Annotated in this window: 57 protein-coding genes and 1 tRNA gene (1 of these 58 cut by a window edge); 38 read left to right on the top strand and 20 right to left on the bottom strand. The window is 70.0% G+C overall.

Annotated elements, in window-relative coordinates; translation table 11 throughout:
- The first annotated feature begins 43 nt into the window (after positions 1-43).
- The 7 genes from G3I60_RS21730 (at position 44) to G3I60_RS21700 (ending at position 5,628) form a co-directional block, all read left to right on the top strand.
- Complete coding sequence (locus G3I60_RS21730; protein ID WP_164295066.1) at positions 44-742, top strand: hypothetical protein; 699 nt, start codon at positions 44-46, stop codon at positions 740-742.
- 53 nt (positions 743-795) lie between these two features.
- The gene (locus tag G3I60_RS21725; protein ID WP_164295065.1) at positions 796-1,614 is read left to right on the top strand and encodes a hypothetical protein; all 819 of its coding nucleotides are present in this window, start codon (positions 796-798) and stop codon (positions 1,612-1,614) included.
- A gap of 17 nt (positions 1,615-1,631) precedes the next feature.
- A complete protein-coding gene (locus G3I60_RS21720) occupies positions 1,632-2,459 on the top strand; it encodes a hypothetical protein (protein ID WP_164295064.1) in 828 nt (275 codons plus the stop codon).
- Complete coding sequence (locus tag G3I60_RS21715) at positions 2,456-3,271, top strand: hypothetical protein (protein ID WP_164295063.1); 816 nt, start codon at positions 2,456-2,458, stop codon at positions 3,269-3,271. The genes G3I60_RS21720 and G3I60_RS21715 overlap by 4 nt, the downstream gene beginning before the upstream one ends.
- A 301-nt stretch (positions 3,272-3,572) precedes the next feature.
- A complete protein-coding gene (locus G3I60_RS21710) occupies positions 3,573-4,136 on the top strand; it encodes an FABP family protein (RefSeq protein ID WP_138354058.1) in 564 nt (187 codons plus the stop codon).
- Between the two features lie 66 nt (positions 4,137-4,202).
- Complete coding sequence (locus G3I60_RS21705; protein ID WP_138354059.1) at positions 4,203-4,640, top strand: Fur family transcriptional regulator; 438 nt, start codon at positions 4,203-4,205, stop codon at positions 4,638-4,640.
- A gap of 19 nt (positions 4,641-4,659) precedes the next feature.
- Positions 4,660-5,628 (top strand): folate-binding protein YgfZ, encoded by a 969-nt coding sequence (locus tag G3I60_RS21700; RefSeq protein WP_138354145.1) that lies wholly within the window; start codon positions 4,660-4,662, stop codon positions 5,626-5,628.
- Between the two features lie 85 nt (positions 5,629-5,713).
- Here the strand turns inward: G3I60_RS21700 and dtd are convergent, their stop codons facing one another.
- Entirely contained in the window at positions 5,714-6,139 is a 426-nt protein-coding gene (gene dtd / locus G3I60_RS21695) for a D-aminoacyl-tRNA deacylase (RefSeq protein ID WP_164607639.1), read from the bottom strand.
- A 279-nt stretch (positions 6,140-6,418) separates the two neighbouring features.
- Between dtd and G3I60_RS21690 the strand changes: the two genes are divergently transcribed.
- From G3I60_RS21690 to G3I60_RS21680, 3 genes are all read left to right on the top strand, one after another.
- Positions 6,419-6,970: an ABC transporter substrate-binding protein gene (locus G3I60_RS21690; protein WP_138354146.1), complete on the top strand. Its 552-nt coding sequence runs from the start codon at positions 6,419-6,421 to the stop codon at positions 6,968-6,970.
- A 94-nt stretch (positions 6,971-7,064) separates the two neighbouring features.
- A complete protein-coding gene (locus G3I60_RS21685) occupies positions 7,065-8,021 on the top strand; it encodes an asparaginase (protein WP_187145376.1) in 957 nt (318 codons plus the stop codon).
- Between the two features lie 122 nt (positions 8,022-8,143).
- Positions 8,144-9,388 (top strand): GNAT family N-acetyltransferase, encoded by a 1,245-nt coding sequence (locus G3I60_RS21680; RefSeq protein WP_164295060.1) that lies wholly within the window; start codon positions 8,144-8,146, stop codon positions 9,386-9,388.
- Between the two features lie 23 nt (positions 9,389-9,411).
- Here the strand turns inward: G3I60_RS21680 and G3I60_RS44640 are convergent, their stop codons facing one another.
- Positions 9,412-9,570 (bottom strand): hypothetical protein, encoded by a 159-nt coding sequence (locus tag G3I60_RS44640; RefSeq protein ID WP_203673450.1) that lies wholly within the window; start codon positions 9,568-9,570, stop codon positions 9,412-9,414.
- 328 nt (positions 9,571-9,898) lie between these two features.
- Here G3I60_RS44640 and G3I60_RS21675 point away from each other — a divergent pair, with 328 nt between their 5' ends.
- Together G3I60_RS21675 and G3I60_RS21670 are read left to right on the top strand one after the other, a co-directional pair.
- Positions 9,899-10,774, top strand: a complete 876-nt coding sequence (locus tag G3I60_RS21675; RefSeq protein ID WP_164295059.1) for a GntR family transcriptional regulator — start codon at positions 9,899-9,901, stop codon at positions 10,772-10,774.
- Positions 10,771-11,493 (top strand): HAD hydrolase-like protein, encoded by a 723-nt coding sequence (locus tag G3I60_RS21670; protein WP_164295058.1) that lies wholly within the window; start codon positions 10,771-10,773, stop codon positions 11,491-11,493. The genes G3I60_RS21675 and G3I60_RS21670 overlap by 4 nt, the downstream gene beginning before the upstream one ends.
- Before the next feature lie 40 nt (positions 11,494-11,533).
- Here the strand turns inward: G3I60_RS21670 and G3I60_RS21665 are convergent, their stop codons facing one another.
- Positions 11,534-11,692, bottom strand: coding sequence for a hypothetical protein (locus tag G3I60_RS21665; protein ID WP_164295057.1), 159 nt, complete (start codon positions 11,690-11,692; stop codon positions 11,534-11,536).
- 234 nt (positions 11,693-11,926) lie between these two features.
- Here G3I60_RS21665 and G3I60_RS45600 point away from each other — a divergent pair, with 234 nt between their 5' ends.
- The 3 genes from G3I60_RS45600 to G3I60_RS21650 all read left to right on the top strand — a co-directional run bounded on the left by G3I60_RS45600 (position 11,927) and on the right by G3I60_RS21650 (position 14,854).
- The gene (locus G3I60_RS45600) at positions 11,927-12,823 is read left to right on the top strand and encodes a winged helix-turn-helix domain-containing protein (protein WP_164295056.1); all 897 of its coding nucleotides are present in this window, start codon (positions 11,927-11,929) and stop codon (positions 12,821-12,823) included.
- Positions 12,820-13,542, top strand: a complete 723-nt coding sequence (locus tag G3I60_RS45595) for an HAD-IA family hydrolase (RefSeq protein WP_343241251.1) — start codon at positions 12,820-12,822, stop codon at positions 13,540-13,542. The genes G3I60_RS45600 and G3I60_RS45595 overlap by 4 nt, the downstream gene beginning before the upstream one ends.
- Before the next feature lie 250 nt (positions 13,543-13,792).
- Complete coding sequence (locus G3I60_RS21650; RefSeq protein ID WP_164295055.1) at positions 13,793-14,854, top strand: aminoglycoside phosphotransferase family protein; 1,062 nt, start codon at positions 13,793-13,795, stop codon at positions 14,852-14,854.
- On the opposite strand, the gene G3I60_RS21645 is transcribed toward G3I60_RS21650, so the two are convergent.
- The gene (locus tag G3I60_RS21645; protein ID WP_164295097.1) at positions 14,814-15,236 is read right to left on the bottom strand and encodes a GNAT family N-acetyltransferase; all 423 of its coding nucleotides are present in this window, start codon (positions 15,234-15,236) and stop codon (positions 14,814-14,816) included. The genes G3I60_RS21650 and G3I60_RS21645 overlap by 41 nt on opposite strands.
- Positions 15,237-15,385: 149 nt before the next feature.
- Here G3I60_RS21645 and G3I60_RS21640 point away from each other — a divergent pair, with 149 nt between their 5' ends.
- Positions 15,386-16,300, top strand: coding sequence for a dihydrodipicolinate synthase family protein (locus G3I60_RS21640; protein ID WP_164295054.1), 915 nt, complete (start codon positions 15,386-15,388; stop codon positions 16,298-16,300).
- Positions 16,297-17,331: an aspartate-semialdehyde dehydrogenase gene (locus G3I60_RS21635; RefSeq protein ID WP_138354068.1), complete on the top strand. Its 1,035-nt coding sequence runs from the start codon at positions 16,297-16,299 to the stop codon at positions 17,329-17,331. The genes G3I60_RS21640 and G3I60_RS21635 overlap by 4 nt, the downstream gene beginning before the upstream one ends.
- Before the next feature lie 124 nt (positions 17,332-17,455).
- On the opposite strand, the gene G3I60_RS21630 is transcribed toward G3I60_RS21635, so the two are convergent.
- Positions 17,456-18,010 carry a DinB family protein gene (locus tag G3I60_RS21630; RefSeq protein WP_164295053.1) on the bottom strand — a complete coding sequence of 185 codons (555 nt, stop codon included), beginning with the start codon at positions 18,008-18,010 and terminating at the stop codon, positions 17,456-17,458.
- Positions 18,011-18,135: 125 nt separating this feature from the next.
- The gene (gene soxR, locus G3I60_RS21625; protein ID WP_138354070.1) at positions 18,136-18,591 is read right to left on the bottom strand and encodes a redox-sensitive transcriptional activator SoxR; all 456 of its coding nucleotides are present in this window, start codon (positions 18,589-18,591) and stop codon (positions 18,136-18,138) included.
- A gap of 198 nt (positions 18,592-18,789) precedes the next feature.
- Between soxR and G3I60_RS21620 the strand changes: the two genes are divergently transcribed.
- The 5 genes from G3I60_RS21620 to G3I60_RS21600 all read left to right on the top strand — a co-directional run bounded on the left by G3I60_RS21620 (position 18,790) and on the right by G3I60_RS21600 (position 22,177).
- Positions 18,790-19,143 (top strand): YciI family protein, encoded by a 354-nt coding sequence (locus G3I60_RS21620; protein ID WP_138354071.1) that lies wholly within the window; start codon positions 18,790-18,792, stop codon positions 19,141-19,143.
- 76 nt (positions 19,144-19,219) lie between these two features.
- A complete protein-coding gene (locus tag G3I60_RS21615; protein WP_164295052.1) occupies positions 19,220-20,521 on the top strand; it encodes an RNA polymerase sigma factor in 1,302 nt (433 codons plus the stop codon).
- A gap of 94 nt (positions 20,522-20,615) precedes the next feature.
- Positions 20,616-21,038, top strand: a complete 423-nt coding sequence (locus G3I60_RS21610; RefSeq protein WP_232485410.1) for a helix-turn-helix domain-containing protein — start codon at positions 20,616-20,618, stop codon at positions 21,036-21,038.
- Between the two features lie 76 nt (positions 21,039-21,114).
- Positions 21,115-21,669 carry a hypothetical protein gene (locus tag G3I60_RS21605; RefSeq protein WP_138354073.1) on the top strand — a complete coding sequence of 185 codons (555 nt, stop codon included), beginning with the start codon at positions 21,115-21,117 and terminating at the stop codon, positions 21,667-21,669.
- A 166-nt stretch (positions 21,670-21,835) separates the two neighbouring features.
- A complete protein-coding gene (locus G3I60_RS21600) occupies positions 21,836-22,177 on the top strand; it encodes a DUF2516 family protein (protein ID WP_164295096.1) in 342 nt (113 codons plus the stop codon).
- A gap of 76 nt (positions 22,178-22,253) precedes the next feature.
- Here G3I60_RS21600 and G3I60_RS21595 read toward each other — a convergent pair whose 3' ends face one another.
- The 3 genes from G3I60_RS21595 to G3I60_RS21585 all read right to left on the bottom strand — a co-directional run bounded on the left by G3I60_RS21595 (position 22,254) and on the right by G3I60_RS21585 (position 25,742).
- Complete coding sequence (locus G3I60_RS21595; protein ID WP_164295051.1) at positions 22,254-23,537, bottom strand: PP2C family protein-serine/threonine phosphatase; 1,284 nt, start codon at positions 23,535-23,537, stop codon at positions 22,254-22,256.
- A 211-nt stretch (positions 23,538-23,748) separates the two neighbouring features.
- Positions 23,749-24,798 (bottom strand): C40 family peptidase, encoded by a 1,050-nt coding sequence (locus G3I60_RS21590; protein WP_164295050.1) that lies wholly within the window; start codon positions 24,796-24,798, stop codon positions 23,749-23,751.
- 146 nt (positions 24,799-24,944) lie between these two features.
- Positions 24,945-25,742, bottom strand: coding sequence for a class I SAM-dependent methyltransferase (locus tag G3I60_RS21585; protein WP_164295049.1), 798 nt, complete (start codon positions 25,740-25,742; stop codon positions 24,945-24,947).
- Between the two features lie 168 nt (positions 25,743-25,910).
- Between G3I60_RS21585 and mshA the strand changes: the two genes are divergently transcribed.
- From mshA to G3I60_RS21570, 3 genes are all read left to right on the top strand, one after another.
- A complete protein-coding gene (gene mshA / locus G3I60_RS21580; protein WP_138354148.1) occupies positions 25,911-27,269 on the top strand; it encodes a D-inositol-3-phosphate glycosyltransferase in 1,359 nt (452 codons plus the stop codon).
- Positions 27,262-27,807 carry a YbjN domain-containing protein gene (locus G3I60_RS21575; protein ID WP_138354077.1) on the top strand — a complete coding sequence of 182 codons (546 nt, stop codon included), beginning with the start codon at positions 27,262-27,264 and terminating at the stop codon, positions 27,805-27,807. Before mshA ends, G3I60_RS21575 begins: the two co-directional genes overlap by 8 nt.
- A gap of 131 nt (positions 27,808-27,938) precedes the next feature.
- Entirely contained in the window at positions 27,939-29,642 is a 1,704-nt protein-coding gene (locus G3I60_RS21570) for a glycosyl hydrolase family 28-related protein (RefSeq protein WP_164295048.1), read from the top strand.
- On the opposite strand, the gene G3I60_RS21565 is transcribed toward G3I60_RS21570, so the two are convergent.
- Positions 29,626-30,891: an MFS transporter gene (locus G3I60_RS21565; protein ID WP_164295095.1), complete on the bottom strand. Its 1,266-nt coding sequence runs from the start codon at positions 30,889-30,891 to the stop codon at positions 29,626-29,628. The genes G3I60_RS21570 and G3I60_RS21565 overlap by 17 nt on opposite strands.
- Before the next feature lie 125 nt (positions 30,892-31,016).
- Here G3I60_RS21565 and G3I60_RS21560 point away from each other — a divergent pair, with 125 nt between their 5' ends.
- Complete coding sequence (locus tag G3I60_RS21560) at positions 31,017-31,775, top strand: phosphoglyceromutase (RefSeq protein WP_138354079.1); 759 nt, start codon at positions 31,017-31,019, stop codon at positions 31,773-31,775.
- A gap of 442 nt (positions 31,776-32,217) precedes the next feature.
- Here G3I60_RS21560 and phoU read toward each other — a convergent pair whose 3' ends face one another.
- Positions 32,218-32,898 (bottom strand): phosphate signaling complex protein PhoU, encoded by a 681-nt coding sequence (gene phoU / locus G3I60_RS21555; protein WP_138354080.1) that lies wholly within the window; start codon positions 32,896-32,898, stop codon positions 32,218-32,220.
- Positions 32,899-33,080: 182 nt separating this feature from the next.
- Between phoU and G3I60_RS21550 the strand changes: the two genes are divergently transcribed.
- Entirely contained in the window at positions 33,081-34,370 is a 1,290-nt protein-coding gene (locus G3I60_RS21550) for a cell wall metabolism sensor histidine kinase WalK (protein ID WP_138354081.1), read from the top strand.
- Positions 34,367-35,047: a response regulator transcription factor gene (locus tag G3I60_RS21545; protein ID WP_138354082.1), complete on the top strand. Its 681-nt coding sequence runs from the start codon at positions 34,367-34,369 to the stop codon at positions 35,045-35,047. Before G3I60_RS21550 ends, G3I60_RS21545 begins: the two co-directional genes overlap by 4 nt.
- 103 nt (positions 35,048-35,150) lie before the next feature.
- Here the strand turns inward: G3I60_RS21545 and G3I60_RS21540 are convergent, their stop codons facing one another.
- A complete protein-coding gene (locus G3I60_RS21540; RefSeq protein WP_138354083.1) occupies positions 35,151-35,804 on the bottom strand; it encodes a DUF461 domain-containing protein in 654 nt (217 codons plus the stop codon).
- Positions 35,805-36,314: 510 nt separating this feature from the next.
- Here G3I60_RS21540 and G3I60_RS21530 point away from each other — a divergent pair.
- From G3I60_RS21530 to G3I60_RS21505, 6 genes are all read left to right on the top strand, one after another.
- Complete coding sequence (locus tag G3I60_RS21530) at positions 36,315-36,797, top strand: CarD family transcriptional regulator (RefSeq protein WP_033174074.1); 483 nt, start codon at positions 36,315-36,317, stop codon at positions 36,795-36,797.
- A 223-nt stretch (positions 36,798-37,020) separates the two neighbouring features.
- Positions 37,021-37,734 (top strand): 2-C-methyl-D-erythritol 4-phosphate cytidylyltransferase, encoded by a 714-nt coding sequence (ispD, locus tag G3I60_RS21525; RefSeq protein WP_138354084.1) that lies wholly within the window; start codon positions 37,021-37,023, stop codon positions 37,732-37,734.
- Entirely contained in the window at positions 37,724-38,248 is a 525-nt protein-coding gene (gene ispF, locus G3I60_RS21520) for a 2-C-methyl-D-erythritol 2,4-cyclodiphosphate synthase (protein WP_164295047.1), read from the top strand. Before ispD ends, ispF begins: the two co-directional genes overlap by 11 nt.
- 236 nt (positions 38,249-38,484) lie before the next feature.
- A complete protein-coding gene (gene cysS / locus G3I60_RS21515; protein WP_164295046.1) occupies positions 38,485-39,879 on the top strand; it encodes a cysteine--tRNA ligase in 1,395 nt (464 codons plus the stop codon).
- A gap of 119 nt (positions 39,880-39,998) precedes the next feature.
- A complete protein-coding gene (gene rlmB / locus G3I60_RS21510) occupies positions 39,999-40,955 on the top strand; it encodes a 23S rRNA (guanosine(2251)-2'-O)-methyltransferase RlmB (RefSeq protein WP_138354087.1) in 957 nt (318 codons plus the stop codon).
- A 343-nt stretch (positions 40,956-41,298) separates the two neighbouring features.
- A complete protein-coding gene (locus tag G3I60_RS21505; protein WP_164295045.1) occupies positions 41,299-42,846 on the top strand; it encodes a DoxX family membrane protein in 1,548 nt (515 codons plus the stop codon).
- A gap of 194 nt (positions 42,847-43,040) precedes the next feature.
- On the opposite strand, the gene G3I60_RS21500 is transcribed toward G3I60_RS21505, so the two are convergent.
- The 3 genes from G3I60_RS21500 to G3I60_RS21490 all read right to left on the bottom strand — a co-directional run bounded on the left by G3I60_RS21500 (position 43,041) and on the right by G3I60_RS21490 (position 45,623).
- Entirely contained in the window at positions 43,041-43,766 is a 726-nt protein-coding gene (locus tag G3I60_RS21500; protein WP_138354089.1) for a nucleotidyltransferase family protein, read from the bottom strand.
- A 71-nt stretch (positions 43,767-43,837) separates the two neighbouring features.
- Positions 43,838-44,251 carry a hypothetical protein gene (locus G3I60_RS21495; RefSeq protein WP_138354090.1) on the bottom strand — a complete coding sequence of 138 codons (414 nt, stop codon included), beginning with the start codon at positions 44,249-44,251 and terminating at the stop codon, positions 43,838-43,840.
- A 253-nt stretch (positions 44,252-44,504) separates the two neighbouring features.
- Complete coding sequence (locus G3I60_RS21490) at positions 44,505-45,623, bottom strand: ABC transporter ATP-binding protein (RefSeq protein WP_164295044.1); 1,119 nt, start codon at positions 45,621-45,623, stop codon at positions 44,505-44,507.
- 214 nt (positions 45,624-45,837) lie between these two features.
- Here G3I60_RS21490 and G3I60_RS21485 point away from each other — a divergent pair.
- Together G3I60_RS21485 and G3I60_RS21480 are read left to right on the top strand one after the other, a co-directional pair.
- A tRNA-Thr gene (locus tag G3I60_RS21485) sits at positions 45,838-45,911 on the top strand.
- 375 nt (positions 45,912-46,286) lie between these two features.
- Positions 46,287-47,627 (top strand): hypothetical protein, encoded by a 1,341-nt coding sequence (locus G3I60_RS21480; RefSeq protein WP_164295043.1) that lies wholly within the window; start codon positions 46,287-46,289, stop codon positions 47,625-47,627.
- Positions 47,628-48,060: 433 nt separating this feature from the next.
- Here G3I60_RS21480 and G3I60_RS21475 read toward each other — a convergent pair whose 3' ends face one another.
- Together G3I60_RS21475 and G3I60_RS21470 are read right to left on the bottom strand one after the other, a co-directional pair.
- Positions 48,061-49,635, bottom strand: a complete 1,575-nt coding sequence (locus G3I60_RS21475) for a site-specific integrase (protein WP_203673449.1) — start codon at positions 49,633-49,635, stop codon at positions 48,061-48,063.
- Positions 49,636-49,667: 32 nt separating this feature from the next.
- Positions 49,668-50,324, bottom strand: coding sequence for a helix-turn-helix domain-containing protein (locus G3I60_RS21470; protein WP_164295041.1), 657 nt, complete (start codon positions 50,322-50,324; stop codon positions 49,668-49,670).
- A gap of 92 nt (positions 50,325-50,416) precedes the next feature.
- Between G3I60_RS21470 and G3I60_RS21465 the strand changes: the two genes are divergently transcribed.
- Both G3I60_RS21465 and aspS read left to right on the top strand, forming a co-directional pair.
- Positions 50,417-50,707 carry a hypothetical protein gene (locus G3I60_RS21465; RefSeq protein ID WP_164295040.1) on the top strand — a complete coding sequence of 97 codons (291 nt, stop codon included), beginning with the start codon at positions 50,417-50,419 and terminating at the stop codon, positions 50,705-50,707.
- A 623-nt stretch (positions 50,708-51,330) separates the two neighbouring features.
- Positions 51,331-52,653, top strand: a complete 1,323-nt coding sequence (aspS, locus tag G3I60_RS21460; RefSeq protein ID WP_164295039.1) for an aspartate--tRNA(Asn) ligase — start codon at positions 51,331-51,333, stop codon at positions 52,651-52,653.
- 132 nt (positions 52,654-52,785) lie between these two features.
- On the opposite strand, the gene G3I60_RS21455 is transcribed toward aspS, so the two are convergent.
- The 3 genes from G3I60_RS21455 to leuS form a co-directional block, all read right to left on the bottom strand.
- Entirely contained in the window at positions 52,786-53,493 is a 708-nt protein-coding gene (locus G3I60_RS21455; RefSeq protein WP_164295038.1) for a restriction endonuclease, read from the bottom strand.
- A 141-nt stretch (positions 53,494-53,634) separates the two neighbouring features.
- Positions 53,635-54,189 (bottom strand): GNAT family N-acetyltransferase, encoded by a 555-nt coding sequence (locus tag G3I60_RS21450; RefSeq protein ID WP_164295037.1) that lies wholly within the window; start codon positions 54,187-54,189, stop codon positions 53,635-53,637.
- 215 nt (positions 54,190-54,404) lie between these two features.
- Positions 54,405-54,663: the final stretch of a leucine--tRNA ligase gene (gene leuS, locus G3I60_RS21445; protein ID WP_164295036.1), read on the bottom strand. The gene runs 2,207 nt beyond the window's last position; only the last 259 of its 2,466 coding nucleotides appear in the window; its start codon lies beyond the right edge, outside the window — the gene reads right to left on this strand; its stop codon occupies positions 54,405-54,407.

Genomic DNA, 54,663 nt, shown 5'->3' with positions numbered 1-54,663 from the left:
GCTTCCTGTGGAACCTGTACGCCGTCGAGGCGCTGTCATCGCGGTGTCCGCCGGGATCGGAATGCTCGCGCTGGCCGGCGTGACCGCCGGAGTCGTGGTGGCGCTGGGCTCCTCGTCCGGCCATGCCGACGAGGCCGCTCCGTCGTCCCCGGCGCCCACCGTTTCGGTGACGGGCTCCCCGAGCGTCGATCCGTCCGCGTCGGCCACGCCCCTCCCCTCCGGCACGTCCACCGTCAAGGGCCAGGTCAGCCAGGGCACGCACACCGGTGACCTGCGCTTCTTCCTGCTGGCGCCGCCGAAGGACGCCGAGGTCTACGGCGACGAGGCGGGCAGCTCGCTCTCCGCGGCCGACCTCGCGAGCGGTACGAAGGACGAAGCCGCCATGAAGAGCGCGCTGGACCGCTACGGCTTCAGGTCCGGCGCCTACCGCACGTACCTGACCGCGGGCGGCGGCGCCGAGGTGACCGTCAAGCTCAGCCGCTTCGCGGACGCCGCTTCGGCCGCCGCGTACTACGAAGCCCACTCCTACGAGGGCGACAAGCTCACCCTGACCGGCGGCTACCCGGCTCGCGCCTACCACCTGAAGTCCGGCTCCGAGGAGAGCACGGACTCCCTGCTGGCCATCTCGTACCAGGGCGATGTGCACATCACCATCACCGTGACCGGCGGCAAGACCGCGGACCCGAAGCTGCTCCAGAACCTGCTGGACGCGGAGTACCAGCGCCTCAAGACCGGCCGCTGAGCCCGTCCTTCTTCCTTTCTTCCCTTTCTCGCACCACCCATGTGGAGATCCCCATGTCCGAGGACACCCCTGCGCCCGCGCCTGAGCCACCGCCCGAACCGCACGCGGAGGCCGAGCCCGAGCCGCAGTCCGAGCCACAGCCGGAGCGCAAGCCGCGTCGCCGTGGCCGCACCACGCTGCTGATCGCCGTCGCGGCCGTCCTCGGCGTCCTCGCGGGCGCAGGCACCGGCTACAAGATCCAGCAGGACCGCCCGGAGACCCCGCTCCCGCCGCTCGCCCAGCCCAAACTCGTCCAGCCGGCAGGCGCCGCGGCCCCGGCCGCGCCGCTCACGGCTGCCGAGGACCACCTGGTGAAGACGGACGGTGACCTGCGGAAGCTGCTCCTGGAGCGGCCGAAGGGTGCGGTGGACCCGGGATTCCCGGTATCCGACGATCGATGGCTGCTGCTCGCGGACTACGCGGACCGTTTCGACGATCCGAGCCGCATGTTCCGTGATCTGAGCACCCATGCTTTCCGGCGGGCCGCGGTCACGGCGTGGGGTGGTGACCACCACACCTCCTTCGAGATCCAGCTGGTCCAGTTCCGCGACGAGAGAACGACGTTCGCCGTCGAGCTGCTGCAGGGCCAGCAGGGATACATGAAGGAGGACAAGTACGCGGGCAACGAGGGCACGGCGATCCCCGGCGACGTCGACGGCCGGGTCTGGGTCTTCTCCAAGCCGGTGACGAAGGAGGGTTACGAGCCGCGGTACAGAGCGCGGGGCCTCGCCCGGCGCGGCGACATCTTCATGCAGGTCTGGATCCATTCGTCGGATCCGATCAGCACCGCGACCGTCCTGGACGTTTCCAAGCGGCAGTTGGAGCGACTGTGAACGACGAGGAGAAGTCCATGGTCCCTCCGCAGGAAGCGGAACCCGGGCCGCACGCCGAGGAAACGCTGGTCGCGGACCCCGCGTCCGAGACCGAGGCCGGCCCGGCGCCCAGGAAGCGCCGCGCTCTGGCGCTCGGTATCGCGGCCGCCCTCATCGCGGTGGCGGCCGGTGGCGGTATCGGCTACGCGGTTCTCCGGCACGACGACGCGGCGGACCACAAGACCGCTGCCGCTCCCTGGAAGGCCCCGGCCCCGGCCAGGACCGGTGAGTTCGGCGCGAAGTCCGGCGGCGGCCACTACGGCCGGCTCGGCAAGCTGCTGCTCCCCGTGCCCGAGACCTACGAACCGGGCCCGGACGTCCGCGAGTTCGGCAACGACGTCGAACTGGACGGCAAGCAGGCCGTGGCGATGATGAAGTCCAGCGTCCGCGAGATGTCCAAGAAGAACCGCGGCGCGGTCGAGAAGTCCATCGACGACCTGCACCTCCAGGGTGCGGGAATGCGGACGTACAGCGCCGAGGGCGGTGACTACGTCATCGAGATCCAGATCGTCCAGGTGACGAACAAGCAGGCGGCGGCCGAGCACAACGAGTTCTTCAACGAGTTCACCAAGGCCATCGGGGTGTTCCGCAACGGCCCGAGGATCACGGGTCACGACAAGGCGCGCTGTGTGCTGCCGCCGACCGAACCCGGCGAGAAGCTCGATGCGATGGTCTGCCAGGCCACCGAGGGCGATCTGCTGGTGACGATGACCGTGACCGGCACCGTTCCGCTGCACAAGACCGAAGCGGCGGATCTGCTCAAGGAGCAGCTCGACCGCATCCAGGACCCGGGGGTGTCGGCATGACCGACCAGTCGATCGCGCCGCAGCCGGACCCGTGGGCCGCCCCCGTGCCGCCCGTCGAACCGAAGAAGCCGCGCCGTGTGCTCCGTGCGGTGCTGCGCTGGACGTCGGCGCTGCTGGTCTTCGGAGCGCTCGGTGGCGGCGTCGCGTACGGAGTCGCCCAGCCCGAGCGCACCAGGATCCCGGGACTGGAGACGCCTGACGACGGCCGCTGGACGTACCAGCCGCTCGCGCTGCCGAAGCTGCCGGCGGGCAGGCCGGTCGCCCTGAGCGACACGCTCAACCCCGGTGGCCGCCATTACGCGGACCTGCGGTCGCTCCTGCTGCCCGCCCCGGAGGGGGCCAAGCCCGATCCGGCGTTCCCGGGCGCGAAGGGTTGGCTGCCCACCGCCACGTATCTGAAGGCGTTCGACAAGGACGATCAGGTGCCGCAGGGCCGATTCCTCACCCAGGAGGGACTGCGCCACATCGGGGCCCGCGCCTGGACCACGCCGGACGGCACGCGCGCCGAGATCTACCTGCTCCAGTTCTCCAGTGCGCCGTACGCCGAGTGCTACCGCCTGGAGGTGGACACCAGCCACATGGCGCTGGCGCCCAACATGCGGACCGACCTGGATTCCGCGCTGGTCGAACGTGACGGTGGACCGGAGCTGTACGCGTTCGAGGGGAAGGGGCCGTCGGAAGGGCTCCAGGTGCGCTACGCGTACATCTCCGCGGGCGACACCATCGGCCTCGTCGTCCTGTCCCACAAGGGCACGGTGCCCGTGGTGCCGTTCCGGCAGACGATCACGCTCCAGGCCCAGCTCCTCGGCTGAAGCGGCTGAAGCCGCTCCCGTACCGGCCCACGGAGCGGCCATCCGGGCCCGTCCCGGCCCGCCACGGCCACGGGGACGCACCTCACAGCGCCGTCCCCGTGGCCGCCGACTAGACTCGTCCCCGGTCCATTACCGCTTGCCTGCCCGAGGAGCACACTCGTGCGTATTGAGTACATCTTCGACGCCTTGCTCGTCCTGGTCTGCCTCGGCGTCGCCGCGTTCTCCGTCTTCGCGGTGGCGAAGCTGTACCAGGGCCAGCGCTGACCTCGGCCGCACGGACAACGGAACAGGGCACCACACCATGATCGAGATCCCGTCCGACCTTCACCCGGACCTCGTCCCGCTCGTCTTCCTCCTCGGCAGGTGGGAGGGCGCGGGCGTGTACGACTTCCCCGGGGCCGAGAAGTGCAACTTCGGGCAGGAGGTGACGTTCAGCCACGACGGCCGCTCCTTCCTGGAGTACACCTCCCACACCTGGGTGCTGGACGCCGAGGGCAAGAAGCTGCGCCCGCTGGAGAGCGAGAGCGGCTTCTGGCGGATCGACAAGGACCGCAAGGTCGATGTCACCGTCACCCGTGACGAGGGCGTCATCGAGATCTGGACCGGCGAGCTGGCCGACCAGAAGCCGCAGATCGACATCGTCACGGACGCTGTCGCGCGGCTGCCCGAGGCCCCGGAGTACTCCGGCGGCAAGCGGCTCTACGGCTACGTCAACAGCGACCTGATGTGGGTCGGCGAGAAGGCCACCCCGGCCGTGACGCTGCGCCCGTACATGTCCGCGCACCTGAAGAAGGTCGTCGACCCGCGGGAGTGGGCGAAGGACCTCAAGGACCTCCCCGACGACGGGATCGCCTTCTTCAAGTAGGACCCCCGCCGAAGCCCCGCTTCGGCCCTCGCGGCAGCCGGGATCCACAGCCCTACACTGGGGGCTGTGGTGACCACCGACTGGAAGAGCGATCTGCGGCAGCGCGGCTACCGGCTGACCCCGCAGCGGCAGCTTGTCCTGGAGGCCGTGGACGCTCTGGAGCACGCGACTCCGGACGAGCTGCTCACCGAGGTGCGTAAGACCGCCTCCGGCATCAACATCTCCACCGTCTACCGGACGCTGGAGCTGCTGGAGGAGCTGGGCCTGGTCAGTCACGCCCACCTCGGACACGGCGCCCCGACGTACCACCTCGCGGACCGGCACCACCACATGCACCTGGTGTGCCGGGACTGCGGCTCCGTCACCGAGGCCGAGGTGACGCTCGCCGCGCCGCTCACCGAGGGACTGCGCGAGGCGTTCGGCTTCGAGACGGACATGAAGCACTTCGCGATCTTCGGCCGCTGCGCCGCCTGCACCGCGAAGGCTTCCGCCGCCGAGTCGTAGGCTTATCGCCATGACCGTCATGTCGAAGAGTCCTTTGCTGTCGCTTCCCGGTGCCGTCCCCGCAGAGGGGCCGGACGAGGGTGTCGCCGGGCACTACGGCGACCTGTTCCGCGAACAGCGGGCGCTCGCCGACGGGACGGGCTTCGTGGACCTGTCGCACCGCGGTGTCCTCACCGTCAGTGGCGAGGACCGTCTCGCCTGGCTGCACCTGCTGATCACCCAGCACGTCGAGCAGCTTCCCGCCCACCACGCCACCGAGGCGCTGGTCCTCACCGCGCACGGGCACATCGAGCACGCGCTCTACCTCGTGGACGACGGCACGACGACCTGGATCCACGTGGAGCCCGGCACGCAGGGCGCCCTGCTCGCCTACCTGGAGAGCATGAAGTTCTTCTACAAGGTCGAGGCGGCCGACGCGTCGGAGCAGTACGCGGTCGTCTATCTGCCCGCGGGCGCCATCACGGCCGTCCCGGAGGGCTGGGCCGTCCGGGAGACCTCGTACGGCCGGGACGTCTTCGTGCCGCGCGCCGAGCTGGAGTCCTTCGCGGCCGGCGCGGGCCGGCCGATCGGGTCGCTGTCGCTGGAGGCGCTGCGGATCGAGGCGCACCGGCCGCGGCTGGGCCTGGAGACCGATCACCGCACCATTCCGCACGAGCTGGGCTGGCTGGAGACCGCCGTCCACCTGCAGAAGGGCTGCTACCGGGGCCAGGAGACGGTCGCCCGGGTGCACAACCTGGGCAAGCCCCCGCGCCGTCTGGTCTTCCTGCACCTGGACGGCAGCGAGGTGAAGCTCCCGCCGCACGGCTCCCCGGTCCGGATCGCCTCCGAGGGCGAGGAGAGCCGGCAGATCGGCTTCGTCACGTCCTCCGCCCGGCACTGGGAGCTGGGCCCGATCGCGCTGGCCCTGGTGAAGCGCAACACGGCGGCGGACGCGACGCTGCTGGCCGACACGACGGTCGCGTCGCAGGAGATCGTCGTAGCGCCGTAGTCCCCTGCGGTGACCGCCGCGATGACCGCCGCGGTGACCGCCGCGATGACCGCCGCGGTGACCGCCGCGATGACCGCCGCGGCGATCAGATGTCGATGACCAGGGTGAACGGGCCGTCGTTCGTCAGCGAGACCTTCATGTCCGCGCCGAACCGGCCCGTTTCCACGTCCGCGCCCAGCGCGCGCAGCTGCTTCACCACCTCGTCGACGAGCGGCTCGGCGAGGCCGCCGGGCGCGGCGGCGTTCCAGGTGGGGCGGCGCCCCTTACGGGCGTCACCGTAAAGCGTGAACTGGCTGATGACGAGCAGCGGGCCGCCGATGTCCGAGCAGGACTTCTCGTCCGGCAGGATGCGCAGGCTCCACAACTTGCGGGCCAGCTGCGCCGCCTTCTCCGGGGTGTCCTCGTGCGTCACCCCCACCAGAACGCACAATCCCGGCCCGGTGATCGACCCGACCGTCTCTCCGCCGACCACGACACTCGCTTCACTGACCCGTTGGGCAACCGCTCGCATACGGGCATTGTCCCGTGCATGTGCCAACACCACTCGCACGGGTGAGGGGGCGCACGCGACCGCAGGTCGTACGCCCGGTTGGACGCCAAGCACGCCCGCCGTCGGGGCCGTTCGGGTGCAGAGTCGCTGCGGGGTGTCCGCAGGCAGTGGGACCATCGGAACCTGGGCGGCTCCGGCCGCGACGAGGGGACGACAGGCATGACCACACCCGGCGCTGGAGAGACATCCGGTACCACCGCACCGATCGCACCGACCGCGCCCATCGAGAAGGGCCATCACATGCTGAAGGCCGACGCACTGGGGCCGCGGCCCCCGGGTCCGCGCAGCCCGCTCGCCGCGGACGTCCCGGAGCCCGAGATGGGGGCGCTGGGCCTTGGCGCCCTGCGCACCCTGCGACGCGACGCGCAGCAGGAGGAGGCGGATCTGTCGTATGTGCGCCGGCTGCTGCACGGCCGGATCGACATCCTGCGGGCGGAGCTGGGGCGCCGCACGGCGCCGGACGCTCCGCTGCTGGACCGGCTGCCGGAGATCCTGACCGACGCGCCGTCCCTGCACCGCTCCTCCGCCCGGCACGTGACGCTGGGCACGCCGCTCACCGAGCGGGTCCGGCGGCTGGCCGAGGAGATGCTCTCCGAGGTCGAACTGTCGGACCTCGACGCCCGGACGGACCAGGACCTGCACGAGGGAATGGGGCGCCTCGTCCGCCATGAGCAGCAGGTCTCCCGGCGCCGGCAGACCCTCCAGCGGACGGTCGACGGCTGCAGCGCGGAGATCACCCGCCGATACCGTGACGGGGAAGCAAGCGTGGACGACCTGCTCGCCGAGGGCTGACGGCGATGACGACCGGTCAACCGCAGCGGCAGGCCAGGACCCGGGTCAGGACCCGGGCCGGGGCGCGAACCGGGGCGCGAACCGGGGCGCGGGCTTGAGCGCGGTGGAGCGTCCCCATCCGGTGCTGGCGGAAGTCGTCCGGTCGGGCTTCGTGGAGGGGCTGCACCGCGGCTCGCTGGTCGTGCTGGACGCGGACGGCCGGGTCGGGCCGACGCTCGGCGACGTGACGTCGCCGGTCTTCCCCCGGTCGTGCAACAAGCCGATGCAGGCGGCGGCGATGCTGCGGGCCGGGGTCGGCCTGGACGGCGAACTGCTGGCGCTCGCCGCGGCCAGCCACTCGGGGGAGCCGTTCCATGTGGAGGGCGTACGGAAGATCCTGGCGGGCGCGGGCCTGACGGAGTCGGCGCTGCGCAATCCCCCGGACCTGCCGCTGGACGTCGAGGCGGCGGAACAGTGGCTGCGGGACGGCGGCGGCCGCGAGCGGATCCTCATGAACTGTTCCGGCAAGCACGCCGCGATGCTCGCCGCCTGTGTGGTCAACGGCTGGCCCCTGGAGACGTATCCGGACCCCGGCCACCCCTTGCAACGCCTGGTGCTGGACGTGTTGGGCGACCTGAGCGGCGAACCGGTCGAGCGGGTGGGCGTCGACGGCTGTGGGGCGCCGGTCGCGGCGCTGAGCCTCACCGGGCTGGCGCGGGCGTTCGCCCGCTGCGTCGGCGCACCGGAGGGCACCCCCGAGCGGAAGGTCGCCGACGCGATGCGGGCCCACCCCGAGTACGTCGCGGGCACCCGGCGGGCGGACACCTGGCTGATGCGGGAAGTCCCGGGCGTACTCGCCAAGGTGGGCGCGGAGTCGGTCCAGGCGGTGGCGCTGCCGGACGGCCGGGCGCTGGCCTTCAAGGTCGACGACGGGAGCAGACGGGCGCTCGGGCCGGTGCTGGCAAGGGCGTTGGAGCTGCTGGGAGTGGATTCGCCGGTGCTCGCCCGGATCGCCGACTCGCCGCTGCTGGGCGGCGGGGAACGGGTCGGCGAGGTGCGCGCGGTCTTCTGAGGCCCGGCGGGCCAACGACGGGACGGCCGCGTCGCGCCCGGCGGACCGGTGGTCACGTCAATCGCCCCTCCTCCGCGGAAAATCCGGATGCGCCTCACCCCGCCTCCGCATACGTTCGAGAGATGAGCCCCGACCTCCGCACCCTCGCCGCATCGGATCTGCCGGAATGGCTGCGCGCGCTGAACAACGCGTTCCTGATGCCGCCCACCGTCACCCCGGAGGAGGTCACCGCCCGCAGGCCGGGAATCGACCTGGAGCGCACCCAGGGCGTGTTCGACGAGGGCCGCTGCGTGGCCACCTTCCGCAGCATGCCGCGCGAGCTCACCGTGCCGGGCGGCGAGCTGCTCGCCGCCAGTGCCGTCACCAACGTCTCGGTCACCGCGACGCACCGCAGACGCGGCCTGCTGACCCGCATGATGTCCCGCGACCTGACGGACGCCAAGGAGCGCGGCGAGGCGGTGGCGATCCTGATCGCCGCCGAGTACCCGATCTACGGCCGCTACGGCTTCGGCCCGGCGACGTGGATCAACGAGTGGGACGTCGACGTCCCCCGGTCCGGTCTCGACCGCCGCTGGGCGGGGCCCGCCGAGGGCAGGGTCGACCTGATGACGCCCGCCGAGATCCGCAAGATCGGCCCCGAACTCCATGAGCGGGTCCGGCGGCTGACGCCCGGGGCGATCGACCGCACCGACCGGTGGTGGGACATGGACACCGGCCTGCTGACGTTCCCGTCCAGCCCCTGGAAGGAACCCTTCTACGCGGTGTACCGGGACGCCTCCGGCCAGGTCGACGGCCTGGCCACCTACTCGATCACGGACCACCGGTGGTCGAACAAGTTCCCCAGGGTGACGCTGGAGACGGGCAAGCTGATCGCGGCCTCCCCGGCCGCCGAGCTCGCGCTGTGGCGCTATCTGTTCTCCGTCGACTGGGTCACCGAGCTGAAGTCCGGCTATCGCGCCCCCGACGACATCATGCCCCTGCTGCTCGGCGACCCGCGCTCCGCCAAGGTCGAGACGAACGCCGACTTCATGTGGCTCCGGGTCCTCGACACCCCGCGCGCCCTGGAGGCCCGCACCTACACCGGCGCCGGTTCCCTCGTCCTGGACCTGCACGACGCCGCGGACCTGGCCGGCGGCCGCTTCCGCCTGGAGACGGACGCCGACGGCAGGGCCACCTGCACCCCGACCCGTGACGACGCCGATCTCTTCTTCGACATCGCCGAGCTGGGAACGCTGTACCTGGGCGACGAGTCCGTCCTGCGGCTGACCGCCCTGGGCCGCGTCACCGAGGAACGCCCCGGTGCGGCAACCCGCGCGGACACCCTCTTCCGCACCCCCCGCCGCCCCTGGACCCCGGACGGCTTCTGACCGCCGGGCCCCACGGGGGCGGCCTACTGCGCCATCAGGATCGCGATCCCGGTGAGCGCGATGCAGGTGTAGGTGGTGCCCCGGTCCTTGCGGTCAAGGGCGATCAGTCCGAAGACGACAGCCCAGGCGGCGCCGTACCTCCACTGGACGAACTGCTCGCATGCGAATCCGAGAACGGGCATGGGGTCCCCTTCTGCACGCCGCTCGAAGGCGGTGGTGGCGGCGGGCGGTTACCCGGCCTGCTGCGAATGTAGGTTCGGCAACTGCGGCGCACTATTGGTCCGCGGTGCCCGACTCGCATCATCTTGAGAGTGCTGACCTGGCCATATCGCCGACATGGTGGAGGAACCCCATCGTCCGCCCGCCGCTGCCGACCCGGCGGGTGGCCAGGGTCGGTCAACTCCCGACTGTTGACGGAGTTGACTCGCCCAGTTCAGTCAACTCCCTTGAGTTGAAGGATGCTTGTAGCCTCCTTGTGTGACTCCTCAGCGTCCGGAGGGAAACGGGGCGGTGCCACCGTTTCGTCGCATCGCGGATGAACTACGTGCCGAGATGGACAGCGGTGTGCTGGCCGCAGGCGATCAGATCCCGACCCAGGAGGCCCTGAGCAGGCGGTTCAAGGTGTCCCGGGCCACCGTTCAGCGGGCCCTGGACGAGCTCCGCAAGGGCGACTACATCGACTCCCAGCGCGGCAGGGGGTCGTACGTCCTGCGCGGTGGGACCTCGTCCCGGCCGGACCCCGAGGGGCGGTCGCATTCGGGGCCCGGACCGGCGGGCGTCGAGCTGGCCGAGCATCTCGAAGCCGCGTTCCGCGAGCCCCGGGTCACCCTGGACTCCTTCTCGCTCACCGCGGAGACGCTGAATTCGGCGTTGCAGGGCCCGCTCCGGAGCATCCAGGCAGGTGAGATCGACCCTCCGCAGTCCGTGGCGGTGCGGTTGCTGCTGCCGGAGCCCGGCGCCCAGCTGGCCGTTCCGCGGCTCGTCGGCGACGCGGGGGACGGGCGCCCGATGGAGCGGCTGCGGCGACTGGCGCAGAGCCACGCAACCGGCCTGCAGAGCTCCCTCAGCCGGCTGAAGGACCTGGGCCTGGTGACCGAGGCGTCCGTCGAGATCAGATCCGTGAAGGTCAGCCCGGTGAACAAGCTCTATCTGATCAATGGGACCGAAGCGCTCTTCGGCTACTACAAGGTCGTCGAACGCACGGTGTCCTACCGCGGGGAGGACATGGAGATCTACGACTTCCTGGGACTCGGGGCCACCCTCTTCCACTACTCCGCGGCCGGGGCGGGCCCAGACCCGTACAGCGCCGAATACGTGCGGCGGTCGCAGGATTGGTTCGATTCCATCTGGTCAACCATCGCCGAGCCGTTGAGACTCTTCGAGTGACCCGTCGTCCCCTCCCCTCGGACCGTCCGTGCGATCCGCGTTCCCCACGCGAGATCATCACCGCCGCCGAGTGTGTGCTGTTCGACTTCGACGGTCCCATCGCCAGTCTCTTCAGCCACCACCGGGCACATGAGGTCGCCCGCGTCCTCCTGAGGCGGATCGCCGGCTGGGGGCTGGCGCCGGCGCTCAGCGATCCTGACGATCCGATCCAGATCATCCGGGACACCGCGATCGCACTCGCCGGTTCGTCCGCGCATCACCGGATCGCCGAACTGGAAGAGCTGCTCTGCGCACAGGAGATCCGTGCCGCACGCTCCGCCGTACCGACGGATCACGCATACGAGCTGGTCGAGTGGCTGATGAAGCGAGGTACGAAGCTCGCCGTCAGCACCAACAACTCGGCCGCCGCGGTGAACACGTACCTCGAGCGCACGGGGCTGGCACCGTTCTTCGGCCCGCACGTCCACGGGCGGCTCGCCGATCCGACACTCATGAAGCCGGACCCTGCCTGTCTGACGGCCGGGCTGCGCAGCACGGGCGTCGCCGCCGTGGACAGCCTGATGATCGGCGACTCGGAGAGCGACGTCGCCGCCGCAAGGGCCGCCGGCGTGGCCTTCCTCGGTTACGCGAGGAACGACGCGAAGGACCGGCGCCTGCGACAGGCGGGGGCCCAGCACGTCGTTCGTTCTTTCGACCGCCTCATCGGCGACGGCGGCTGAGTTCCGGCCGCGTCCCCCGGTGTGTGCGGCGCGGGCCGGCCTACTGCGCCATCAGGATGGCGATCCCGGTGAGCGCGATGCAGGTGTAGGTGGTGCCCCGGTCCTTGCGGTCGAGGGCGATCAGTCCGAAGACGATGGCCCAGGCAGCGCCGTACTTGAATTGGACGAACTGCTCAAGAGCGAATCCGAGAACGGGCACAACAGATCCCTCCTTCGTGACGCTGAGCGGTGACAGAAGGTGGGAGGTGGCGATATGTCCCGTACGCCGTTGGACGGGCTGTGCTGCAACCCCCGTAAGGTGAATCACTCAACTAGCCTATGAATGCGGCTAATTGAGCGACGTGCCTCAATCATGGTCTGCCCAGTTGCATGAGATCGATAAACTTGTGTCAACTAACTCGCCCAAGGTGAATGGGGGTTGTACGGTTTCTTTGTGAGCCAAGGGAGTTCCGGGACCAACGGCACAAAGCCTCCGTATCTGCACATCGCCGATGTGCTCCGGACGGAGATCCTCGATGGCCGGTACGAAGTGGGCCAGCAGATTCCCACTCAGGACGCGCTCGCGGAACTGCACGGCGTGTCGCGTCCGACCATCCAGCGCGCCCTGCACAAGCTCCGTGACGACGGATACATCGGCAGCCGGCGCGGCCGCGCGGCGGAGGTGCTCGACCGGCGCCCGGGAGCCGGGGAGAGCGCGTCGATCATCGAGACCGACGGCGAGGAGCCGAACCTCAGGGCCCATATCGCCGCCGCCTTCGAATGCCCGCATGTGTCCATCGACGTCTTCTCGCTCACCACGCAGACCCTGTACGAAGCGCTGACGGGCCCGGTGTCGCGGATCAAGGAGGGCACGCTGTCGCCCGAGTCGATCCGGGTCCGGCTGCTGTTGCCGAGCCCGGACGTACGGCTGGCGGTCCCGATAGCGGTGGCGGACCCGACCGACGCCCGGCCGCTGCGCAGGCTGCGGGGCCTGGCCAGCGCGCACGCGACGGCTCTGCGCAGCACGTTCGTCGACCTGGCGGAGCGCAGGGTGGTCCCCGAACTGTCGGTGATCCTGAGGTCGGTGCGGATCACGCCGATGGAGAAGCTCTATGTGATCAACAACACCACGGTGCTGCGGGGTTACTACAAAGTCCTGAACCGGAGGGTGAGCTACCACGACGAGGACATCGAGATCTACGACGTCAAGGGCACCGACGCCGTCCTCTTCCCCTTCCAGTACGACGAACGCGAACCCGGCTCACGGGACTCGCGGTACGTCCAGGAGTCCCGGTCGTGGTTCGACTCGCTCTGGTCAACGATCGCGGAGGAACTGACACTCATCGAGTGACTCCGACAGAAGCCGGTCAGCCCGGAATCAGCCGGCTGCGCTCCATCCTCACCCGCGCGGAGTGCGTCCTGTTCGACTTCGATGGACCGATCTGCGATCTCTTCGCCCGGCACCCCGCGGCGGCCATAGCCCGCCGGATGTGCGAGCTCCTGGTGGCGGGTGGCGTCTCTCCAGCCGGGCTCCACCGACCGGACGATCCTCATGGCATGTTGCGGCACTTCGCGGGGCACGAACTGGCGGCCGAGCTCGAAGGCCTGCTGTCACAGGGGGAGGAGATCGCCGCGGTGTCGGCGCGGCCCACTCCGGGCGCGGAGGACTTCGTCCGGCTGATGGCCGGCAGCCGGCTGGTCGCGGTGACGACCAACAACTCCCCGGTCGCGGTGCAGAAATACCTCGAGAGCCGTGATCTCGGCCGGTACTTCGGCGTGGACATCTTCGGTCGAACAGCTGACGCGACGCTGATGAAGCCGCATCCGGACTGCCTGCTGCGGGCAGTGGACGCGATGGGGGTGCCGGCGGAACGCTGCCTCATGCTGGGCGACTCCGCCCCGGACGCGGAGGCGGCGGCGCGGGCAGGGGTGCCGTTTCTCGGGTATGCGGAGAACGACGGGCAGGATCGGGTCGCGCGGCTGATCGAGGCCGGGGCCGAGTGGGTCGTGGTCGGTATGTCGCCCTTGCTGGCGGCGGTCGGAGGTGGGCTGGGTCCTCCTAGGGAGTGAAATGTGCTCGCCTTGTGCGCGGCAATCCAGGAGCACCTATGCGGGCCTTCGTATTCCCAACTATGGTTCCTGCCAAACGTCGAGCGGCCGCGCGCAACGTAAGCCACCGGGGTGGGTGGCGGTGTTGGGTGGCTATCAATTGCGCGGGAGCGGTGCCATGGCCAGCTTGACGACAGGCCGCGAACGTTTGTTGTCCGCCACGGACGAGTGGGACAGGCTGCGACGGCTCGCGACGGATCAGGGCACTTGTATGTCCGGATACCACAATCTCAACCACGTGGTCGAAATCCCCTCCCACCTGGCGGAGTTGCTGGACATTCCGCCGGCCACGAAGGTCAAGCTGCGCACTCCGCGCTCCGACTCACTCACCGTCGTCGAGCGCGTCTGGTCCGACGAGGGTGCGGTACTGGACGCGCTCGCGGGGCTGCCGGGCATCGCCGACACCCCGCGGTGCTTCGCCCGGCGGGACGGTTTCTCCGTCCACGAGTACGTCGAGGGAGCCACGCTCTCCCAACTGTGCTCGCCGGGGAAACCGCTGGAGGATCGGTTCCTCGATCAGATCGTCGAACAGCTGGCCGCCTTCACCCGGGTGCCGGCGGCGGCTCTGCCGCCGCTGCCGGCGCGCTGGGCTCGTCACGGAGACAGCAGGGCCTTCCTTCGCGGCCGGGCGGACTTCGCCGAGCGTGAGGTACGAGCCCGCAACTGGCCCGAGTTCGGTTCGCTCTTTACGGAGCTGGGAGTACCGGAGGACGCGTTGCGCGGGCTGCGCGACCGGCTCCCCGCGATGGCGTCGCGCCCGTTCGCCCTGCTCCACGCTGATCTGCACCGCGACAACCTGATCGTCCGCGAGGGCGGTGGCGAACTGTGCCTCGTCGACTGGGAACTGGCGATGTGGGGGGACCCGCTCCATGACCTGGCCGTGCACCTCGTCCGGATGCGCTACCCCCCGGAGCAGGAGCGCGAGGTGATCGAGCGGTGGCGGTGCGCGGTGGGAGCAGCGACGCCGCGGGCGGTGCGGGGGCTGGACGCCGACCTGCCCGCGTATCTCGGCTACGAACACGCCCAGTCGCTCTTCGCGGACACCCTGCGGATCGCCCGCGCGCTGGCGCCGAGTCCGGAACCGGGCCGGGTCGAAGCGGGCGCCTCCCTGGTGAGGGGCGCGCTGCTGGTGGCCGAGGAACCGCTGCGCCTCGTCGGCGTTCCGACGCTCACGGAGGTGGCACGCGCCCTGGTGCGCTGGTGCCGGCGCGCCGACGGGCACGCCTCGCCCGTCACTGCAGGCCGAGGGCCATCCACTTGGCCGGGTCGGTGAGCGGTTCGAAGCCGATCTTCGCGTAGACGCCGTGGGCGTCGGCGGTGGCGAGGAGGATGCGGCGCAGGCCGGAGGGGGCGAGGTGGTCGCGGACGGCGGTCACCAGGGCGACGCCGAGGCCTTTGCCGCGGGTGGCCGGGTCGACGTAGACGTCGCAGAGCCAGGCGAAGGTGGTGTGGTCGGTGACGACACGGGCGTAGGCGAGCTGGGCGCCGGAGACGGAGTCGTAGAGGCCGAAGTTGAGTGAGTTCGCGATGGCGCTGTCCTGCTTCTCGCGGCTCCGGCCCAGCGCCCAGTAGGCGTCGGTGGAGAGCCAGTGGTGGATGCGGGCGGCATCCAGCCGGGCGGGGTCCGTCGAGATCTCATAGGTGTCGTCGTCCATGGCGGCGAGGCTGCCAGGCGGGGGCGGCGGCGTCGACCCGATATCCGCGTCGTCCGGGTCGGTGCCGCACATCGGTGCAGCGTTGCTTACCTATGCAGCGGAGAACTATTAACTGGACCTTTACTGTCGTTGTGCGTCACGCTCGACGGATGGACCTAGACCGGCCGCTCGGCGGCATCCACGTGCCCTTGATCACGCCCTTCGACGCCGACGGGACGGTGGCCGCCGCCGCGCTGGAAGGTCTCGCGCACAGCGCCCTCGACGGGGGCGCGGCCGGACTCGTCGCGCTCGGCACCACGGCCGAGGCCGCGACGCTCGACGCGAAGGAGCGCGGCATGGTCACCGCGATCGTCGGCAGGGTGTGCCGGGAGCGAGGGGCCTGGCTGACGGTTGGCGCCGGATCGAACGACACCCGGCGCTCCGGCGCGGAGCTGCGCGCGCTCGCGGGCACCGAGGCGGCGGCCGCGCTCGTTCCTGTGCCGTACTTCACCCGGCCCTCCGAGGCCGGGGTGGTCGCGCACGTCGAGGCGCTGGCGGCGGACAGCCCGGTGCCGTTGATCATCTACAACATTCCGTACCGCACCGGGCAGACGCTCGGCATCGAGGCGCTGCTGCGGCTGGCCGCGATCCCCGGCGTCGTCGGGGTGAAGCACGCGGTCGGCGGGATCGACCAGGACACGGTGGCGCTGCTCGGCGCCGAGCTGCCCGGCTTCGCCGTCCTCGCGGGCGACGACGTCTTCGCCCCCGCGCTGCTCGCCCTCGGCGCGGCCGGTGCCGTGCTCGCCTCCGCGCATCTGCTGACCGAGCGCTGGGTGGAGCTGGCCAGGACCGGCGACCGGGCGCTGGGGCACCGGCTGGCGGCCCTCGCGGCGGCGGTGTTCGCCGAGCCGAATCCCACCGTCATCAAGGCCGTGCTGCACGCCCACGGCCGCATCCCGGGACCCGGCGTACGGCTGCCGCTGCTGCCGGCCGGCGGCCCATCGCTTGAGACGGCTCTCCGGGCATGGGACGCGGCGGGGGATACTCGGGTCCGTACGCACGCATTGATCGGAGAAGCGTCATGAGGATCGGAATCGTCGGAGCGACCGGCCAGGTGGGCGGAGTCATGCGCAAGGTGCTCGCCGAGCGCGCCTTCCCGGTGAAGGAGCTGAGGCTGTTCGCCTCGGCCCGTTCGGCCGGGAGCACACTGCCATGGCAGGACGGCGAGATCGTCATCGAGGACGCCGCCACGGCCGACTACTCCGGGCTGGACATCGTCCTGTTCTCGGCGGGCGGCGCCGCTTCGCGGGCGCTGGCGCCGAAGGTCGCCGCGGCCGGTGCGGTCGTCATCGACAACTCCTCCGCCTGGCGGCTGGACCCCGAGGTGCCGCTGGTCGTGTCCGAGGTCAACCCGCACGCGATCGCGGACCGCCCCAAGGGCATCATCGCCAACCCGAACTGCACGACGATGGCCGTCATGCCGGTCCTGCGCCCGCTGCACGACGAGGCCGGCCTGACCGCGCTGATCGCCACCACCTACCAGGCCGTCTCCGGCTCCGGGGTGGCCGGCGTCGCCGAGCTCGACGGCCAGATCTGCAAGATCGCCGACCAGGCCGCCGCGCTCGCCTTCGGCGGCGAGAACGTCGAGCTGCCGGAGCCGGGCGTCTACGCCCGCCCGATCGCGTTCAACGTGCTGCCGCTGGCCGGCTCGATCGTCGACGACGGCAGTTTCGAGACCGACGAGGAGCAGAAGCTCCGCAACGAGAGCCGCAAGATCCTGGAGATCCCGGAGCTGAAGGTCTCGGGCACCTGTGTGCGCGTGCCGGTCTTCACCGGGCACTCGCTGCAGGTCAACGTGCGCTTCGAGCGGCCGATCAGCGTCGAGCGCGCCTACGAGCTGCTGGCCGCCGCCCCCGGCGTCGAGCGCTCCGAGATCCCCACCCCGCTGCAGGCGGCCGGCCAGGACCCGACCTTCGTCGGCCGGATCCGCCGGGACGAGACCGTGGAGAACGGCCTCGCCCTCTTCTGCTCCAGCGACAACCTCCGCAAGGGCGCGGCCCTCAACGCCGTCCAGGTCGCGGAGCTGGTCGCGGCGGAACTGACCGCCGCGCGCTGAGCCCGGCGCGGAAGGGTCCCTGAGCCCGGCACGGAAGGGCCCCGAGCCCGGCGCGGAAGGGCCCCCGAGCCCCACCGCGCACCCGAAGCGTCACCGCGCCGACGCCCGTACGTGCTGACCGCCGTCAGAACGCCTTGCCGGCCTCCTCGGCGATCAGCACGTACGACGTCTTCCCGTCCAGCGACTCGCGGATGATGTCGGCGTGTCCGGCGTGCCGGGCCGCCTCCTCGATGAGGTGCAGCAGCACCCAGCGGGCGTTGACCCGCATCCCGGCCGGGAACCACGGCGCCTCCGGCAGCGGGACGCTGCCCTCCAGGTCCGGCAGGCCGAGGATGGTCTCCTCGGTCTGCCGCGCCACGGCCTCGTACTCCTCCAGCACCCCGGCCACGGTCTCGTCGCCGACCAGCTGGAAGTCCTCGTGCCAGTTCGACTCGTCGCGCTTGCGGGCGGGCGCCCGCCCCATCAGCGTGGTCTGGACCCAGTTGTCCTCGCAGCCCAGCGCGTGCTTGATCAACCCGCTCAGCGACAGCTCGCTCGCGCTCGGCCGGGACGCGGCCTGCTCGTCGGTCAGGCCGAGGACGGCCCGGCGCAGGGCGCCGCGCTGTGCCTCCAGGAAGGCCAGCAGGGCGTCCCGCTCGCTCTGCTCGCCGGTCTTTCCCGTGTGCACCAGTGTCGGCATGACGGCCACCTCTCGTTCGGTCTCGATGTCTCGACTCTAGAGATCCATGCGGTCAGGTTCTGTCCGCATCAGGTTCTGTCCGTATCCGCGTCTGTCCGCATCCGCACCTGGGCAGCGGAAAGGTGTCAGGCGCCGAGCAGCCGGCGCGGCCCCGGCCCCTGCTCGCCGAGCGCGTCGTGCGGATTGGCCAGATGGCACTTGTCGATCGACAGACAGCCGCAGCCGATGCAGTCGGTGAGATGGTCCCGCAGTTGCTCCAGCTGGGCGATGCGGCTGTTCAGGTCGTCGCGCCAGCACTCCGAGACGTTCGCCCAGTCCGCGCGGTTCGGCGTCCGTCCCTCCGGCAGCAGACCGAGGACCTCGCGGATCCGCGCCAGCGGGATGCCGACCCGCTGCGAGACCCGGATGAACGCGACCCGGCGCAGCGTGTCGCGGCTGTAGCGGCGCTGGTTCCCCGAGGTGCGCCGACTGCGGATGAGCCCCTCGCGCTCGTAGAAGCGCAGCGCGGACGGGGGGACGCCGCTGCGGTCGGACAGTTCACCGACAGTGGCTTCCTTGGCGTTCCAGGGGAGTTGGGTCATGGCCGCCACAGTAGCGCCGGATATGAACCAACGTTGAGGTATTGGCCCACGGACCCCTGTCGGGAGGAGTCCGCGGATCCCTCCCGACAGCACCCGGAAAAAACTTTCGCGGACGTGTCGATCCGGACGTCTCCCGTTCGACGCATCAGTAGGAGCAGGGTTCGCACGACGGAAAACGTACGAGAAGGAGCCACCGCGATGCGCTACATGATGATGCTGAGGATCGAAGAGAACACCGACATGGTCCCCAGCGAGCAGCTGATGGAGGACATGGGCAAGCTCATCGAGGAGATGACGAAGGCCGGGGTGCTCCTCGACACCGGCGGTCTGCGGCCGACCGCGGAGGGCACCCGCATCAAGCTCTCCGGCGGCAAGCTGACCGTGATCGACGGGCCCTTCACCGAGGCGAAGGAAGTCATCGGCGGTTACGCGATGATCGAGACGAAGAGCAAGGAGGAGGCGCTGGAATGGGCCTCGCGCTTCCTGCGGATCCACGGTGACGGCTGGGAGATCGTGTCGGAGATCCGGCAGATCGAGGGGCCGAACGACTGACCGCCTCCGGCGGCCCGCCGCACTCCTCCCGCGGAAGGTTGCCGTCGCGCTGACGAGGGTGCTCTGATGGGTCGCCATGACGGAACCCAGCGCCCGCCCCGACGCCCACCGCGCGATCGAGGCGGTGTGGAGGATCGAGTCGGCGCGGCTCATCGCCGGTCTCGTACGGCTGGTGCGCGACATCGGCCTCGCCGAGGAGCTGGCGCAGGACGCCCTCGTCGCGGCGCTGGAGCAGTGGCCCGGGTCGGGCGTCCCGGACAACCCGGGCGCCTGGCTCATGGCCACCGCGAAGCACCGCGCGATCGACCTCCTGCGCCGCAAGGAACGGCTCGCCCGCAGGATCGACGTGCTCGGGCACGAGCTGGAGACCGCGGGGCACGGCGCGCCGGCCGACGTCGAGGCCGTTCTCGACGGTGACATCGAGGACGATCTGCTGCGGCTGGTCTTCACCGCCTGCCATCCGGTGCTCTCCACCGAGGCGCGCGTCGCCCTCACGCTGCGGCTGCTGGGCGGGCTGAGGACCGAGGAGATCGCGCGCGCGTTCCTCGTCCCGGAGTCGACGGTCGCCCAGCGGATCGTACGGGCCAAGAAGACGCTCGCCGAGGCCCGCGTCCCCTACGAGGTGCCGGCCGGGCCGGAGCTGGCCGACCGGCTGTCGTCCGTCCTCGAGGTCATCTACCTGGTGTTCAACGAGGGGTACGCGGCGACCGCCGGCGACGACCTGATGCGTCCCGCGCTCTGCGCGGAGGCGCTGCGGCTGGGCCGCGTGCTGGCCGGGCTCATGCCGAAGGAGCCCGAGGTGCACGGCCTCGTCGCGCTGATGGAGATCCAGACCTCACGGTCGGCGGCCAGGACGGGACCGGAGGGCGAGCCGGTCCTGCTGCTCGACCAGGACCGTGCGCGCTGGGACCTGCTGCTCATCCGCCGCGGGTTCGCCGCGCTGGAGCGGGCCGCAGTGCTCGGGGGCCCGCCCGGCCCGTACGCGCTGCAGGCGGCGATCGCCGCCAGCCACGCCCGCGCCCGCACCCCGGAGGAGACCGACTGGCGGGCGATCGCCGGGCTCTACGAACAGCTCGCCGCGCGCGCCCCGTCGCCCGTCGTGGAGCTGAACCGCGCGGTCGCCCTCGCCATGGCGTACGGGCCCGCCACCGGGCTGGAGCTCGTCGACACGCTGACCTCCGAGCCGTCCCTGGCCGGCTACCACCTGCTGCCGACCGTCCGCGGCGATCTCCTCGCCCGGCTCGGCCGCTACGAGGAGGCGGGGCAGGAGTTCACCCGCGCCGCCGCCCTCACCCGCAACGCCCGCGAGCGCACCCTGCTGGAACAGCGGGTGGCGGACTGCGAACGCCGCAGGGCCGGAACCGCCCCGACGGGGTGAGGCGTTAGGCCGTGACGGCTCTCACACGGCGCAATCGAGCCTTTTGCAAGCGATGTGCTTGCAATAGTTAGCAACGATGGTGCAGCATCGGGACATGGCTTCACTGAACGTCGGCAACGTCGGCGAGTACCTGCGGGAGCAGCGGCGCAGCGCGCAGCTGTCGCTGCGGCAGCTCGCGGACGCCGCCGGGGTCTCGAACCCCTACCTCAGCCAGATCGAGCGCGGGCTGCGCAAGCCCAGCGCCGAGATCCTGCAGCAGCTCGCCAAGGCGCTGCGGATCTCCGCGGAGACCCTGTACGTCCAGGCCGGAATGCTCGAGGAGCGCGACCGGGACGAGCTGGAGGTCCACGCGGCGATCCTGGCCGATCCGACGATCAACGAACGGCAGAAGCAGGTACTGATCCAGATCTACGAGTCGTTCCGCAAGGAGAACGCCGTGGTGGAGGAGCCGGTGCCCGCGGACCCGCTGCCGGCGGACCCGTTCCCGGCGGACCCGGTGCAGCCGAAGACCGCTTGACCGGCGCGTATGGCAGCGCGCCCAGCAGACCGTACGCATGACCACGCGCCGACAACCCCCGTCCGGGAGGACCCTCATGGCGATCACCGATGACATTGTGAAGACGCTCAAGGACCCGACTCCGCTCTACGCGGTGGCCGGTACCGCCGACCTCGCCGCCGAGAAGCTGCAGCGGGTGCCCGCGCTGATCGAGAAGATCCGCGCCGAGGCCCCCGAGCGGTTCGAGAAGATCCGCAACACCGACACGAAGGTGTTCCAGGACCGCGTCACCGCGCAGGCCAAGGAAGCCCAGACGAAGGTGACCGAGGCCTTCGGCTCCGTCGAGCTGGACCTGAAGAAGATCGGCGAGTCCGTCCAGGACTTCGCGCTCCAGGGTGTCGGCCGGGCCGCCGAGGCCGCCGTGAAGGTCCAGGAGACCTACGGCACGCTGGCCGAGCGCGGCAAGGGCGCCGTGGCGACCTGGCGCGGCGAGGTGGCCGACGAGATCGAGGAGATCGCCGTAGCGGTCGAGCCCGACCCGCGGCCCGCCGCCCAGCCCGTCGCGGCCGAGGCTTCGGTGCCCGCGCCGGCGAAGAAGCCCGTCGCGAAGAAGGCCCCCGCCAAGAAGCCGGCGGCCAAGCCGGCCGAGTAGTGGACGCTTCTCAGCAGGACGCCTCTCAGCAGGACGCCTCTCAGCGGGACGGGCCGGGCACGCAGCGCGTGCCCGGCCCGTTGTCCCTGCAGGACCGGTACGGTGGCGGCGACGGTTTCCCGGGCGTACGGACGAGCTCGGCCATACGGACAAGGCGGTGGACGGCGTGCTGATCACGGGGTTCTTCGGGGTTCTGGCCCTGTTGTCATGGGGGCTGTTCCTCTTCGCGCTGTTCGCGTTCATCGATTCCGCGATCCGCCGCGAGGACGCCTACCGCGCGGCGGACAAGAAGACCAAGCCGTTCTGGCTGATCGTTCTCGGGCTCGCCGCCGTGGTGATGAAGTTCTTCTCGATCTTCTCGTTCCTGCCGGTCATCGGCCTGATCGCGGTGATCGTCTACATGGTCGACGTCCGCCCGGCCCTGAAGCAGGTCTCCGGCGGCGGCCGCGGCGGCCGGCGCGGTGGCGGCAGCAGCAGTGACGGCCCCTACGGACCGTTCAGCCGCTGAAACCCGCGCGGACCGCGTTCAGCCGCTGAAACCTGCGGGGACCGCGTTCAGCCGCTGAAACCCGCGGGGACCGCGTTCAGCCGCTGGACCGCTGGATCTGGGCCGGCAGGCCGAGGATCCGGGCCGGGGCGACACGGTCGAGCAGCACGACGGCCACATCGTCCGTCAGCTCCCCGCCGTTCAGCTCACGTGCCTCGGTGACGGCCGCGTCCAGCAGGTCCTCGCCGCGCAGTCCGCCGGCCAGCTGACGGGTGATCATCCCGACCATCCCGTCCTGGCCGAGCCGCTGTGTGCCCTGGCCGATCCGGCCCTCGATCAGCCCGTCGGTGTAGAGCATCAGGCTCCAGGACGCGCCCAGTTCGACCTCGATCCGGCTCCACGCGGCCTGCGGCAGCAGCCCGAGCGCCGGGCCGCCCGCCTCGTACGGCAGCAGCCGCGGCACCCCGTCGGCGCCGGTCAGCAGCGGGGCCGGGTGCCCGGCCAGATACAGATCGGCGCGCCCGCCGTCCGGTGCGATGTCCAGCGTGCAGAGCGTCGCGAAGATCTCGTCGTCGGCGCGCTCGTTCTCCAGCACCTTCTGCAGAGTGCTCAGCAGCAGGTCGCCACTGAGCCCGGCGAACGTCAACGCCCGCCAGGCGATCCGCAGTTCGACACCGAGCGCGGCCGCGTCCGGGCCGTGCCCGCAGACATCGCCGATCATCGCGTGCACGGTGCCGTCCGATGTGCGCACCGTGTCGTAGAAGTCGCCGCCGAGCAGCGCGCGGCTGCGGCCCGGCCGGTACCTGGCCGCGAAGCGCAGATCCGCGCCCTCCAGCAGGGGGGTGGGGAGCAGTCCGCGTTCCAGCCGGGAGTTCTCCTGGGCGAGCAGCCGGGTCTCGGTGAGCTGGCGCTGCGCGAGGTCGGCGCGCTTGCGCTCGACGGCGTAGCGGATCGCCCGGGTCAGATGGGAGCCGTCGAGCTCGTCGCGGGAGAGATGGTCCTGCGCGCCGATCCGTACCGCCTCACCGGGCTCGCCCACCTCACCCGCACCCTCCCCGGTCAGCACGAGGACGGCCGTGGTGGGCGCGAGGCGCAGCAGCCGGCGCAGGCTCTCCAGCCCGTCGCCGTCGAGGACCAGCAGGACGCAGTGCACGTCGTCGGTGAGCAGCCGCTCGGCCTCGGTGAGATTGCGGGCCCGGCGGATGCGTACCCGGTTCCCGCCGCCGTCGAACAGCTCGGGCGCGGTGAAGGTGCCCGCCGGATCGTCACCGATGACCAGCAGCGTCAGCGCCGGCACGGAGGCGTCCTGGCGCTGCCGGGGTACGGGCAGCACGGCGAAGCCGTCCGCCTCACCGGCGCGCGGTACCTCTGTTGCGGTCATCGGACTGATCCTTCCCTCCCCCCGAGGGTCATTGACAGGCGACCATAGCGGCAGCGCGCGGTGTGGCGGGAGGCCACGAGGTAAACCGCCTGTGTCATATGCAGCGGTCAGGAGGGGATTTCAGCTCCGATACGACGATCCGGGCATGACAAACGTCACCCGGCCTCCGTACTTCATTCACAACATGTGCAACATCGGTCACCCGGGACGGTCACCCGGGACGGACCACACCCAGGATCCGCATGGAGCCCGCCCCCGCCACGGTGACGTTCCTGCCGGGCCGCGGGGCGTGCACGATCGCGCCGTCCCCGACGTAGATCCCCACATGGCTGGCGTCGTCGAAGTAGATGATCAGGTCCCCGGGACGCATCTGGTCGACCGGCACGTGCGGCAGCAGCCGCCACTGCTCCTGCGACGTCCGCGGAATGTTCCGGCCCGCCGCCGCCCACGCCTGCTGCGTCAGCCCGGAGCAGTCGTACGAGGACGGCCCGTCCGCGCCCCACTCGTACGGCCTGCCGATCTGCGCCGCCGCGAACGCCACCGCACGCCTGCCCTGCGCGCTCGCGTCGCCCGCCGCCTTGGGCAGTTGTGCCAGCTTCTTCGCCGCGTCGCTCCGCGTCCACGCCAACTGCGCCTGGTACGCGGTCTCGTCCTCGAGCCGCCGCAGCCGCAGGCGCTCCTGCTCCTTCAACGAGGCCAGCAGCGCCTTCGCCTGCGCGAGCCGTGACTCGACCTGGGCCTTGGCGGCCGCGGACTTCTTCCGGGTCTCGACCAGGGCCTCCCATTCGGCGGTGGCCGCGTGCGCGTAGCCGTCCAGCGCCGCTTTGGTGGACTTGAGGTCGCTGATGGTGGTGTTCGCGGCCCGCGCGCCGCGTTCCGCCAGGCTCGCGTCGTCCAGGAACGTGTCGGGGTCGGAGGACAGCGCGAGCTGTATCCCGTCCGGCATCCCACCGCTGCGGTACTGCGCCCGCGCCATCGCGCCCACCTGGTCGTTCAGCGTGCGGAGCCGCGTCTGGGCGTTGTCCAGCGAGATGGCGAGCGCGACCAGGTTCTTCTGCTGGACGAGCACCTTCTCCTCGGCCGCGTTGAACGACTCCGTGGCCGCTTCCGCCTGGCGGTAGAGGGTGTTCACCTCGGCCTGCACCTGGGCGAGCGTCCTGGGCCGGTCGGCGTGCGCCGCCCCGGGCACCGCCAGCGTCGCTGCCGCGCAGAGCAGGGCCGTACACACGACGGTCGCGCCGCGCGATGGTTTCGCCACCATCGTCACCACCTCGTATCAGACGGATCGTCAGGATCGTCACATGGGTGGGGATGGTGCCACGAGGTGCCGCAATGCGACAGGGGCAGAAGGGAATTGGCGGCGGGTCGTGCGGGTCGGCCCCGAGCCTCGCGCGGTACCAGGGTGTGTCAGGCCTGCGCTCCGCGCGGCGCCAGCGCCTCCCAGCGCACCGTGACCTCGCCCTGCCGCCAGCGGTCCGCGCGATCCGTGACGGGCCAGCCGCTCTCCGCCAGGAGGCGCACACTGCGGATCCAGCGCTGCCGCGCGCCGAGTGACGCGAACGGCGCCGCCGTCGCCCACGCCCGGTCGAACTCCGTCAGGAACGCGTGCACCGGCTCGCCCGGGACGTTCCGGTGGATCAGCGCCTTCGGCAGCCGCTCCGCCAGATCGGACGGCCGGTCCAGCGATCCCAGCCGGGTCGCGAACGTCACCGTGCGCGGCCCCTCGGGCCCGATCGCCACCCACACATGCCGGCGGCCGATCTCGTCGCAGGTGCCCTCGACGAGCAGCCCGCCGGGCGCCAGCCGGGCGCGCAGCCGGTCCCAGACGGCCGGCACCTCGGCCTCGTCGTACTGCCGCAGCACGTTCGCCGCCCGGATCAGCAACGGCCGTCGCCGGTCCGGAAGAGGCACTTCGAACCCGCCGTGCGCGAACGTCAGCCCGTCCCGCCGGTACGGCTCCGCCGCGGCGACCCGGGCCGGATCGATCTCCAGCCCGACCACTTCGGCATCGGGCCGGACGGTACGCAGCCGCCCCAGCAGCTCGACCGCCGTCCACGGCGCCGCCCCGTACCCGAGGTCCACCGCCACCGGATCGGCCGCCCGCCGCAGCTCGGCCCCGAGCGCGCACGCGATCCACCGGTCCATCCGGCGCAGCCGGTTCGGATTCGTGGTGCCACGGGTGATGGTGCCGACGGGTCTCGCCATGGTTCGACTTTAGGTGCTGGCACCACGGGCGCAGGCGCGGGTGCATCGGCCCCGGCCCCCGCACCCCACGGAAAAAGTTCGGCAAAGCGGAAATGGGAACGGTCGGTTCCGGCGTTCCACGGTTGAACGGACCCGTCCGGCCGAATGGAGAGCGGCGTGACCCAGCACATGGCACGGCTCGGTGCCCTGCGCGGCTACGCGCAATCGCGCGGTCACGCGCAGTCGCGCCGACTGCGCTGGCCCGCCCACGGCCGTAACGCTCCACGCCGCGTGGCGATGCTCAGCGTGCACACCTCGCCCCTCGACCAGCCCGGCACCGGCGACGCCGGCGGGATGAACGTCTACATCGTGGAACTCGCGAAGCGCCTCGCCGAGATCAACATCGAGGTCGAGATCTTCACCCGCGCCACTACCGGCGCCCTCCCGCCCACCGTGGAGCTCGCTCCCGGTGTCCTCGTCCGGCACATCGACGCCGGCCCCTACGAGGGACTGGCCAAGGAGGAGCTGCCCGCCCAGCTCTGCGCCTTCACTCACGGGGTGATGCAGGCCGAGGCCGGCCACCGCCCCGGACACTACGACCTCGTGCACTCGCACTACTGGCTGTCCGGCCATGTCGGCTGGCTCGCGGCCGAGCGCTGGGGCGTCCCCCTCGTACACGCCATGCACACCATGGCGAAGGTCAAGAACGCCGCGCTCGCCGAGGGCGACACCCCCGAGCCGGCCGCCCGCGTCATCGGCGAGACCCAGATCGTGGAGGCCGCCGACCGGCTGATCGCGAACACCGACGAAGAGGCGGACGAACTGGTCCGGCACTACGGCGCGCAGCCCGCCAAGGTGGCCGTCGTCCATCCGGGGGTGAACCTGGACCGGTTCCGCCCGGCCGACGGCCGCGCCGCCGCCCGGGGCCGCCTCGGTCTGCCGCAGGACGCCGTGATCCCGCTGTTCGCGGGCCGCATCCAGCCGCTCAAGGCCCCTGACGTGCTGCTCCGCGCCGTCGCGGTCCTCCTGGACGAGGACCCGTCGCTGCGCGAGCGGCTGGTCGTCCCGGTGGTCGGCGGTCCCAGCGGCAGCGGCCTCAGCAAGCCGGAGCGGCTGCACAAGCTGGCCGCGCGGCTCGGCGTGAGCGACGTCGTACGGTTCCAGCCGCCGGTCGACCAGCAGCGGCTCGCGGACTGGTACCGGGCCGCGACCGTGCTGGTGATGCCCTCGTACAGCGAGTCCTTCGGGCTGGTCGCCATAGAGGCGCAGGCCTGCGGCACACCGGTGATCGCCGCGGCCGTCGGCGGGCTGTCGGTGGCGGTCAGGGACGGCGAGACCGGTTTCCTGGTCCCCGGCCACGACCCGGCCGACTACGCGCGGGCGCTGCGCCGCTTCATCGACCAGCCGCACCTCGGCGAGCAGCTGGGGGAGGCCGCCGCCCGGCACGCCCGGGCGTTCGGCTGGGGGAGGGCGGCGGCGTCGACCGCCGACGTCTACACCGACGCGATGCAGGAACACCGTCGTCACCTACGATCGGCTCATGGCTGAGCAGGGGCAGACAGCACGAGCGGGACAGGCCGAGCAGGCCGCCCGCGACACCGTCGAGCAGGCGCTCAAGGAGGCCGGGCTGGAGTGGGAGAGCCCGCAGCCCGGCACCTTCGTCGCCAAGATCCCCGGCACGCGCAAGCTGTCCACCACCTGCTCGCTGATCGTCGGCAAGCACACGCTCTCCCTCAACGCGTTCGTCGTCCGGCACCCCGACGAGAACCAGGAAGCGGTCTACCGCTGGCTGCTGGAGCGCAACCTCCGGCTGTACGGGGTGAGTTACGCGATCGACCGGCTCGGCGACGTCTATCTCACCGGCCGGATCCCGCTCGCCGCCGTGACCGCCGACGAGGTCGACCGGCTGCTCGGCGCGGTCCTGGAGAACGCGGACGGCTCGTTCAACACGCTTCTCGAACTCGGATTCGCGGCCTCGATCCGCAAGGAGTACGCCTGGCGCGTGTCGCGCGGTGAGTCGACGCGCAACCTGGACGCGTTCACGCATCTGACCGGCGCGGACAAGCCGGCGGCGACCGACGACTGACCGCACAGCGGCGAACGAGCTGCAGCTCCACCACCTAATACGGTCCGACCCCTTCCCGCCGCCAGCCGGGACATGGCACCCTCATGCCGTCGCACATCTGAATAGCGTTCAGATACGTGAAAGGCGGGGTCATGGCGATCAGTCGCAGGAGACTGCTCACGGGAGCAATTCAGGTCAGCACGGCGGCGGTGGCCGCCGGCGCGCTCGGCAGCCGCACCGCCTTCGCGGCCGCACCGAACGCACCGGCCGCACCGCCGTCGACCAGCGTGCCGTCCCCCCTCTGGGCGGAGTTCAAAGCCGCGCCTTACACCCACCCGCAGATCCCGAACGTCGCCCGCGCGGGCTACAACGGCGGCGAGCGGAACTTCCCCCGCCGCCCCGTCCGCGCCAACGTCCTGCACTACGGCGCCAAGCCGGACGGCTCCGCCGACGCCGCGCCCGCCATCAACCGGGCCATCGCCGAGGTCGGCAAGCGCGGCGGCGGCACGGTCCTGCTGCCGCGCGGCACCTACCGGATCGACGACGTCATCCAACTCGGCTGGAGCAACGTCACCCTGCGCGGTGAAGGCAGCGGCACCACCAAGCTCTTCGCGACGCGCTCGCTCACCGAGATCATCGGCGCCTACGGCAGCCGCTACGGCGGCAACAAGTCGTCCTGGTCCTGGGCCGGCGGCCTGGTCTGGGTCTGCCCGCGCGAGCGCTACCGCACCCTCACCGACGCGATCAAGGCCAAGGCCTGGCCGTTCGAGGGCTGGACCGGCAACAAGCGCGACGAATGGCAGACCTTGGCCGCCATCACGGCCGTCGCGAAGCAGGGCGACTTCACCGTCACCGTCGACGACCCGTCCCGCCTCCGGCGCGGCGACCGCGTCCTGCTCCAGCTCGCGGACGACGCCGGACACACCCTGCTCGACCACATGGCGGGCGACGTGGACGGCGCCGCCACCTACGACTGGTCCGACAAGACCAAGGTGCTCTCGTACGTCCCCTACGAGTGGCCGGCCCGCGTCACCGGCATCCGCGGCCACCGCGTCACCCTCGACCGGCCGCTGCCGCTCGACACGCGCCTCGGCTGGGCGCCGAAGCTGACGACGCTCATCGACCCCGTGGTCAACTCCGGTGTCGAGGGCCTCACCATCGAGATGGTGGAGACCCCGCAGGCCCAGCATCTGCTCGACACGGGCTACAACGGCCTGGTCCTGCAGTGCGCGTGGGACTGCTGGGCGGACGACGTGCACGCCGTCAACGTCGACAACGGCTTCCTGCTCGTCGCCGCGAAGGGCTCCACACTCCGCCGCACCCGCGTCTCCGGGCGCGGCAGCCACCACCCGTACTGCTGCCGCGAGGGGTCCCACGACAACCTGATCGAGGACTTCGCCATCGACCAGCGCACCGTCATCCCCGCCCCGGCGGGCACCCAACTGCACGGCATCAACGTCGAGGGCCTGTCCAGCTACAACGTCTGGTCGCGCGGGCGGATGGACATGGGGACGTTCGACACCCACCGCGGACTGCCGTTCGCCAACGTCCGCACCGAGATCACCGTCTTCAACGACGGCTCGCACGGCGGCGACGCCAGCGCCGGGCCGCTCTACGGCGCCCGCTTCACCCACTGGAACGTCACCGTCGCCAACGGCCGCGCGGGCTGCGTCAGGATCGACGACATCGCCCCGTACAGCGCCACGGTGGGCATCTCCGAGGTCACCCCGTTCGGCCAGATCGACGTCCCGGACTTCACCGGCCCGCTCCACTCCCGCCTGGAGTCCTACGGCACCCCGGCGGTCACCCCGCCGAACCTCTACGAGGCCCAGCGCCACCTCAACGGCTGCTCCTGACGGCAGCAGCGGATGCCGGTGCCGGCCCGGAGGCCGGCACCGGCCCCTCCATCTCCACCGCTTCCACCAGTACTTCCGCGCTCTGCACCGTTCCCCGCGTCCGCAGCAGCGTCCAGTACCCGGCGGCGGCGACCGTGCCGACGACCGCGCAGGCTCCCCACGCCGCGCTGCCGCCCCAGTGGTCGAGGGCGAAGCCGCCGGCCAGCGGGCCGACGAAGGAGGCGGCGGACCAGGAGAGCGAGAACATGCCCTGGTAGCGGCCGCGGGCCCGTGCCGGCGCGAGGTCGGCGACGACCGACATCGAGGCGGGGGCGTGCACGATCTCGCCGAGCGTCCACACCGTGACGGTGAGGGCGTAGAAACCGACGGAGCCGGCGAAGGCGGTCAGGCCGAAGCCCCAGCCCATCAGCAGGGTGCCGGCCGCGAGCAGCGCGGCCGGGCTGCGGCCGGTCATCATGCGGGTGACCGGGATCTGGAGCAGTACGACCAGCAGTCCGTTGAGGCCGATGACCAGCCCGTACTGGCTCGCGGTGAACCCGGAACGGCCCATGTCGACCGACAGGGTGGTGGCCCCCTGCTGGCCCACGGTCCCGAGCAGGAAGGTCAGCCCGACCAGAGCCATGAACCGCCGGTCGCGCAGCACCTGGCCGAGCCCGGCGGGCTCCTCGTCCACGGTCGCCGAGGCCTCGACGGCCGGCAGCGTCTCCTTGACCTTCCAGAAGACGACGAACGCGCACAGCAGGGTCATCAGCGCGTCGCCCAGGAAGAGCCAGACATAGCCCTGGGCGGCGATGAGCCCGGCGACGCCCGCCGAGACCCCGAAGCCGATGTTGATCGCCCAGTAGTTGAGGGCGAAGGCCCGCACCCGGTCCTTGGGCGGCACGAGGTCGGCCAGCATCGCCTGGAGGGCCGGCCGGGAGGCGTTGCTGGTGACGCCCACGAGCCCGGCGACCGCCGCGATCGCCACGGGGTGGGTGACGAAGCCGAGCAGGGCGGTGACCGCGGCCGTGCCGAGCTGGGCGACGAGCATGGTGGCGCGCCGCCCGACGCGGTCCGCGAGAACGCCGCCGACGACGGACGCGACCGATCCGCCGAGCCCGTAGAGGGAGGCGACGAGACCGGCGTAGGAGGCGGAGAAGCCCCGGTCGACGGTCAGGTAGAGCGCGAGGAAGGTGACGACGAATCCGCCGAGCCGGTTGACCAGTGTGCTGGTCCACAGCCACCAGAACTGGCGCGGAAGCCCCGACATGGTCTCGCGCACAGCCCGTCTGACGTCCGGCACTCAGGCCCCCCTGTGTAATGGTCACTTGTGACCGGAGGAGGTTACCGTGGACAGGTGGGGAGGCGCCAGAGGATTTCCATTAGGCTCGGGCCATGGCTGCTGCGTACAAGCTGATCCTCCTCCGCCACGGCGAGAGCGAATGGAACGCTAAGAACCTGTTCACCGGCTGGGTGGACGTCAATCTGAACGAGAAGGGCGAGAAGGAGGCGGTCCGGGGCGGCGAGCTGCTCAAGGACGCCGGCCTGCTCCCCGACGTCGTCCACACCTCGCTGCAGAAGCGTGCGATCCGCACCGCGCAGCTCTCCCTCGAAGCCGCGGACCGGCACTGGATCCCGGTGCACCGCTCCTGGCGGCTCAACGAGCGGCACTACGGTGCGCTCCAGGGCAAGGACAAGGCGCAGACCCTCGCGGAGTTCGGCGAGGAGCAGTTCATGCTCTGGCGCCGGTCCTACGACACCCCGCCGCCGCCCCTCGAGGACGGCACGGAGTTCTCGCAGAGCGACGACCCGCGCTACGCGTCGATCCCGAGCGAGATCCGTCCGCGCACCGAGTGCCTCAAGGACGTCGTCGAGCGCATGCTGCCGTACTGGTACGACGGCATCGTCCCGGACCTGCTGGCCGGCCGCACTGTCCTGGTCGCCGCGCACGGCAATAGCCTGCGCGGTCTGGTCAAGCACCTCGACGGCATCTCCGACGCCGACATCTCCGGTCTGAACATCCCGACCGGCATCCCGCTCTCCTACGAGCTCGACGCCGACTTCCGCCCGCTGAACCCGGGCGGCACCTACCTCGACCCGGACGCCGCGAAGGCCGCCATCGAGGCCGTCAAGAATCAAGGCAAGAAGAAGTAGCGACGTACGCAGGACGCGCGAAGGGCCCCACCCGGATCCGGGTGGGGCCCTTCGTCCCGCAAGGGGTGGTCGTCAGGGTCTCAGGAGGTGCAGCCGCCGCATTGGCAGGCGCCGCCGGACTGGCATCCGCACCCGCAGCTCGCACCGCAGCCGCACGCTCCGAGCACGGGCAGCTGTACCCGCACGAGCTGCGGGGGACGGTCGAGTGACGGCTGGTCCCGGATGGTCGACGGGGTGGGGGAATCCTGCATAAGTACCCTCCTCGGCTGGGCTACCGCACGCAGTCGAAGCCGCCACGTGCGGGCGCATCAGCACCCATTGAACGCGCCCGGAGGCAGGCGCATCAACGGCGCGCGGAGGCACGACAGGGCGCGGGCCGGGATCTGTCGGGCCCCCCGCCCGACAGATCCCGAACCCTGACCCCGTTGGCCGCCGGACTCCGTCAGACCCCGTCCACCTGCGTCGCGGGCGGCGTCAGCTCGTCGGCGTGCTCGCCGGTGACCAGGTAGACGACGCGCTTGGCGACCGATACGGCGTGGTCGGCGAACCGCTCGTAGTAGCGGCCGCACAGCGTCACGTCGACCGCCGTCTCGATACCGTGCTTCCAGCGGTCGTCCAGCAGGTGCTGGAAGAGCGTGCGGTGCAGCTCGTCCATGCGGTCGTCGTCCGCCTCCAGCTGCAGCGCGTCGTCGACGTCCTTGGTGACGATGACCTCGGCGGCCTTCGCCATGAGGCGCTGGGCGAGCTGGCCCATCTCCAGGATGGTGCTGTGCAGGTCGTTCGGTACGGCCGACTCGGGGAAGCGCAGCCGGGCCACCTTCGCGATGTGCCGGGCGAGGTCGCCCGACCGCTCGATGTCCGCGCTCATCCGCAGGCTGGTGACGACGATGCGCAGGTCGGTGGCGACCGGCTGCTGCCGGGCAAGCAGGGTGATCGCCCGTGCTTCCAGGTCGCGCTGCAGGGCGTCGACCTTCTCATCGGCCGCGATCACGCTCTCGGCGATGTTCAGGTCCGCGTCCAGCAACGCGGTGGTGGCCCGGCCGATGGCGGATCCGACGAGCCGGGCCATCTCGACCAGCCCTTCACCGATCGAGTCGAGCTCCTCGTGATATGCGTCCCGCATCGCTGTCCTTCCGTCCAAACAGAGGCGTCTCCTCCACGCTCCCACGCTGATGGGCGTACGCGTACCGCTCGAGCATCCCGAGTGAATCAGCGCCTACGTCAAGGTGAACTCTTGGCAACGGGCGTTCGAGAGGTAGCTCTCAAGGCTGTGGAGCACCCCTTATGGCCGCCTAACCTGGGGGTATGGACGTGAACGCGGCTCTTGCCGCAGCCAGTGCGATAGCCGGTCTGTGTACCGGTGTGATCGCTGTGCTCGCGTTCCGCTGGAGTGAGCGGGAACAAGCCCGCCCCACCCGCACGGCCCTGCGACCCGATGGCGCCGGCGTACTGCCGCCCGGAGTGGACACCGTCCTCTCCGTACTGCGTTCCTCGGCCGTCGTCCTCGATGAGGGCGACACGGTGGTCAAGGCCAGCTCGGCGGCGTATGCCCTCGGACTGGTCCGCGGCGGCCGCCTGGCCGTCGACCAGATGCTGCAGATGGCCCGTGAGACCCGGCGGGACGGCGAGATACGCCAGGTCGAACTGGATCTGCCACGAAGAGGAGCCGGCCGCGGCGAGGGCCTGGCGGTCTCCGCCAGAGTCGCACCGCTCGGCTCCCGGCTGGTCCTCCTCCTCGTGGAGGACCTGACCGAGGCCCGCAAGATCGAGGCCGTACGCCGTGACTTCGTCGCGAACGTCAGCCATGAGCTCAAGACCCCGGTCGGCGCGCTGTCACTGCTCTCCGAAGCCGTGATGGACGCTTCCGACGACCCTGAGGCCGTCATCCGCTTCGCAGGGCGGATGCAGATCGAGGCGACCCGCCTCACCAGCCTCGTCCAGGAGATCATCGATCTCTCCCGGGTCCAGAACGACGACCCGCTGGACGACGCGGAACCGGTCGACGTCGACGATCTCGTCGCCGAGGCCATAGACCGCTGCCGCCACCAGGCGAACGCCAAACAGATCACCATGGCCACCGGATCAGCCCCTGACCTGCACATCTGGGGCAACCGCGGCCAGCTCGCGGCAGCTCTCGGCAACCTCGTCGAGAACGCCGTCAACTACAGCCCGGCCCGCACCCGCGTAGGGATAGCCGGCCGCCGGATCCCCTCCCCGGGCGGCGACCTCATCGAGATCTCGGTCACCGACGCCGGCATCGGCATCTCGGAGAAGGACCGGGACCGGATCTTCGAGCGGTTCTACCGCGTCGACCCGGCGCGCTCCCGCGCCACCGGCGGCACGGGTCTGGGCCTGTCCATCGTCAAGCACGTGGCCGCCTCGCACGGCGGGGAAGTCACCGTGTGGAGCGCAGAAGGACAGGGCTCCACCTTCACCCTGCGGCTGCCCGAGGCCGGCATGGCACGCGATCACGCCCTGCTCGGCACCGAACCGGAGGACGACGAGTCCCCCGGTGGCGGGGGCGGCCCCGCCGGAGACCAGCAGTTCTACGAGAACTATTCCGATCACATCCCTGCCCCGGAGGTCCTTCCGTGACCCGTGTACTCGTCGTAGAGGACGAAGAGTCCTTCAGCGACGCGCTGTCGTACATGCTCCGCAAGGAGGGCTTCGAGGTCGCCATAGCAGCGACCGGGCCCGACGCGCTGGACGAGTTCGAACGCAACGGCGCCGACCTGGTACTGCTCGACCTCATGCTGCCGGGCCTGCCCGGCACCGAGGTCTGCCGCCAGCTCAGGCTCAAGTCCAATGTCCCGGTCATCATGGTGACGGCCAAGGACAGCGAGATCGACAAGGTCGTCGGCCTGGAAATAGGCGCAGACGACTACGTGACGAAGCCCTTCTCCTCCCGCGAGCTGGTGGCCCGTATCCGGGCCGTCCTGCGCCGCCGCGGCGAGCCCGAGGAGCTGTCCCCGGCCGCCCTGGAGGCCGGCCCGGTACGGATGGACGTCGACCGCCACGTGGTCACCGTCTCCGGCGGAAAGGTCGACCTCCCGCTCAAGGAGTTCGACCTGCTGGAGATGCTGCTGCGCAACGCGGGCCGCGTGCTGACCCGTATGCAGCTCATCGACCGGGTGTGGGGCGCCGACTACGTGGGCGACACCAAGACGCTCGACGTCCACGTCAAGCGGCTGCGCGCCAAGATCGAGCCGGACCCGGGCGCGCCGCGCTACCTGGTCACGGTGCGCGGCCTGGGCTACAAGTTCGAGCCGTAACCCCGCCGGCGGGCCGTTCCGCGGACCCGCCCGCTTCCCCGCACAGCACGACGGGCCCGGCAGCACACGCTGCCGGGCCCGTCGTCGTGCGCGGATCGCGCGGTCAGCTCTTCTTGGTCGGCGTGGCCGTACCGGTCGGCGTGCCCGTCCCGCTGGGGGTGGCCGTGTCGGTCGGGGTGGCCTTCCCGCCGTTCTCCGGGGTCCCGGTGGCCGTCGGAGTGGTCTTGGCGGGCGGCTCGGCGGCCGGCGACGGGGCGCTGCTGGGGCCGTACTTCTCGTAGTAGCCCGCGGCGGGCAGCACGTTCGCCTCGAGGGCGACCTCACCGGTCGCGCTGAACGTCAGGGCGATGCGCTGGAAGTCGCCGTCCTTGAACGCCTCGTTGCTGTTCGGGATCGTCGCGGCGGCGTTGCCCTCCCCGCCGAGCAGCACCGAACCGTGCGCCGGGACGGTGACGGTCTTGCTGCCGGCGGTGCCGGACAGGGTCGCCGTCAGGGCGTCGCCGACCTTCAGCGACTGGAGCGTCTGGTCACCGTTTCCGTTGTTGTAGATGCGGGCCGAGACCGACGCGGGGCCGGAACCGGCCTTCTCCGTCAGGATCACGGCGTTCTGCACCTGGATGTCGCCGACGGTGGTCGCGGCATTGTCGGGGCGGACCTCGTGCGTCTGCGCGTTGTTGCCGGCGCCGCAGGCGGCGAGCGGGGCAATCGAGAGCGCGAGGGCGGCGGCGAGGGCACCGCGTCGAAGGCTGCTGCTCACGGCGGCGGCATCTCCTAGACAGGTAGGGAAGATCTTCCAGCGGGCTTACATTACTCAGCCTTCGTCCCGCCTCCGCACCGGGCCGCCCCTCGGCGGGGCGGTCTCACCCGACCGGGGTGGCCGGGATTGCATTCCGGCATTCCGCCACGGGATTCCGGCGGACCGGGCAAGATCCATTTATCGTGCACCGATCGCCTCCGTTCCGCGACTTCGGAAAATTGGATCATCGCGTCAACGAGGTCCGAACGGAGTAGCGAAGATCCACTCTTCGGAGATCGACAAATGGGGACGTAACACCCCTTCCGCTGGCGCGCCGTTGGGTGTAACGGGCGCGTTTCACCCCTGTCGTATACCGGCTCCGACCTGCGAATACCCCTGCTCGGTACGCCCCTCCAGCACGTTCCGGTAGGGGTTGTCAAGCCCTGAGATATGCCCTGACCTGCGAAAACACCATTCAGAAGAGGCCGTTCACGTGTTACCCTGGATAGCCACGGAAGGGGTACCTGTCACATGACGTTCAAGGTTGGCGACACCGTGGTCTATCCCCATCACGGGGCCGCGCTGATCGAGGCTATCGAAATTCGCCAGATCAAAGGCGTGGACAAGACCTACTTGGTGCTCAAGGTCGCCCAGGGCGACTTGACGGTACGCGTACCCGCGGACAATGCGGAGTTCGTCGGCGTGCGCGACGTGGTCGGTCAGGAGGGGCTGGACCGGGTCTTCGAGGTGCTTCGCGCGCCGTACACCGAAGAGCCGACCAACTGGTCCCGCCGCTACAAGGCAAATCTGGAAAAGCTCGCCTCCGGCGATGTCATCAAGGTCGCAGAGGTGGTCCGCGACCTGTGGCGTCGTGAGCGTGAGCGCGGGCTGTCCGCCGGCGAGAAGCGCATGCTCGCCAAGGCGCGGCAGATCCTGGTCAGCGAGCTCGCGCTCGCTGAGAACACCAACGAGGACAAGGCCGAGGCTCTGCTCGACGAGGTCCTCGCGTCCTGACGCGAGTTCTGCCGCGGTACCCGGTTCCGGCCGGGTGCTGCGGCATGCTTGTGTCCTGACGCAGATCGTTGATCGTTCTGTTCTGCTGTTACCGCTGTTTACCGTCTTCTGCTTTTGTTCTGCTCCGACGTCTCGGCGTGCACAACCCTGCGGACTTCTCACGGAAGGGGTCCGCAGCGTCACACGTTGAGCCGATACCCACCTCGGCCAAGGACACAAACCTCTGAGTACCGCAGCTGTCATCCCCGCCGCCGGACGAGGCGTCCGGCTCGGCCCCGGCACCCCCAAGGCGCTGCGCTCCCTCGGCGGCATCCCGATGCTGGTGCACGCCGTGCGCGCCATGACCCGCTCCCGGGCCGTCTCCCTCGTCGTCGTGGTCGCGCCGTCCGACGGTGTGGCCGAGGTCCAGGCCATGCTCGACAGCCACGGGCTGCCCGAGGGCAAGGACATCAGGGTCGTCGCCGGCGGCGGGACCCGCCAGGAGTCGGTCCGGCTCGGCCTGGCCGCGCTCCCCGAGGACGTCGACATCGTCCTCGTCCATGACGCCGCCCGCCCGCTGGTGCCCGTCGAGATCGTCGACGCGGTCGTCGCGGCCGTACGGGACGGGGCCCCGGCCGTCGTCCCCGGCCTGCCGCTGGCCGACACCGTCAAGCAGATCGACCCCGGCACGAACATCGTCACCGGCACGCCCGAGCGCGCCCTGCTGCGCGCCGTGCAGACCCCGCAGGGCTTCCGGCGGGACGTGCTGGCCACGGCGCACGCGACGGTGCCGGGTGACGGCGAGGGCGCCACCGACGACGCGGGCATGGTCGAGCGGACCGGCGTCCAGGTCGTGGTGGTACCCGGCCACGAAGAGGCCTTCAAGGTGACCAGGCCGCTGGACCTGGTGCTCGCCGAGGCCGTACTCGCCCGCAGGAGGGCCACCGATGGCTTCTGACGCTTCTCTGTCCTCGTCCATGCGTCTGCCGCTCGTCGGCATCGGCACGGACGTGCACGCCTTCGAGGCCGGCCGCGAGCTGTGGTGCGCGGGCCTGCACTGGCCGGACGCCGGTGACGGCCTGGCCGGCGACTCGGACGCCGACGTCGCCGCGCACGCGGCCTGCGACGCGCTCTTCTCCGCGGCCGGGGTCGGCGACCTCGGCGCGCACTTCGGCACCGGACGGCCCGAGTGGGCCGGAGCGTCCGGCGTCACGCTGCTCGCCGAGGCGGCCCGCATCGTCCGCGAGGCCGGCTTCGAGATCGGCAACGTGGCGATCCAGGTGATCGGCGTCCGCCCGAAGATCGGCAAGCGCCGCGACGAGGCCCAGAAGGTCCTCTCCGAGGCCATCGGCGCCCGCGTCTCGGTCTCCGGCACGACGACCGACGGGCTCGGCCTCACCGGCCGCGGCGAGGGACTGGCGGCCATCGCCACCGCGCTCGTGCTGCCGGCGGCTCCGGCCCCGGCTGCCTGAACCCGCCCTCCACCAGCTTTCCCCGAGGCCGATTCCGGACCGGATCCATGGCTGATTCGGTGCCGATCCGGAGCCGATTCGGGCCCGATTCGGAGCCGGATTCTGAGTCCGACCGGGGCTTGAGGGGATTACCCCCGCAGGCAGGAGCCACGCCCGGAAGATCGTCCGGCCCGCTCCCCCCTGCAACCCGAGCGGAGCGCACTTGGCACGGCGTTTCGCCCACTACCCTTGTTGGCGTGACTATTCGCCTGTACGACACCAGCGCTCGGCAGATCCGTGATTTCACCCCGCTCACGCCGGGCTGTGTCTCGATCTACCTCTGCGGTGCCACCGTGCAGGCGGCCCCGCACATCGGGCACATCCGGTCGGGCCTGAACTTCGACATCATGCAGCGGTGGTTCGCCTACCGCGGCTACGACGTCACCTTCATCCGGAACGTCACCGACATCGACGACAAGATCATCACGAAGTCGGCCGAGCAAGGCCGCCCGTGGTGGGCGATCGGCTACGAGAACGAGCGGGCCTTCAACAACGGCTACGACGTGCTCGGCTGCCTGCCGCCCACCTACGAGCCGCGGGCGACCGGCCACATCCCCGAGATGGTCGAGATGATGCGCGAGCTCATCGACCGGGGCCACGCCTACGTCGCCGACGGCAACGTCTACTTCGACGTGCGCTCGTTCCCCGGCTACCTGGAGCTGTCCAACCAGGAGCTCGACAACCTGCGCCAGCCCAGCGGCGAGGGTGAGACGGGCAAGCGCGACCAGCGGGACTTCGCCATGTGGAAGTCGGTCAAGCCCGGCGAGCCGTCCTGGGAGACCCCCTGGGGCCGCGGCCGCCCCGGCTGGCACCTGGAGTGCTCGGCGATGGCCCACAAGTACCTGGGCTCCGCCTTCGACATCCACGGCGGCGGCATCGACCTGATCTTCCCGCACCACGAGAACGAGATCGCCCAGGCGAAGGCGTTCGGCGACGACTTCGCCGGCTACTGGGTGCACAACGCCTGGGTCACCATGAGCGGTGAGAAGATGAGCAAGTCGCTCGGCAACTCGGTGCTCGTCTCCGAGATGGTCCAGCGCTGGCGCCCCATCGTGCTGCGCTACTACCTCGGCACCCCGCACTACCGCTCGATGATCGAGTACAGCGAGGAAGCACTGCGCGAGGCGGAGTCCGCGTTCGCGCGCATCGAGGGCTTCGCGCAGCGGGTCGTCGAGAAGTGCGGTCCTGTCGCGCCGGCCGCCGAGGTGCCGATCTCCTTCGCCGAGGCGATGGACGACGACCTCGGCGTCCCGCAGGCGCTGGCCATCGTCCACACCTCCGTCCGGCAGGGCAATTCGGCCCTCATGGCGGACGACAAGGAAACCGCGATCGCGCGTCTCGCCGAGGTCCGTGCGATGCTCGGTGTACTGGGACTGGACCCGCTCGGCGAGCAGTGGGCCGGCGGCGGGCACGGTGACGACCTGCACGGCGTCGTGGACTCACTCGTCCGGCTGGTGCTGGAACAGCGGCAGGCGGCCCGGGAGCGTAAGGACTACGCGACCGCCGACGCCATCCGCGACCAGCTCCAGCAGTCGGGGCTGGACATCGAGGACACCGCGTCCGGACCCCGGTGGTCGCTCGGCTCGCGCTGAGCGCGTCACCGTGCCGTCCGCCGGCGTACCAGACCCGTCCGCCGTACCAGCTCCGCCCGAACAGCCCAGTCCCCCTATACGTCAGTACATTTTCAGCAGCGAAGAAGTGAGAGTGCCCCATGGCCGGGAACAGCCAGCGCAGGAACCGCCGTACCTCCAACAAGAAGGGCATGAAGGTCGGCACCGGCGGTCACCGGCGTAAGGCTCTGGAGGGCAAGGGCCCGACCCCGCCCGCCTCGGACCGCAAGGGCCACAAGAAGAACCGCGTCGCGAAGGCCGTGGCCAAGCGGACCGTCTCCTCGCAGTCGCGCCGCCCGTCGGGCCGCGGCGCGAAGTCCACGGCCGAGCTGGTCGTCGGCCGTAACTCGGTGGTCGAGGCGCTGCGCGCCGAGATCCCGTCGACCGCGGTCTACGTCCAGCAGTACATCGACACCGACGACCGGGTGCGCGAGGCGATCAAGCTCGCGACCGACCGCGGTGTCCCGCTCATGGAGGCCGCGCGCCCCGAGCTGGACCGGATGACGAACGGCCTGAACCACCAGGGCATGGTCCTGCAGATCCCGCCGTACGAGTACGCGCACCCGGAAGACCTGCTGGAGACCGCCGCCAACAGCCACGAGGCCCCGCTGATCATGGCGCTCGACGGCATCACCGACTCGCGCAACCTCGGTGCGGTCGTCCGCTCCATGGCCGCGTTCGCCGGTCACGGCGTCGTCGTCCCCGAGCGCCGCGCGGCGGGTATGACCGCCGGTGCGTGGAAGACCTCGTCGGGCGCCGCCGCCCGCGTCCAGGTCGCCCGCGCCACCAACCTGACCCGGACGCTGGAGGCCTACCAGAAGGCCGGTCTGGTCGTCGTCGGCCTCGCCGCCGACGGTGCGACGGACCTGCACGAGCTGGACGCGCTCGCCGGCCCCGTCGTGATCGTCGCGGGTTCCGAGGGCAAGGGGCTGTCCCGCCTCGTCGGCGAGACCTGTGACTTCCTGGTGCGCATCCCGATGCCGGGTGGCGCGGAGTCCCTCAACGCGGGCGTCGCCGCCGGCATCGTCCTGTACGAGGCGGCCCGCCGCCGCGCGTGACCCCTTGGCGGCCGCGCGCCACCCCTTGTGCGTGACGCCTTGCGCGTGACTTCTTGTGGGTGACGTCGGGTGCGCGGTTGTTCGTGTGTGACCGACCTCCGTGGACGCTGACGAGGACCCGGACCGGATCACTTCCGGTCCGGGTCCCGATCTTTTCGGAGTCGGCCCCGCATCGTTCCCGGCCAGCGCCCCGATGCTGTTGATCTTGACGGGTCTCGGACATCCATCGGTGCGTCGGCAGTGTCCTAAACGTCTGTCACTCGGTTAGTGGAGTGTGGACACCAGAACACCCCGCACTCCTACGGGGGGTGGGACGCCCGGGTTCGACGAACCTGCCCTGAGCATGCTCAAGGTCCCGAGCGACCCGGCCCAGGTCATCGTCAACCACGCGAGTTTCCGCGTCCGGCTCGGCGTGACCTCGGCCCGTGCCCTGAGCCTCGACGAGACCGCGCGGATCCCCGTCATTCCCAGCTCCGTCAGGCGACGGGCCGCACCAGTGGTGTGGTCCGGCCGGACCGAGCCCGGCGACCCGGCTGCCGGCCGGCTCCTGCAGGCGGTCCGCCACGCGGGCCACGCGGGCGCGGAATCCGGCTCCGGACGCTCCGGCCCCGACACGCCCGCCGGCTCGACGCAGCTGCTGCCGCGGATCGACATCGACGAGGCGGCGACGCCCGGCGTCGTCGGCCCGCGCATGCCGGAACCCGAGCTGCTGCGCGGCGTCCGGCCCGCCCGTGGCGCCTTCGACGACGACTACGACGGCTACGACGACGAGTTCGGTGACGGGCGCGGTGACCGCCGCGGCAAGGGCCTCGCGGCCGGACCGGGCGAGAAGAACGGGATCCGGCGGGGCCGCAACGCCGAACCGATCCGGCACGCCTGGTACCCCGGGCACCGGATGAATCTCGGCGTCGTCCTGCTCCCGTTGCGCGTCTTCCTCGGCTTCATCTCGGTCTACGCCGGCATGAGCAAGCTGTGCGACCCCGTGTACTTCGACGGCGGCGAGCGCGGCTCGATGGTCAAGTGGCTCACGTCACTGCACCCGTGGGCCGCCGCGGCGCCGCTGCGCGACCTCGCGCTCACGCACCCCGTGGGCGCCGGGCTGACCATCGCCTTCCTCCAGGTCATCGTCGGCGTGCTGACGATCTGCGGGCTGTGGCAGCGGGTCGCCGCGTCCCTCGCCGCCGCGCTCTCCGTGGCGCTGCTGGTGACGGTGACCTGGCGCACGGTCCCGGTCTACGACGCCCCGGACTTCATCTACCTCGCCGCCTGGAGCCCGCTGATCATCGCGGGCGCCCCCGTCTACTCCGTGGACGGCCGCCTCGCGGGCGAGGCGTGGCGGCGGCTCGGGCCGCGCGCCGAACTGTGGGACCTGCGCAGGCGGGTGCTGCGCCGGGGTGTGGTGCTGGCCACGATCTTCGTCGGCCTGACGCTGCTGTGCGGATCGGTGCTGGGTGCCGCGGTGCGGTCCTCCAGCACCCACACTGACGTGCCGACCCCGGCGCGCATCCCCGTCAACAACCTGCCGGGCACCCCGCTGCCCGAGGTGTCGGGGACGGCCACGCCCGGCAAGCCCAAGCCCACCCCGAAGCCGTCGAAGTCCGCCGGCGCCAAGAAGAAGCCGTCCAAGTCGCCCTCGGCGTCGCCGAGCGGCACCCACAAGAGCGGCAGCACGGGCAGCGGCAGCAGCAGCAAGCCGCGCGAGTCCTCCTCGCAGCCGACGCAGCCCAGTTCCCCGCACCAGTCGCACCGTCCGACGACGTCCCCGACGACCAGCAGTGGCACCGTGCACGACCCGATCGGCGGCCTCCTGGGCAGCGGATCGCCCGCCGGCCTGCTGCTCGGCCGGTCGGGACCGTCCGGCGACGCCGGAGGCACCGGCGGGTCGGCCTGACGGGTCGGGTCGGCAGGATGACATGGCGGTGGCCCGCACCCTTCGGGGGTGCGGGCCACCGCCATGTGCGTAAGGGGGCCGTGGGCGCCGTGGAGGGACCGTAGGCGACCCGGAGGCGGTGGAACGCGTGAGAGGGGCTCAGCGGCCCGCTCAGCGCCACGGCGGGCGGACGGGGGTCCGTCTTCAGCGGTTGCTCAACGGCTGAGAGCGGCCAGCTCCTTGGCGGCCTCGGTGAGGTCCTTCGCCGTGTCGATGGCCCGCCAGTACGCGCCCTGCGGGATCGGGAAGCCGGCGAGGCGGCGTTCGCGCGCGAGCCGGGGGAACGTGGTGCGTTCATGGTCGCCGAGGTCCGGCAGCAGCCCGGTGAACTCCGGGTCGAAGACGTACACGCCCGCGTTGATCAGGAACGGGGAGGGCGGCGCCTCGATGAAGTCCAGGATCTGCCCGAACTCGTTGGTCTCCACGGCGCCCCACGGGATCCGGGGGCGGGCCAGCGCCAGCGTGGCGACCGCGGCGCGCTCGTGATGGAACGCGGCCATCTCGCGCAGCGAGAAGCGGGTCCAGATGTCGCCGTTGGTGGCGTACCAGGGCTCGTCGGGGCGCGGGAGCGACGCGGCGGCGTACTTGAGCCCGCCGCCGCGACCCAGCGGTTCCTTCTCGACGACGGTGGTGACGTTCAGCGGCAACCGGGCCGCGTCCAGCCACTCCTGGAGCACTTCGGCGAGGTGGCCGCACGAGACGACGGCGTCGGTGACGCCCTCGGCGGCCAGCCAGTCGAGCTGGTGGCCGATGATCGGTGTCCCGGTGCCCGGGATCTCGACCATCGGCTTGGGACGGTCGTCGGTGTAGGGCCGCAGTCGCGACCCCTGCCCTCCGGCGAGGAGGACGGCCTGGGTCACGGTAGGAGCGCCGTTCGTCATGCTGGGCACCCTACCGGGACCTCGAACGCGTGATGACGGCGTCCCCGGGTGGCAGGGGACGCCCGTCATGGTCAGTAGACGGAGGCGACGCCGGTCGCGAACGAGGTGTCGCACACCGGACGCGAGAAGGACTGGGCGCGCACCGGACCGTACTTGGCGACGGCGGCGCGGCCGAGCGACCGGGCGATCGACGTGCAGTACTTTGCCAGTGACGGCCTGGTGGCCATCTCCGCCTGCAGGTCGGTCAGTACAGTGCTCGCGGACTTGTCCTGGAGCTCGTCCAGCAGTCGGGTGCGCAGCACCTCCTGCGGCTCCTTCGAGGACGGCACGATCTCCGGTTTGTCGTGCGAGGCCGTGAGCACCTGGGCTTCGGAGGCCGAGGTCGCCCACGGGACGCGGGTGACGGCGAGGGTCCCGGACAGCACGAGGACGACCGGGAGTACGAGCGCGAATGTCTTGCCGATGCGGCGAGCTACCTGGTTCACGCTCGCGATCGTAGCGATGGGTGATGATTTGGCGACATTTAGTCACCCTGCCGGGTGAGGGGAATCGCTGATACGGGTGCGGCCGGTTGACGAACGGGATCGAAAAGCCCGGTGTGTGTAGGTATTTGTCGACACCGGAATGATCAAGGCGGACGCAACGCGGAACGGCCGCCCGCGGGTTGCGCGAACGGCCGTTCCGTACTGCTTATATGCCCGTTGGCCCGTTGGCCACGTTGGCCCTTCGGGTTGAGCGTCAGCGGGTGAGGCGCTCACCGGTGGAGGTCGAGAACACGTGGGCCTCGCCACCGCGCGGCACGACGTGCAGCACGGAGCCCTTCTCCGGGATCTCGCGGCCGCCGACCCGGATGACCAGGTCCTGGTGCTCGCCGCTGACCTCGGCGCTGCCGTAGACGAAGCCGTCCGCGCCCAGCTCCTCGACGACGTTGACCGTGACGGCCAGACCGGCCGGCTCGTCCTTCGACAGCGACTTGGCCTCGCCGTTCACGATGTCGAAGTGCTCGGGGCGGACGCCGACGGTGACCGTGCGGTCGCCCTTGTCGGAGGCGGCCGCGATGGCGTCGCGCTCGACGGCGACGATCGAGTTGCCGAACTTCACGCCGCCGTCGGTGATCGGGACCTCGACGAGGTTCATGGCCGGCGAGCCGATGAAGCCGGCGACGAACAGGTTCGCCGGGCGGTCGTACATGTTGCGGGGGGTGTCGACCTGCTGCAGCAGCCCGTCCTTGAGGACGGCCACACGGTCGCCCATCGTCATGGCCTCGACCTGGTCGTGGGTGACGTAGACCGTGGTGACGCCCAGCCGGCGCTGCAGGCTGGCGATCTGCGTACGGGTCTGCACCCGCAGCTTCGCGTCGAGGTTCGACAGCGGCTCGTCCATGAGGAACACCTGCGGCTCACGCACGATCGCGCGGCCCATCGCGACACGCTGGCGCTGACCACCGGAGAGCGCCTTCGGCTTGCGCGCCAGGTAGTCGCTCAGGTCCAGGATCTTCGCGGCTTCCTCGACCCGCTTGCGGATTTCCGCCTTGTTCACGCCGGCGATCTTGAGCGCGAAGCCCATGTTGTCCGCGACGGTCATGTGCGGGTACAGCGCGTAGTTCTGGAACACCATCGCGATGTCCCGGTCCTTCGGCGGCAGGTGGGTGACGTCGCGCTCACCGATGCGGATCGCTCCGCCGTTGACGTCCTCGAGACCCGCGAGCATGCGCAGGGAGGTCGACTTCCCACAGCCGGACGGACCGACCAGAACCAGGAACTCGCCGTCCCCGACCTCGATCTCCAGGCCGTCCACCGCGGGCTTCTCCGAGCCCGGGTAGATACGGGTCGCCTTGTCGAACGTGACAGTAGCCATAGCTGTTGCACCCCTCACCGGCAGGAACGTGCCGGACGATCCGAGTAAAGGAAGGATTGGTCTAGTCCGCCATATGCGAACTGACCGTGACGCTACCCGCCGCCTGCCCCTTTGTCAGTAGCCCCCGGTCACCGACTTTCCCCACACCCGGCACCCCCCGCCTTGAGTACACTTCTCCTGGCCCCGCACCCGCACCACCCACCCGCGGACCCATGCCCCCTTAGCTCAGCTGGCCAGAGCACCGCTCTTGTAAAGCGAAGGTCGTCGGTTCGAATCCGACAGGGGGCTCAGGTTTGGCCCAGGTCAGATGCCATCTGACCTGGGCTTTTTGCCTTTCTGTGACCTGATACTGGGAACCTCGAAGGCCCTGGAAAGCGGCCGGACGGTGGTCGGTGGACAACCGGTGGACACGGCTGCGGCGCGGCTGCGCGAGCGGTGTACGTGGGTGCGAACGAGGGCTGTAGCCCCTCGGCTTCGCGTTGTAGGGCTTCGACAGTTCTCGGCTCGCCCGCCGGGGCTCCCCCAGCCCCGGCCGGTTCTGGCGCATTCGGGGCTTCTCTGTAGCGAGGGGAGTCACGAGGCGTGTCCGGTTTGTCGACGATGGCGACTATCGTGACCGCTGCAGGCTGGCGCGGGGGTCGGCGAGACGAGGAGCCGTGGCGGATGTCCATTGAGGACTCACAGGCTGAAGGCGATGACGAGGTCGTGGAGGAAGCCCAGCCGGCCGCCGAGGGCGAGCCGAAGGGCCAACCGGCCAAGCCCCGGGGTCGCAGTTTCGTCGCGGGCTCCACACCCCTTGATGACCTGCTGAGGTCGAGTGCCCTGACGTCGTTCGAGAAGGCGTCCGCGTCCCTTGACGCCCTGATGCGTAACTCCAGTGTCCTCACGTCGTTCGAGAAGGCCTTTGATTCCTTCAACTGGGTGAACGACTACTTCGAGTCGACGAGGCGATTGCTGGAGCAGTCCGGTGCTGCGGCCGCGATCGAGCGCATGCAGGCGGACTTCGCCCGCACCGTCGATTCGAGCTCCAGAGTTGCGGCGTTGGCCGCCAGCATGCGGTGGGTGGACCAGCTCACGCCTCAGAACAACTACCTCGATCAGGTCACCGCGACTTCCCGTCTGGCCGAGCAGATCGCGGGGTCTGGGGCGCTGACCAGTTGGCGTTCCGCTCTCGAAGCGAACAGCCGTATCGAGGCCCAGCTCCGTGAGCTGATGGAGCCCTCGCCGGTGCTCTCCGAGTTGGCCCGGATCAGCCGGGTCCAGGTCGATCTGACGGACTGGGCAGTTCAACACGCGCCCGGCAAGGGACTTCTGAGCGAGACGAGCGGCATGCCCGTGGTGGCGTGGCGGAACTTCGTCTCAGACTCCGCCGATCACCTGGACGAACTTCCCATGGTGGTGGTCACCGGTCGCACGAACCTCTCGCTCCTGGGGTCGGACCTTCTGGCCTCCCCGGACGCCGACCCCGGTCTCGTTGCGGAGGGTGCGGACCGGGTCGAGTCGGAGGTCGTCGAGCCGTGGATGGCCGCCCGGCTGGAGGTCACGGCAGAGCTGTATGCCGTACTCACACGGGTCGACGCGAAGGTCCCCGAGTTGCTCAACGGCGCATGGGACGACATTCGGCGCAACGGGCCAGCAGCTGCGGAGAAGGTCGCCAACTGCACCGTCGAAGCGGTGGAGCGTGCGCTGCGGCAGGCGGCTCCGGATGAGGCAGTTCGCGCCTGGCATGCAGAGAACAACCGGCCGGCCAAGGAGTGGGAGGGTCTGGACAAGCCGCCTCACGCACTGCGGGTGAAGTACCTCGTGCGCAATCTCGGTGGCCCCCGCCCGCTCGTGGAGAGTCAGGCCGCAGCATTCGCCTCGGTGGTCGGACGGCTCCGCAAGCAGCTCCAGGCCACCAAGCACGCCTCCATCGGTGACGTGGTCGCGGTGCGGACGCTGCTGATCACCGCGGAGAGCCTGCTGATCAGCCTGTTCGTGGGGCAGGACTTCACAGAGAGCTGAGCGGGACAACGGGCTCATCGGTGCCGTAAGCCGCACCGTCTCTTCACCGCAAGCTGACCGCACCGAGAGGTCCCCACACGCGGCGAGGGCTCTCGTCCCCTCTGGCCAGCCAGGGAAAGCAGTGGTGGTCTCGCCAGGGAATGACCTGCGCGTGTGGCTGTCGCTCAACCTCGGGGCTGTCCCGACGAGCAGGAACGCCAGGACCTGTCTGCGCGGGTGTGTGCTGCTCTCGACTGCGCAGACCTCCGCCTGGCGTCGTCGGCGCAGCCTCAAGTGGAGGACTCGGCAGTGCGGTTGGCCAGCGGGGGACTGCTCCAGGTGCAGCGCGGCTCATGAGATGGTCGCGTACGGGTGGTCGACCTGCCACTCGTCGCCCTCGGACGGCGGAGCCCCGGACGGTCCCGGCTGACCAGGGCTCCAGACATTCAGGCGCTCAGGCGGAACGCTCCTCCGTTGATCCGGTCGGCTTGCGGGGCGGAGCCGTTTTCGGCTTGTGTTTGGTCGTTGGTGATTCGTGATCACTGACCGGGGCGAGGTTCTTGCGCGAGCGAGGGACGAGCTGCACGACCTTCTCGGCGGCGTCCCGAGCGAGGTCGTCGAGGACCGATTGGTAGATATCCCGGGTAATCCGGGTGTCCGAGTGGCCCAGGGTTTCGGATACAACCTTGACGTCGACCCCGGCCGCGAGCATGAGCGTGGCAGCGACGTGGCGAAGGTCGTGCAGCCGGATCGGTGGAAGGCCGGCGGCGGCGACCAGGCGTTCGAAGAGGTCGGAAAGCTTCGCCGGGTGGAGAAGGGAGCCGTCCTCCTGGGTGAATATTCGGCCGGTGTCCTGCCAGCCGTTGCCCCAGGTGAGCCGCTCCTGATTCTGGCGTGCCTTGGTGGCCGTCAGGACCTCAAGCGTTTCGTCATCGAGGGCGATGAGGCGGTTGCCGCTGTCGGTCTTCGGGACGTCCTCGTAGACCTCCCAGCCGTCCTGCACGAGCTGTGTGGCGATGGTCAGCGAACGATGGGCGACCGACAGGTCCACCCAGCGCACCCCGCACGACTCGCCTCGGCGTGTTCCCCGGAAGGCGATCAGGCGCCAGAGCGGGTACAGGCGGTCCGCAGCGACGAAGTCCAGGAACCGGCCGGTTTGTTCAGGGGTCCAGACCATGACCGGTGACGGCCGTTGGCCGGTCTCCTGCCACCGCTCGATGCGCTCGTCGTTCCAGACCAGGGCCTTGGGCTTCGTGCCGGGCAGCAGCTCGACGTGGGCGGCCGGGTTGAAGGCCGGCATCACCTGCTGAGCGATGGCGACGTTCAAGGCGGCACGCAGCGTGATCTTGATGCGCGGCTGAGTGTTGAGCCCCGTGATCCGCCGGAAGGGGGGCATGGAGTCGAGCTGGGCCTTAAGCCACTTACGGCGTGCGCGGTTCTCTGCGCCCTTCCACGGGATGGCGCTGAGTTCGTCGACGGCTGCTCGACGCTGAGCGTTCTGCTCCTGGATCTCGATGTTGCTCTCGTTGATGGCGTCGAACATCGAGCTGATGTGGTGGACGCGGAGCTTGTCCAGGCGCAGGTGCCCCAAATGGGGCTTGAGGTGCACCCGGATATCGGATTCGTACCTGTTGTAGCCGGAGATGCGCAGTCGCTTGCGGCCAGTGAGCCAGGTGTCGAGCCACTCACCGAGGGTGGTCTTCGAGTTGAGACTCTGGCCGGACTTGAACCTGCGTCGGCTCTCGTCATAGTCCGGAAGGGGGTCCTTGTCCTTCAGGCAGCCCTCTATGAGGTCGCTGATGGTGGCCTTGCCCCACGTGTCGTCCACCTCCGGTATCGACATGAGGGCACGGACCTTGTCCAGCTCCTCCTTGGCCTTCGCGGAGGTTTCGTAACCGCCGCGACGGAACCGACGGCGACGGCCGTCCTGTGCCGGTTCCAGCTCTTGGAAGGCCGTCCACGTGCCGTGCCGGGAGTTCTTCCGCTTCGGGCAGGAGCCGCCGTACTCCTTGCCCGTCGCAGGGTCCATACAACGGCACCTGCGGGAGACCGTTCCGTTCTTCACTCGCTGTGCTCCTGGTCGCTCTCGGGGCCGGGTTGGTCGACGAAGGCAAGCTGGCCGGGCAGGGCCGGGGGCACGAGCCCGCGCTCGTTCATCCGGGCGCGGAAGACGCGCAGCTCCTGGCAGTCCTCGAAGGCGTGCTCCTCGTAGCCCGCCGCGCGTTCCAGAAGCGTCACTCTGCGGGCACGATCCAAGGTGGTGCTCGCCGTGCGCCGCCGATCCTTAGCCAGATTGGTGGAGGCCATCGCGGCAGCCACGAGGTCGCCGTGATTGCGGAACACATCAAGCAGGTCCCGGGCTGTGCCCTCAGCGGCTGGCTGCTCCATGGGGGTCTCACCGGCGAACCACGCGAGCGCGTCCCAGGTGGGCATCTCGCGGCCGGGAAGGACCTCCACGGTGGCGGCGGTGCCGAGGGGGAAGAGCAGGGAGACCGGCGGGACACCGAGGACATCGGCCAGAACGACGAAGTCGGCGATCGTCATGCTGGCCTTACGCCCGGATTCCAGATTCTTGATGGACTGCTCGGTGGACTCCAAACCGCGGTCGGTGCAGCCCTGGGCGACCTCCGCCATGGTGAGGCCGGCGGTCCGGCGCGCCTCGCGCATCTGTTGGGCTACTCGGGCCGTGAATGCCGCCGGCCAGCTATCAAGGGTCATGACTGCACTTTATGTCGAAAGATCGTGCTGCTGCAACTCCGTGATACACCTTTGGCGCAACCAGTGGCACGAAATATCCCTAGGAGGGCGTCATGGAGGCACTTAGTTCTTCTCGTGCGATGCGGGGGCTGACGAGCGCAGAACTGCTCGCCCTGCCGGCGGTCATCGATCTCGACACCGCTAACCGGTCGCTGATGATCGGACGCTCAACGGGGTACGGGCTCGCCAGGCAAGGGGAGTACCCGGTCAAGGTGCTGCGGCTCGGGAACGCCTACCGGGTCGTCACTGCCGACCTCTTGAAGCTGCTCGGGCTGGAGAGCCAACGGCCGGAGGATAGCCAGTCCGAAGCCAGGCTTGGCGAGCACCACAGTCTGTGCGCATAGGCGCGAACTCCACTGGGTTGGGAACTGGTTTGAGGCGCGGGATGCCGAGAGATGCCAGCAACGCCGGAGATCCTCAGGGCTGAGGGCGACGGTCCTGCGTTATGCACAGCGGGCGACAAGTCCTTGCCGGCTGCTGTACGCCGAGGGCCCGTTCACCTCGGGCACGAGCAAGGTCTCGGCGGCGCTGTTCTGGCACGGCATCGTGAGGACCGCGAGTCAACACGTGGTGCGACCTTGGGGGCGTGCCCTTTGAAGATCCTGACGTGTGCCTGCAAATGATCACCCGTGGGTGAAGATCATCCCCTGCGGCCCAATGCCATTGCCGCGGTCAAAACGGTGGCCCTATTCTCGAGTGCAACGCGTCGATGGAGACGAGTAGTCGCGGGTCACGCGAGCAGAGAGAGCTGCCAGTAGCTGGGAAGGCAGCCTCGCACCCGTTGGCGAAGACCCTCCTGAGCGCGGGGAGGAACGACCTTCGGGTTTCATGCCCCGCCGGCCGGCCCCCGTCATCGGGCACGAATGAGGTCGCCGCTTTCTGGCGGTGGCAAAGGCGTGGTGGCACCGCGAGTACCCTTCTCGCCCACGCTCCCAAGGGATCATGACGACGCTCCTGGAGGGCTGCGATGATCCACACTACGAGCCGGGTATTGGTCGCTGACCTGCGGCAACACCTCGGTCAAAGCGTTTCAATCTCAGGCTGGGTGAACACCCACCGCCTGCAGCGCAAGATGCAATTCATCCTCGTCCGGGACCACACTGGCATCGCCCAGGTCACCCACAAGCGGGGCGGTCACGGCGACGCGATCGAGGCTGAGCTGGAGCATCTGACCACCGAGTCCGCCGTACGGATCACGGGCCGGGTGGTCGACAACCCGGTGGTGAAGCTCGGCGGCCTGGAGATCATTCCGGAGTCCGTCGAAGTTCTGAACCGCGCCGAGGCCCCGCTGCCGATCGACGAGCACACTGGCCTGGAGCAGCGCCTTGACTGGCGGTTCCTCGATGTACGCAGGCGACAGACGGCGCGGCTGCTGTTCGCTGCACAGACCACGCTTGAGCAAGGGATGCGCGAGTACGCGTACGCCCATGGCTGCACCGAGATGCACACCCCGAAACTGATGGGCACCGCCTCGGAGTCCGGCGCTGAGGTCTTCAAGCTCGGCTACTTCGACCGCTCCGCCTATCTGGCGCAGTCACCTCAGTTCTTCAAGCAGATGGCGATCTCGGCCGGCGTCGACCGGGTCTTCGAGATCGGCCCGGTCTTCCGGGCGGAGCCGTCGTTCACGTCCCGGCACGCGACGGAGTTCACGGGGGTGGACGTCGAGCTGGCGTGGATCAGGGACGTCGAGGACGTGATGGCGTTCGAGGAGGAGATGCTCACCCACGCCATCGGCAAGGTCGCTGAGGTCCACGGGGAGGCGATCCGGGAGACATACGGCGTCGAGGTCGCGGTGCCGGCTACGCCGTTCCCCCGGATCACCATGGCCGAGGCCCAGGAGATCCTGCGGGCGAAGGGCTGGGACCCGGAAGGCTTGAAGGAGGACCTGGACCCGGAGGGCGAGCGGGGCATCGCCGCGCACATGCGGGAGCAGGTGGGGCACGATCTCGTGTTCATCACGCACTACCCGACGAGCATCCGGCCCTTCTACCACATGCGCCCGGCCGGTCAGCCGGACGTGACGCTCAGTTTCGACCTGCTGTGGAAGGGTCTGGAGATCACTACCGGGGCACAGCGCGAGCACCGCTACGACGTGCTGCTCAAACAGGCTACGGAGAAGGGTATGAGCACCGAGCCGCTGCAGGACTATCTCAACGCGTTCCGGTTCGGGTGCCCGCCGCACGGCGGTCTGGGGATGGGACTCGCCCGAGTACTGATGGTGATGCTGGGCCTGGAATCGATCCGCGAGGCCACATTCCTGTTCCGTGGACCGAACCGCCTCACCCCATAGGATGTTTGGGGATATCGACGAGCGGGTTCGGAGGGCGCAGCGGTGGGCTTCCGCATCCTCCGAGCCCTCGCCTCCGAGGTTTCGGGCCATGTCTTGATCGCTGATGGGCTGCGATCAACACCTTCTCAGTGGTCAGGACGAGCCTTCGTGGCGCTTACGTACGGGGTGTCGACGACGTGGCACTCCGCCGCCGGCCCCGCTCAAGGGCAAGAGCGATTCCAGCGGGGCCCCGCTATTCCAGGAACCGAACAGGTTGCGGTTCAGCGCGACGATGCGGTGCTTTACCGCCAACTCCCGTGCTGCTTTGCCGTACTCGCAGGTCGCTACGAACAGCGCGACGTCCGCGCGGTGCTCGTGAAAGGCCATGCCGACAAACTTCTGCATGTCCCCGCTGGGAACCTTGCGGTCCGGGGCATAGTGCTTGACCTGCACGACCAAGCGCCGACCGTCGGGCATGTAGCCGAGGACGTCGGCGGCCAGGTCGCCGGAACCGCCGACCACGATGACGTCGCTGCAACCGTCGCGGCGGCATAGCTCGGCGACGTAGTGCTCGAAGTCCTGCCAGGTCATGGCGTCTATGGCGGCCATGGAGCGTTCCAGTTCCATGTGCCGGTTGTGTTCGCGCCAGCTACGGTCGCCGTTGCGTTCCCGCCGGTGCGACTTCCAGAGCCGCCAGGTTACGACGGCTACGGCTCCTGTTCCGGTGATGCCGAGCAGGAGCCACGGCGACTGCCAGAGCATGAGAAGCACAGCTGCGAGGCCGGCCAGGGAGATGGTCGCCCGTTGTCGTAGTTCGCGTTGCCGCTGTGCCTTGTTGCGGCGACCCTTGCGCTTCGGCATCGCGTCTCTTCCCGTCGGTAACCTGATGGGCAGTGTGGAAGTACATAGCGGCATTGCCAAGAAGGCGTTGTGGGCCCGTGATCAACAACGGTCCCCTTCCGCTGATCACGGAAAGCTTCTCAGGGGCCCTCTGCCGAAAGTTTAAGGAGCCATCAGCTCGCCGACGCACTTTTCGGTCGGTTGGCCGCGCCACGTCAACTGTTCCGTATACGGGTGGATGGTGAGCCCGACGCGCTCCGCGACCCGACGGGAGGCGACGTTTCCGACGCGGGCGTGCCAAGCGATGCGGCGCAGCTGCATGCCAGCGGAAGAGAGGCCCCATCGGCACACGACCCGGACGGCGTCCGTCATCACTCCCGAACCGCGAGCGTTCGCGGCCAGCCAGAATCCGATCTCAGCAGACTCTCCGGGCTTGCGGTGCAGGCCGACCCGGCCAAGCGGCTGCCGCGTGACGCCATCGTCGATAGCGAATTCTGCGGCCGTACCGCTGCGGGCCTTGGCGATAGCGATGCTGTGGACGAAGTAATGAGCGTGGGGACGCTGGTAGGGGATGGGCAGGCTGACCCAGTGCTGTATCTCCGGGTCGAGCGAGACGTCGAGAACCCAGTCCGTGTCGTCGGTGCAGAACGGACGCAGTCGAAGGCGGTCCGTAGTGAGTACGGGTAAGTCGCTCGATGCCAGGCTGTCCGTGGTCACAGAATCCATCCCTAGCTCATGGTGCAGGAGCACGGCGCACTTGCCTCGGGGTCGCCGCAGAGCTGTCTGAAGCGCCAGCATCGGCATGAGAACGGTGCGGAGAAGGTACTCGTGTTAGCGGGTAGGGCACATGGCCGGCATGGGAACGGGGAACATCCTGCTCGCGCGGCTGCTCACCGGTGCCACCGTGGATGGCGGCACCGGTGAGGGTGCAGCTAGGCGATCAGAACATTCGCCAGTCGGCCTGGAACGACGATGATTCGCTTGATGCTGCGGCCTTCGGCTTCCTGCTGAACGACAGGAAGAACCTGTACCGCTTGGCGGATGTCGTCCTCAGACGCATCCGACGGAATGCTCATCTCTGCGCGCGTCTTCGCGTTGATCTGGACGACGATCTGGATTGTCTCGGACCGGAGCAGTGCCTCGTCAGCAACGGGCCACGGCTCTTCCCAGACTCGCTTCCCGGTCAGCCGG

Origin of the sequence: Streptomyces sp. SID13666, assembly GCF_010548325.1 — a bacterium.
Classification (GTDB): Bacteria; Actinomycetota; Actinomycetes; order Streptomycetales; family Streptomycetaceae; genus Actinacidiphila; species Actinacidiphila fildesensis.
This window is presented reverse-complemented; position numbering and strand designations above follow the sequence as displayed.

Bases quoted from the DNA above. Each gene is read 5' to 3' on its own strand.
- G3I60_RS21725 (WP_164295065.1), top strand. From the start codon at position 796: ATGTCCGAGGACACCCCTGCGCCCGCGCCTGAGCCACCGCCCGAACCG.
- G3I60_RS21720 (WP_164295064.1), top strand. From the start codon at position 1,632: ATGGTCCCTCCGCAGGAAGCGGAACCCGGGCCGCACGCCGAGGAAACG.
- G3I60_RS21715 (WP_164295063.1), top strand. From the start codon at position 2,456: ATGACCGACCAGTCGATCGCGCCGCAGCCGGACCCGTGGGCCGCCCCC.
- G3I60_RS21710 (WP_138354058.1), top strand. From the start codon at position 3,573: ATGATCGAGATCCCGTCCGACCTTCACCCGGACCTCGTCCCGCTCGTC.
- G3I60_RS21700 (WP_138354145.1), top strand. From the start codon at position 4,660: ATGTCGAAGAGTCCTTTGCTGTCGCTTCCCGGTGCCGTCCCCGCAGAG.
- dtd (WP_164607639.1), bottom strand. From the start codon at position 6,139: ATGCGAGCGGTTGCCCAACGGGTCAGTGAAGCGAGTGTCGTGGTCGGC.
- G3I60_RS21690 (WP_138354146.1), top strand. From the start codon at position 6,419: ATGCTGAAGGCCGACGCACTGGGGCCGCGGCCCCCGGGTCCGCGCAGC.
- G3I60_RS21680 (WP_164295060.1), top strand. From the start codon at position 8,144: ATGAGCCCCGACCTCCGCACCCTCGCCGCATCGGATCTGCCGGAATGG.
- G3I60_RS44640 (WP_203673450.1), bottom strand. From the start codon at position 9,570: ATGCCCGTTCTCGGATTCGCATGCGAGCAGTTCGTCCAGTGGAGGTAC.
- G3I60_RS21650 (WP_164295055.1), top strand. From the start codon at position 13,793: ATGTCCGGATACCACAATCTCAACCACGTGGTCGAAATCCCCTCCCAC.
- G3I60_RS21645 (WP_164295097.1), bottom strand. From the start codon at position 15,236: ATGGACGACGACACCTATGAGATCTCGACGGACCCCGCCCGGCTGGAT.
- G3I60_RS21640 (WP_164295054.1), top strand. From the start codon at position 15,386: ATGGACCTAGACCGGCCGCTCGGCGGCATCCACGTGCCCTTGATCACG.
- G3I60_RS21635 (WP_138354068.1), top strand. From the start codon at position 16,297: ATGAGGATCGGAATCGTCGGAGCGACCGGCCAGGTGGGCGGAGTCATG.
- G3I60_RS21630 (WP_164295053.1), bottom strand. From the start codon at position 18,010: ATGCCGACACTGGTGCACACGGGAAAGACCGGCGAGCAGAGCGAGCGG.
- soxR (WP_138354070.1), bottom strand. From the start codon at position 18,591: ATGACCCAACTCCCCTGGAACGCCAAGGAAGCCACTGTCGGTGAACTG.
- G3I60_RS21620 (WP_138354071.1), top strand. From the start codon at position 18,790: ATGCGCTACATGATGATGCTGAGGATCGAAGAGAACACCGACATGGTC.
- G3I60_RS21615 (WP_164295052.1), top strand. From the start codon at position 19,220: ATGACGGAACCCAGCGCCCGCCCCGACGCCCACCGCGCGATCGAGGCG.
- G3I60_RS21610 (WP_232485410.1), top strand. From the start codon at position 20,616: ATGGCTTCACTGAACGTCGGCAACGTCGGCGAGTACCTGCGGGAGCAG.
- G3I60_RS21605 (WP_138354073.1), top strand. From the start codon at position 21,115: ATGGCGATCACCGATGACATTGTGAAGACGCTCAAGGACCCGACTCCG.
- G3I60_RS21595 (WP_164295051.1), bottom strand. From the start codon at position 23,537: ATGACCGCAACAGAGGTACCGCGCGCCGGTGAGGCGGACGGCTTCGCC.
- G3I60_RS21590 (WP_164295050.1), bottom strand. From the start codon at position 24,798: ATGGTGGCGAAACCATCGCGCGGCGCGACCGTCGTGTGTACGGCCCTG.
- G3I60_RS21585 (WP_164295049.1), bottom strand. From the start codon at position 25,742: ATGGCGAGACCCGTCGGCACCATCACCCGTGGCACCACGAATCCGAAC.
- mshA (WP_138354148.1), top strand. From the start codon at position 25,911: ATGGCACGGCTCGGTGCCCTGCGCGGCTACGCGCAATCGCGCGGTCAC.
- G3I60_RS21575 (WP_138354077.1), top strand. From the start codon at position 27,262: ATGGCTGAGCAGGGGCAGACAGCACGAGCGGGACAGGCCGAGCAGGCC.
- G3I60_RS21570 (WP_164295048.1), top strand. From the start codon at position 27,939: ATGGCGATCAGTCGCAGGAGACTGCTCACGGGAGCAATTCAGGTCAGC.
- G3I60_RS21565 (WP_164295095.1), bottom strand. From the start codon at position 30,891: ATGTCGGGGCTTCCGCGCCAGTTCTGGTGGCTGTGGACCAGCACACTG.
- G3I60_RS21560 (WP_138354079.1), top strand. From the start codon at position 31,017: ATGGCTGCTGCGTACAAGCTGATCCTCCTCCGCCACGGCGAGAGCGAA.
- phoU (WP_138354080.1), bottom strand. From the start codon at position 32,898: ATGCGGGACGCATATCACGAGGAGCTCGACTCGATCGGTGAAGGGCTG.
- G3I60_RS21550 (WP_138354081.1), top strand. From the start codon at position 33,081: ATGGACGTGAACGCGGCTCTTGCCGCAGCCAGTGCGATAGCCGGTCTG.
- G3I60_RS21530 (WP_033174074.1), top strand. From the start codon at position 36,315: ATGACGTTCAAGGTTGGCGACACCGTGGTCTATCCCCATCACGGGGCC.
- ispF (WP_164295047.1), top strand. From the start codon at position 37,724: ATGGCTTCTGACGCTTCTCTGTCCTCGTCCATGCGTCTGCCGCTCGTC.
- rlmB (WP_138354087.1), top strand. From the start codon at position 39,999: ATGGCCGGGAACAGCCAGCGCAGGAACCGCCGTACCTCCAACAAGAAG.
- G3I60_RS21505 (WP_164295045.1), top strand. From the start codon at position 41,299: ATGCTCAAGGTCCCGAGCGACCCGGCCCAGGTCATCGTCAACCACGCG.
- G3I60_RS21500 (WP_138354089.1), bottom strand. From the start codon at position 43,766: ATGACGAACGGCGCTCCTACCGTGACCCAGGCCGTCCTCCTCGCCGGA.
- G3I60_RS21490 (WP_164295044.1), bottom strand. From the start codon at position 45,623: ATGGCTACTGTCACGTTCGACAAGGCGACCCGTATCTACCCGGGCTCG.
- G3I60_RS21480 (WP_164295043.1), top strand. From the start codon at position 46,287: ATGTCCATTGAGGACTCACAGGCTGAAGGCGATGACGAGGTCGTGGAG.
- G3I60_RS21475 (WP_203673449.1), bottom strand. From the start codon at position 49,635: ATGGACCCTGCGACGGGCAAGGAGTACGGCGGCTCCTGCCCGAAGCGG.
- G3I60_RS21470 (WP_164295041.1), bottom strand. From the start codon at position 50,324: ATGACCCTTGATAGCTGGCCGGCGGCATTCACGGCCCGAGTAGCCCAA.
- G3I60_RS21465 (WP_164295040.1), top strand. From the start codon at position 50,417: ATGGAGGCACTTAGTTCTTCTCGTGCGATGCGGGGGCTGACGAGCGCA.
- aspS (WP_164295039.1), top strand. From the start codon at position 51,331: ATGATCCACACTACGAGCCGGGTATTGGTCGCTGACCTGCGGCAACAC.
- G3I60_RS21455 (WP_164295038.1), bottom strand. From the start codon at position 53,493: ATGCCGAAGCGCAAGGGTCGCCGCAACAAGGCACAGCGGCAACGCGAA.